The sequence below is a fragment of the Endozoicomonas sp. ISHI1 genome, assembly GCF_024606225.1.
Taxonomy (GTDB): Bacteria; Pseudomonadota; Gammaproteobacteria; order Pseudomonadales; family Endozoicomonadaceae; genus Endozoicomonas_A.
Genome location: NZ_JAGRPU010000044.1, coordinates 1 through 45472 on the forward strand (window position 1 = coordinate 1; position 45472 = coordinate 45472).

Below are 45472 nucleotides of genomic sequence, written 5' to 3' on the forward strand. Positions count from 1 at the left end.
AGGATGCCAACGCAATCAAAAACCGGATTCGTACTGACCTTGGTTTGCCAAAGCATTATCCGGGACAGGACAGAAAACCGTTACCCGTAGTAGACCCCCGTCAGGTGATGGTCAAAGAAACCCTGCCAATGCGGGTAAGGTTTAATCAAACGACAGTGACAGACAGCAACCAATCCGTGCGTCTGGCGGTGAGCGGGTATGGCGCCCTGGGACGTCACCTGGAACTGACGGCAGAGCCTGACGGCAATGGCATCTATCGTCTGCAACTGGCGTCCATTGGTAGAATGCCAACGGATGATCGTCTTCAGCCGCCCTCACTGCGCTGGTATCCCGAAATGCCCAAACCGGCGGCAAGACACAGGGTTCGCCGTGCTGATTCTGATCCTGGTGAAGGTTCAGACTCAAAATTAATTGACCAACTGATTCCTGACTCCGGGACATTCCATAAGGAATTTGCGCCGTTATTGCACTATCAACTCACCGTAAACGCAGACCTGAACAAACGTTTTGAAAGCCTGCTCACGGCTTTTACGGCGCTTGATAGCTTTCGCCACAGGACTACTCCATCAACCTTTATTTCCGTAATGGAGGTCTACGACAAACTCATCACCCTGATCGGCCATCACCCGCTGGAAACCAGCGAAAAATTTGCGAAACTGGCTACAGACATCCGGAGCTGGTTTGAAATCAGCATGAAATCTATCCCTGAAACACTGCATTTTGTCAGCGTTGATCCAACGGTCAGGGAGCTGAATCGTATCCGGTTATGGATTGCGGCGAATTCAAAGTCCGATTTACAAATAAACCTCTGGTACGACCCGCAGGCAATGCTCGCCTCTCTGCTTGGGGAAGCCCTCAAAGAAGCAGTGACCAGTGAATTAACCAATAAACCCAGTCCCGGTAATCCGTCTGATTTTGAATCGGATTTACTGAAAGGATTCATGAGGTTACAAGATGAGGCCTGGAAAGCCATAGAGTCAAAAATGGCACAGGGCCAGCCGTTTGATCAGGCGGTAAAGGACTTTCTGGTGGACCACCTCAATAAGACGGACATTGACGGTAAAAAAGCCCGGACGCTGGAATCCTACCGGCAATTTACAGAGCAGATAAAGTCTTCTTACCCAAGTGCGAAGTTTTCCTTCAAAGATATTAATGAGGTCTGGACCAGTACCTATGGGGAAGAGGGTCAGGAGGCCAGAAAGTACTATCTCAGGGAGCTGGGGTTGCGTGGAAACAAACCTGCGGCCAGTGCACTGGTGAAAAACAGGGTGATTGGCACTCTTGGTGGTGTTTATTCTGATACGTTCCTTTCGCCAGCCATTCATGAGGATCTTTTCAAGAATATTGATTATTCAGGTGTCAGCGAAAAGCATTGGGACAGGGTAAAGGCAGTACAGACCCAGCTGGTCATCCAAAGACTTGGCAAATTCCTTCCTGATGACCTGGATCCTGCCGTAGAACAGTGGGTTTCAGACGATCTCACCTGGTTCGGTAAAAAATACGCCCGGTTAAAGAGAGACAGCGAGCAGCGTGTAGCGAGTGCCGATCCCTCGCAACTGTTTAAGCCTCTGGGAAAAATTAAAATTATTCCCGGTGAGATTGAACTGCCATCGGAAAACAGTCCGGGTTTATTTATCGCAGCATCACAGGGCGACCTGACCATGAAGGTGGCCCAAAACAGCCTTTTATCAGATCACCGGAAGATTGATCAATTTAAATTATCTGAGGTGACAGATTGGAAAGACGCCCGTGATACAAAAACATCTTTAACCAAAAAAAAATTTCGTTCCCCGGAATTGGTTTTTTATCGATACGGAGGTATATGGAAGTTCGCGAAAGGCCATGAAATACTGAATGGCGATAACGCACTAGAGGAAAGCAAGACTGCAATGGGTTGGAGTCGAGGCTATCGAGCTATGCTTGATACTCTTCAGTTGTCTCCCGGGAAACGCTATACCATTTCCAGCGAGGCAGAAGCTATCTGGAGACACGAAAAAGATATCACAAGCTATATAAAAACGGATCCGCAGAGCAAAAACCAATACAGTCATCAACTGGTTCTCCAAATGGAGACTGTCGATGATAACCCTATCAGCAAGGCCAGCCGTTACCTGTTTCGCAAATATAAAAATCATCAACAAACTGATCACTCAATCCGTTGGCTGATCATTGACAACGGTGATTGGTCAGATGGCGAGACCGGCGCCAAGGTCAACCGTGCCGATATTGGCAAACTGCTGGACGGTGATAGCCGAATTCATGTGGTAGGCCTGGGTGAAGCCAAAGACGGGGAATTTACCCTGAGCGGGCAAAGTGCACCAGACCTGTCAACAAAAATCAATGAATTGATCGGTAATGCCCCGGTTAAAACCGTTAACCTGATAGGCTCAGGTATCGATCACAACGGGCTTGTTAGTCAATACCTGAAAGACATCCTGAAAGCGACAAAAACCCGGACAGTGACCGCCCGTGACGGTCTGTTGAGAGTCGATATCTGGGGGCGTCTGTGGGTTGGCCTGCTCTCTGACACAGGGCTGGTGACATGGTCAGTCGCCGACAGCTCTGACCAGCTGAAAGCGCTTCGCATGAGTAACGGCGATACCACCGTCGAACGCATGTCCGAAAAAGACCGGTTGACTGAAGGTGCCACCGGACTCCGTCAGCTGCCCGCTGTGTTGTCAGAGAACAGCGGGTTGCTGGGGCCCGTCAATCCCGATGATCTGGTGCCAACCCCGGAAATATTCGATCGCAGTCTGAAGCCGCATCTGCAGGGTGTGATAAGCTCGAATGACGTTGCCGCGCTGGAAAGGAAAATCGCTCAATTTGACCCACTTCGCCGTAAGGGAACCGCCCTTGAAAAATACTTCCTCGTCTATAGCATGCAGCAAAACCTGCCCGGAACTCTTACCGGAGGAAGATCCGTAGCCGCCCACCTGGCCGCCACAATAAACGAGTACCTGCACGATGCTCTGGTCGAGGTACCTAAAGAGCTTCATGCTGTCTGGATTGGCAGTCTCAACGATAATGTTAAAAGGTATATCAAGATCTGGGTTTCACAGGTTTCCGACTGGCCCCTGACCCTTTGGCATGATCCGCAAGCGCTTTTAGCACTGTTTCTTGCCCGACAAATACATAAGGCTGTTGCCGTTGAGAAAATACCCGAGACATTACTGACAGAAGAACATACCAAAGATGAATTTTTGGCACGTTTTTATCATCTACAAGATCTGGCCTATAACACTGTAAAAAAAGGCATCGCCCGGGGCAAAACCTTCGACGACATGGCAAAGGTGTTTTTAGTCAACCATTTGGGTATGGATCAAAGCGAATTAGAGAAAATACAAGAAGAAAGCCTGAAGCAATACAGGGAGTTTGCCAATGAGATAGCCAAACTTCAGGGTAACCCTGAGTCAGGGGGGTTCAAGCTGGCAGATATCAATACACTTTGGCAGAAAAACGACGAAGCAAGTCTAAAAAAGTGGTACGAGAAAGAACTTGGGCTGAGGGGGGTTTTAGCGGCAGCATCGGATTTGGTAAGAGTAGAAATACTTGCCAGAGATAAAACAGGAGGCGGTGTCTATCTGGATGTCGACTCACTGCCTTTTTATAATAGGGACATGCTTAAAAGCATTGAAACTCCGACAGATATTTCGCTTACAGGTGTACGGGAGTCTTTAGTTAATCATATGCTTATGGAGTATTTTGGTGAGCCAGGGCCAGAACAACTCTTTTCCAAGAGGGCACCTGACCCGGAAGTACAGGGGGCATATGACAATTTAAAGGAAAAACACCCTGATTATATTAAGGCGGTTAAAAGAGCCATAGCTCATTACAAAAAAGTGCCTCGTTTTGTTTTTCCAAAGTCGCTCAAGGTTATTCCTGGCTCAGCAGAATTGACCTTACTCTTTGATGAAGTCATCAAACCCAGGAATAGTTTAATTATCGCGCCACGTGACAGTGAAGTTCTCGTGTCAATCAAGCGAGAAATGATAAAGCGCCATAAGCTGATTGAACGTTTAGATATAGATAAACCATTAAAGCTTTATAGTTCCGATATCATTGAAACGATAAAATCAGTGGCCAATGAATTGGGAATCAGTAAAAAATCCGCCGCTTATTTAGTCAGCTATCGAAGTGATGGAATACTGCATGGATCCGGATCGACGGTGGAATTATCAGGACCACATTTGATCAGTAGAGTTATCAAGAAATATTTCACTGATTTTCTTTCAGGGGAGGATCTTTCTAATGACCAAAGAAAAAACTATTTCACACAAATTAATCCATTAGCAAAGATTGATTTAGTCAGTTTGGATACGGATCAACAGGCCAGTAGCTGGGTCGCCGATACTGATAAAATCGTACGTTATGCCCTGAACGCTGAGCAAGACAGCCGTTATAAAAACCAGATTATTCTCCAGCTCGGTAACAGCGAGAATGAAGCCAAAGCCAGCTTATACCTGAAGAAAAAATACCAGCCCGATTTCAGCCGACTGATACGACTGGAGCCTGATGGCACCCTGATTAATCCGGAAACAGGCAATAACGTCAAGCTTAAGGCAATGCAGGCTGACTTCCTTAAAGACGACACACGCCTTATTGTTGTTGGCCATGGTAGCAAAGTTCAGGGTCAAAAGACCGGTTTCGGCATTTTTCGTAAAAAGACGGGTCCCGACAACTTTCTCCTGGCCGGGAAAACCGTTGAGCAACTGGCCGATGTGCTCAAGCGCATAACCGGCGATCGGTTTGTCGACACCGTCAGTGTGGTGGGCTGTGGCGCCGATGCCAGCGGGGAGCACTACCCCGTGGAAGATTTCGCCAGGAAACTGTTTGGCGAAATCCGGACCAGGCGGATCACTGTCCGTAACGCTCTGGTAGCAGTGGATGGGCTTGGCCGCAAATGGACCGGCTCCCTGCCCGCTGACGGCAATGTCCTGTGGTCACAGTCAGACCATCGCGTCAAGCTGGTGCTTGAAAAAGATGAACAGGGGCAGTTAATAGCCCGTAAGCTTCCGGTTGAACAAGGGCTGGTGAAAAAACTCCGGAATTTACCTTCTTTTCCCCCCGGCAGGGATTATGTCCTCCTGAACCGCGAGAATGATCGTCATTCCGACCAGGCCAGAAGCCTGCTCCTGAACAGGATTATCGAAACCGGCGACAAACACAAACTCTCCGACCTGACTGAGGATTATAACCGTCGGCTGCAACAACTCACCGGCGATTACTTTTCCCCTTACCGGTTGATGCCTTTACCGGTTGCCGATGCCGAACTGCCTCTTGCACAGGCCAGAATACCAACAGAGCGTCACATGAGTGCCTTTGTCCGTGCCGACTCAATCGGTGACCCGTTGTCGGGGGTTGGGTTACTGGCCTATGGTGATCGGTTCAGGCAGGCGATTTTTTTCCAGACCCAGCAAGCGGGGCACCAACTGGCCCGGCAGGTCACAAGCCCACCTTCCGATGCGATGGCAACACTGTTTACCCATCACTTGCTCAGGTCCCTGCAGGACATTGTCGCACCCGGTGGCAATGACATAGACCCGTTCCGGGTCTCCAGCCCTGACCTGCTGGTTTCTGTATTGGGAAAAGATGACCTCTCTGCGCTCTATTCCCAAAAGGTACGAAATGACTTTTCCGAATTGGGCCAGCAGTATGTCAGGTCGCTGAGAGCGTTATTGGGTCACTGTCTGGCGGACAAACTGGCAGAAAAAAAAGTGCCAAGACTGAACGCCAGGAAAAGGAGTGCACACAGAAAATTGTTCCAACATAGCCTTTCCCTTGGGGTTAAAAAAAGGCTGAAGCAGCAACCGGATGGCACTGTCAGCTTTACTGATCCAGTGTCGCAAGCTTTTGTTGAAGAGGCTTCTTATAAAGACAACCTGCCCGTTGTCACAGACCCCCGGGGCGGAACTTATGTTCTGGTGAACGTGCCAGAGATTCACAGCGCGGCGTTTCCGGATAATCTGCGCAATGTCCTGTTGATGCTACAGTCCTCGGGTCCCCTGGAGCAAGCCACTGCCCAGACACTGATCAACACGATTGAGACAGCCTATTCCCGTCACTCCCCCTTCCTGGTTGAGCAGCGGCTCGATGAAAAAATCACCCGACTGGCTCTGAATGATGTGGTCACACTGGCCACTGAAATGGATAACATCGACACGGAACATAAGGCAGCCCGGAGCCTGACACAAAAGTTGTTGTTGCGTCTGGTGGGCAGCGTAGTGAACACCCTGGAAAGCGGAGGCACGCCGGATCGCCAGCAGAAGCTGCTGATTGCGGAGCTATCCAACCGGCTTCCCGATAACAACAGCGGTCTCAGGATCCCGCTTCCGGATAACCGCGAACGCGTGGTTTACCTGGATCCTTCCCTGCCCTTCAACCAGAATCAACATTCTTCGTCACGGATCGTGCTGGGGGTTCGTTCACCCTTTTTTCTTACGGCCATTGATAATAGTGCCTATCGTTCCCAGCTGCGTGAGCTGGCAACACTGAATGGCATACCAAGACAACTCAATGGCGTGCTGCATTATTTTAACCGACCCAATGAATTCATCGATAGCCTTCTGGCCTGGCATAAATGGCAGACAGAGAATAATTTGGAGGCGATAAGGCCGATCGTGGATCTACGGCTGGAATCCAGCCGGTTGATTGCGGACAGTCGGATGATTGTCCGGCGATGGCAACAAAATGAGCCGGTCATCATTCAGGTCGGGCTGTCGGATGTACGACCAGGATCGTCTGATCGTCGCCTGGCCCGGGTGATGACCGGTTCCTATGGGCTGGCTCTGCTCCTGCAACTGCAAGCAAGGCAGGCAGCCCGTCCCGATATCGACAGGGCTTTGGCTATATGGCAAATAAATTACCAGTATTACAGCGCTGGCCGTTACGGTTTTGACAACGCTCTGACCATGCGGCAATTACCCGCCAACAGTGATCCGGTCTACCAGCTGCTGGTCCGTGACAGTCATGACTGCGGGCTTAAGTTTGCTCGGGGTACTGCGGATCATTTCCATTGGGCTCTGGACGTATTGTTTCGGGAAAAGCGTCTGGCCGCTTCGGTGAGAACCGTTATTAACTTCCTTGAAATGAAGCCGACGACGTCTGCTGATGCCTTTGTGCAGGGTCTGGTTAAGTTGCACACCGATTTCTGGAAACAAATGCAGGACTCAAATCTGCGGTCTGCGCTGCAATTGCAGAAAGCGGATTACCAGATGTTGGAACAACGAATATCCAGTTCCGGTTTACCCGCTGAAGACAGAGACAGGTTATTGCTGGATATAGGTTCTATGAAAAGCCCACCAGACCAAAGTCCGGCCACTGGCAGAACACCTTCTAATGCCGGGAATGCCCATGGCAAAAAAATCACGCCGAACAGTCCCGGAGCTCTCAGAGAAGTTCCACCGGGTTCCTACGACGATAGTAGCTTGAAGTCCAGGATCGCGATCCTGTTCTCTGCCGAATATCTCAAATATGCCCGGGAAAACGATGTCCCTGACAATGATATGCAGTCATTGGAGGAGACCGTTACCAAAACGCTTCGATGGCTCAGAACCACCACTAAATACAAGGCCTTTTCCAGTGCCTTGAATGAAGGACGAAGCCAGGTCTTTGGAAACCTCCAGACTCTGGTGGACAAAGGGCTTATTGATGGTTCTGCCGGTAGCGGCTTCAACCAAGTCAAAATACCCGACTCTGTCCGGCTATTACTGGTCGTCACTCCTCCTGGTTCAGCCGATGCAAAACCGGTTCTGGTCAACAATGCCGGTTCTGTCCTGAAAATTGATCCGAGCCAGACTTTCAGCACAGTCAGACATCCGGTTTTGCAATATTATGCTTTATCAGGCCTGATCACCGATTTTATTGTTGCAACAAATCAGTTGAAAGGAATCAGCAGTAATACTGAAACCATTCAAAAAAACATCCTGCATGAACTGGGCGTAGACAGCGCTAAGAGATTACAAGACAGTATAAAATCTCCAGAAATCCCTGAAGACATTCATAAAGGGCGAATCGGTCTTGAAATAGAGTACGATGACACAACCGTGGATTTCGCACCGAGAAAGAGGCTTGCATATACAGAATATGATAAACGTAAGCTATTTAACCCTGATTATAATAAGCTGTCTATAACGACAGATGACAATTATGGTCTCTCTGTCATTGAAATCGTTACCGGACCAGAACCTCTCTCAGTTTATTCAACTGCATCCTCAGCTCTATTTCGTGCTACCAATACGATAGCCGCTGTTTTAGTGGAACCACCTGAGAGTGATTTAACTGTACACAATATAGTTAAAGCTTATAACGACAAGCTGCTCGGTAAGAATCCCACAGATGATTTAAAAGAATACAGGTTATTCAAGTTTACAGATGTAAATCCTAAAATCTCATTGAGGCCCAGTGTTAAAGGGATAACGCCATTACCTTATCATCTTCAGGTCAATTTTGGGGTCGAACTTAGCAGTATTGGGGATACAACGTCCTATATTCCCTCTCTTATGGTCCCTAAAAGAACTCATTTTTTAAGAGGCGTTTTTGAGCGGTGCCAGTATGAGGCTGATAAAATTTTAGAAAAACTGGATCTGAACTCCGACCTACTGAGATCGACCTTTACCGCTCATTTATATAAGCAGACATTAGACAGTTCAACCAAAGATTTCATGATGGGGAAAATAGGTCCTAAAGACTCTCCCATCACTCAACTTGAAGGATTACTGAGACTGGGTACCGCTGATTTTTTAATGACGGTCATCTCTGATTTGGAAGCCGCCCAACTTAAGTCAGCCATCCAGGAATATAGCTGGAAAGCCTTTACTTCATTGATGCAAGAAACGGTCGATGAGCTGGCTAAAATGGCAGCCGAAGCTGAAGGGGCTGGCAGAATCTGGACAGCACCCAAACAGCAACTACGAGTCAGGTTAGAAATGCTGTTCAGCGATATGTTGGATTACCGTGTTAAACATGGAAGGATACCTGTCCCCATCGATCCGTACTCAGATTTTTTCTATTTGCCGGAAGGCAACAACAAAAAAAAGCTGATTGGTTACGTTGATGCCCAGGCTCCACAGACAAGACAAAGTGTCAGTCGTTATATCGATGAACAAGGTCAAGTCCATTACCTCGCCACCATTGAGGTTCGCGAACCCTGGCCTGCACTCAGAAAGATCGCTTTTGGCCCTCCCGACACTTTGACGACTGCGATAATAAAGTCAGTTCAGAACCCGGGTCTACTGGGAGCAGACCCGGACGTTGACGGGATCTTTTTTAAAAGAGCCCTATCCATGCTCGCTACTGACACCGGAACCGTGACGTACCAGAACTGGGTGAAGCAATCCATCCTCAACCGGCTGGGTCAGCTCGACCAGACAAAGCTGGAGCATGTTACCCGCTCCTACCTCATCTTTCACCAGGCAGCACAGAACACAGCAGGACATGGCAAACTGAGCAATTTGCTACTGACTGCCAGGCTCAGGGCAATAACTGGCGGGCAGTCAGGATCATCCTGGGACACCCTGGCGCGGTTGCAAAAAATAGTGCCCGTCAATTTTAAACTTCACCGGGTGACCAGCTGGGAACACCAGCTTCCTGCGACTACCACTGACAACCATGCCCTGCTCGTCGCCCGCTGGAAAAAGCTGGCACAATTCAACCTGCCCGCCGGGCTCTATAAACTTGTCGACTTGTTTTCTGCTGGCGAAGATTTGGTTAGACCGATTCTTGAGTCAGGAGACAGACTTTCCAGGCACGGCCTGCTTCTGGGTCGTCTGTACCGGGAGGTACCCCTTACCCTTGACCCCAAACAATACCTGTACCAGAGTCGTCTGGACAGCAATCCACCGGCCCTGACGGTGGGAACAAAAGACACGACTTTTGATCACCACAAAGCTATCGCTATAGGAAAGTTGTTCGGACTAGCCCTGTTAAACCATCCCGATGTGGTCGCTCTCGGTAAAGCTCAAAAGGACTTGCGGGCCATCTGGGGATTGTCGGCAACCACCACAGGCCGTCGCTATGGCCTGACCACAGGACTGGCACTGGGCGCTTTTCCAGACCAGCCCCCCCTCTATACACAGCTTGTTAATGGCCTCAGTAGCACCGATCACAATTGGCAGTTTGCTACCGGGTCGGTGGACGATTTCGCCCGGGTTCTCTACTGGTTATCCGCCCGGCATGATCAGGACGGGCTGACAGAGGCGGTTAAACGGGTTTTGAAATACCGTCGTCAACACCCTGGGGTATCTCTGGATAACTTTGCCTCGGCTCTGGTGAAGACACACGGGAATCTGCCGGATTACCGGGCAGGCCTGGTTCTGCGTCAGGCCATCAGGACAGACGAAATCACTTTTCTGAAGCAGACCCTGAAGGAGAGAAGCCCATCATTAATTGATGGACTGAATGCAATAGTAGAGGTTAGTGCTCTGGATGAGCATTTTAGTAACTATTCAAAAGATGGCTATCCAATTCTCGAAATTAACAAGAATATACAATTAAGTTTGACCCCTGACTACCTCCGTTATGCTGGAACGGAGTATGTTGTATTATTCGATGGTATCAGGGACTTTCTGGCTACGCCTTTGGGCAAAGATTACCTGAAAAAAATAACAGATGCTTCCAAATCCACCGGTCCTGCTGAGAGTCTGTTACTTAATGCCCCGAAAACGGCTACTGGCAAGCAACAAGTCATTGTTTCATTATTTCTGTCTGGCAAACAAATCGTTATTAACCCTGACGCCTCCACCAGACAAAAGACCGGTTTATCCAGCCTGATTCCAGTGTTTACTGCCATGGTTCAATCCGGCTACAGGCAGGCGGGCATCAGTCAGCCTGACGTTGACGACATTGAAAGAAGGGTTCGCCAGCAAATGGGGTTTGCACCGCTGGTGCAGCTTACCAGCCCATTGTCTTCTTCATTCAGTCCATCAGGCCGGATAGTCCTCGAAAAAACCTTCGCTATCGACAAGCTTGCCAAAACGGAAAACCTGCAGGTCAAAAGCCCGACAGACGTCAACGGTTCGCCTTTAATCACCCTGAGATGGCTAAGTGTCGGCAATCAGCCGGGCTTGCAACTGGTTTCAGCGCCGCTGTCCCCGGAGCAGCTGAACCAGCACCGGTCTTTTCTGGATGCCGCTTTTCAGGCACTGGATAAAACAGTCGCGGCCTTGTCTGGTCCGGTTAAAAACTGGGATTTAATCCGGAATTTTCACAGACAGCTCGCCAATACAGAGACGGTAAAAAAAGACAGCGCACTGGGCCGGTTAATCTTTGAAAACATAGCCTACGGAGTGCCCAACTCCGGATCGTTTACGCTACTCAACATGCCGTTAATCAAAACGAACTGGCTGAGTGACCCAGAACGGCCGGGATTGCAACTCATAACAACCCCACTTTCCCCGAATCAGCTGGACGAGAACCGGTCTAAGCTGGAAGCAAATTTTTACGCACTGGGTAAAGTGATCTCGAAGCTGCCACAGTCGCTCGACGACTATGACCTGGTCTGGAGCTTTCGCAAATATTTTGGTGAAGGACTGCGCTATGTTTATGGCGATCTGCCCGTTGAACCGACCACAATCTGGCAAACAAAAACCACCGGCGAGGCAGACACCGGAATCATCCCGAGGCTTGCCTTTGGCGACCTTGGCAAGCCGGTGGTGGCTGCGCTCTTTGCTGACAGTGACAGCCCCGAGGGGGAGCGGTTGCTGGCCAGCCTGCAGGCCGCCGACCGGTTCGTGGAGGCTGTTGCCCGAACTTCAGGCGGTGACGCGACAGCCCGTGCCGATTTAAAGTCGCTGTTTACCCTGATGTTGTACCGGCTCTCAAGGAGCGATCCAAGTGAGAAAAACCTGTTCCCGGGGCTAAGGCTGGCAGACTGCATTCATACCTTCCTTTCCGACAGGGCCGTTATCAAACTCGATGACCACATCAACAGCGTTGGCCTGCAAAAGCTCACTGACGATCTGACAGCGAAACTGACGGATCTTGCACAGCAGGTACCCGGTGCCCCGGACCCACTGGCAGGTGTCAGGATCAAAGGCCTCCTGGGAACGGCTCTGCCTTACCGCCGTTTCACCGGAGCCTTGCTGTTGCCCGCCAAGCTGTCGGAATTCTACTCGCTGCCCCTGGAGGGCGACAAAAAGTACCGGGAACTCTGGACCGGCCTGATGTCAAAGGACAGCGAAACACAAGCTGTCTCCAGAGGAGGCAATGGTCACTACCTTAAGGTCGATGATCCTGATTATCCGGATTTCCGTTATCTTCTGGACGTCAACCTGCCGGGTCAAAGTGGCAATCTGGAGCGCCTTTTTAACCGGGAAGCAGCAGCGTCCAATCACCTCATGGGCCATCTCAAGCTGGCGTTAAAACCGGACTGGCTGGGCCATGACCAAGAGGTCACCCGTGCGTTTCTTGAACTGGCGATGTCCAAAGTCGGTAAAGCCGACTGGTCGTGGTTTTCGAAGCAGTTTTCCTCATTGCCGGAATTGCGGCGTTTCAAAGTGGTGGAGGCGCTGGGTCAATATCGCTCGCAGCATCCGGAAACACCAGAGGCAGATGTCAAACAGCTGGCCCGTGCCCTCACCGAAATCCAGCTCACTGCCATAAAAGAGCAGATGATTCAGGGTGACAATCCTGAGACGCCAGCCATTTTCCGCATCAAGAGTCTGGAGTCAGTCACAGGCGATAGCCATGACTTCATGCTGGAAAACGATCAGGGGAACAAACTCCGTCTAAAGGCCGGTTCCCTGTTGCCGGTAACTGAACAAGCCCCATCACTCAGACCGGATCCGCAACAGATGCTACTGACCGGTTCACACAGCGAACGGTTTCCCGGGTCGTTTCTCGATACGCGCCACAGCAGCAGATTCTATAGACAAGCCATGCAGGACGGTCAGCTGGCACCAGACCGCTACCGGAATGATGTCGAACGGTTTGTTAAAATTTTCAGTGATCTGGAACCAGAGAGCTATCGCCAGGAATTCCAACAGAAGCGCTCCCTTGACCTGAGTGCGGGACGGCCTGTCCACTGGCAGTTAAATCCCCGACATCCCCTGCAGGCGTCCCGGTTACTGGTCGGGGATAAGGCGATCACCATAGAGCTTGGGATGAAGGATAACCCTTCGCTGAGCCACGAATTCTTCGACAAGACCCTGGGCCAGCTGTATGCCCTGAGTCTGGCCAAGAGTATAGAGGCGGTTGATGCCGCACTGTTTCGGTCTGGCTGGCCAGAGCAGGCGGCACAACTGGGGCAACTGGGCAATTCCGTTGGTTTTGACTCTGCCTACCAATGGGTTTCCCTGACAGAGACGCAGCACCGGACCAATACCCTCTATACCCAACTGGCAGGCAACCACCGGAATGCACTTGAACGTCAATTTGGCCCGATTCGATTACCTGCCAGCCAGGGCGACTTTAAAAACGCCATGATCTGGCTGTTCACCCGGAAATCTGAATTACTCCCACAGCATTTTGACAAGGTCTTTGATTCCATTCAGGCGCACCGGGATGACCCGGATATCGAAACCTTTGCCAAAGCATTGCGTGAGTTTGACCGGAACTTACCCGACGATGACAGGGTACTGTTCAGGGGGGTGCTCACCCATCAGCAGGTCGAATTGCTGGAGCAGGTTCTGACCCGCCTGGCCCCTGACCAGCAGGAACTGGCCAATGACATAGGCACGCTGAAAACCCCTCTCACCTCGCAAGCCCCGGTCACAGCGACAGCGGGGTTTGGTTCATCAGCGTACCGGCTGGTTGAGTCAGCCGGCGGGATGAAGGTTGGCATCAAGGACCCAAATACGTCGGGCAATAAACGCTGCCGCCGTGGCGTCGGGGAATGCGGGGTTCGTCTGCTATTGACGGACAATCTGGCACAACGCCCCATTGTCAACATTGCCAGTGGCGATATCAATAACACCGATACTGACAAACCTTATTACACGGTTGAGTTCCTTACATACAACGATAAGCTGCACAAGGTGCTCAGACGCTCAGGCACTGACATCATAGCCACCCCCTTGGGCGACGAGGCTTCGATTCATGACAGTATCGACGCTACTGGCGGATCGCTGCTTGAGCGTGTCATTCCGGCCGGGGGCGTCACTACGACGCTCATGGCAGTCAAGCGTTCCAGTGGCGAGGTTTTCCAGCTCAGCCCGAAAAATAATGACAACTACCGTGCCATCAGGCTGCAGTCCGGTGACAGATTGTTAGTGTCTTACGACAGCACTGGGGAAACTTCGACCCCGGTGTTGGAAAAAAACGTCCATGGCAAAATGGTTTATGGCGTAAGACTGGACAACGCAGCATCGGAATCTCACGGGGTGTTCTTACTCGACCCTTCGCAACCGCTACAAAATCAGTTGGCCAATGCGAATCGGGAAAATCATCGGCTGTCCGCTGACAGTGCCGAGCTACAAACGCTGGCAGGTACCAGGGGCAGGATAGCCGTGATTCTCCCTGCCGACTACCGCTCCGGCCAGCCGCTGGCAAACCAGGCCCAACGGCTGCTGTCAGAGCTGAGAGCCTTTGTTGCCAGCCCAGCCGGGCAGCGGCTGGTCAATGTCCTGGGGGCCCCCGACAGCTACACCCAACCCGCTAGCATGACTGAGCTGGACAGCAAACTGCTGCCCGGCATGAAGCCCTCCGATGAGCTCAGACTGGTGGTCAGGCTCGACAGTCAGACCGTCCCTGACCGGGTGATCCCTTATCGACCCTCCGGCAGCGGGGACGCCAGTGGTAAGCGGCTCGTGGTGCTGCAGGTTGACCCGGCGGTGCTGGCCGGACAACGCCACTCCAACAGTAATTACCTGGGGGCACTGGCTCTGTTCCTGAAGGATTTATATCGGGCAGCACTGGCCGTGACTGACCAGAGTTCACCAGCCATTGCCATGAGATGGTGGCAGGGGGAAAAGCCCACCGGTGACCGGACGCTGCTGCAACTGGAAAACCAGCTTCGGGCGTCATTTGGCCTGCTGCCCGCCCAGACCACTGCCTCCGCCCCCGCAACGGTTCAGACAGTCACTACAGCAGGCGGGATAACCACCGTGAAAACCGGCCAGCAAGTCCGGATTGCCTACAAAGCCCTTGCTGACCCGCTGTCCGGCTTTGGTGGACTGGTGGGGGATGAGAACACCCGGTCACTGTTCCAGCGGGTACAGTATCGTTGCAACCGATTAATTGACCTGTTACCCGGTGCCCATCGTTCAAGGCTGGGCAACCTCCGCTCACTGCTGGCGCAAGTGGCCTGGAATGAGCTGGTCAGCCAGAATCAGGTGACTTCACAGACGAGACTTCTGGCTGACCCGGTGGATGCGGTCGTATCTGTGCTTAACGCCAATGAGCTGAGGGCACTGGCCGGGATCGACAACCTGGCCGGGCAGCTTGGGGATGTGCTGACCCACGCCCTGAAAGACCAGCGGGGCGACGTCTTCACAGCGACAGACCGACAACGGATGTTGACGCGGTTGAGCGGTGCCGTAGAGCGTCTGACGAATGCCCGGGCTGTGCGCAATGAATGGACCCGTCCCGGACAGCTTCCCCTCGATGAGGTTGCCAACGGTCATGTGCCGGTCTCCACGGGTAGCCGGAAAACCCTGGCCCTGACCAGCCCCGATCGGCAAAAGATAACCCGGATGGGAGACCAGCATCTCATTGCTGTTGAAAATCAGAAGGGTGCCCTGTCCACACTGTCAGGGGATGAGCTTACCGGTTTCCTTGCACTGTTAAGACAGGAGCCGCCTGCCAGCCAGCATGCAACTGCTTTGCAGGCTGAGCTTCAGCGGGCGCCCGCGTCGGCTAACCCGGATTATTACCGGGATGCCATCAAGCGTATCCTGTCACCGCTGACCACGGACCAGACGGGCAATCTGGAGAACTCCCTTCTCGGGTTGTTCAGGAAGCCATCCCTGACTGGCGCTGAGCCGCTGCTGGCGGAGTATTTTTTCCACAAGCGGCTCAAGGCTATGGAAACTGCCGATCCGGCCGGGTTGCGTAACCATGCCCTGAGGGCCAATGAATGGCTTGATCTCCTGCAACAGCGTCCGCCACTGCCTCCGGGCCCCGGCCGGGAGACCCTGAATGTCATCCCCGATAACGAACTGGGTCGTCACCAGGCCTCGGTTCAGACCAAGGGCGGGCAACAGGTGATCAGGCTGGGTCGCCGGGATGATCTGAGCTTTTCCGACCAGGGTTCCGGCTACTCCCTGATCCGCAGCGAAGGTGACAACAAGCGGGTCTTTCGCTTGCAACTTCCCGATGGCTGGCCTGACCGTCTTGTGCCGATCAGGCTGGTTGTTCAAATGGATGACTATCGCAGGATGCAACGTGAGGGCACCATTGGCGAACAGCCGTTACAAAAAGACATTCAACGCATTGCCCGGGGAATGAGAGCGCCACGTTTAGCAAACCTGCTACAAGGGCTTGTGAGCCCGATCAAAGCGTCGGGCATTCCCGATGGCAGCTCCTTTAGGGTGAAAGTCAGCCTCAGGCCTCACTGGCCTTTGGTAGACAGCCGTGTCGAAATCAGCGCGGAAGACAACAGTCATGCCCGGTTACTGCTGGGCACGCGGGACGGGGAGAGTATCAAGCCGTTCATTTTCCGGGAAACCCTGACAAGCCTGTTCGGTGCCAGTCTGTTGAAAGCCCTTGAGAGCGGTGGAGGGTCACTGTCAGCATTGCGCCAGCAGGTGCGGCAGCGCTTTGGGATAAACACCGGGACCATACCTGACGGTGAGCAGCGCCCCCTTGGACTGACCCGCCAATACGCACTGACCCTGACGGCTGATCATCCTTCAGAAACAAGCCTTTATCAGCGTCTGGTCAAAGGCCATCATAACTTGCAGCTGGCTGAGGGTACTGAAGCGGATTACCGCCGGGCGCTGCAATATTTGAGGCGCCATGATAGCAATAGAGTCAAGGCAATATCGGAACTGCTTTCAAAAGGAGAGGTGGCGATCAGTGACAGTGACCGCACTCTTTTCAACAAGGTACTCAATGAGAAAAATCCGGTAGCCGCTGTTCCCCTGAATCGCCCATTTGATAATACCATCGCCACCTATCGCCCTCTGCTCCCTGGCTCTGCAATGGTCAACGCCGATTACCGGGGGTTGTGGAGTGTCGGTTCCGGCCTGGAATCCCTGCTCGACTCCACTCTGCTCAGGTTAAGCCGGGCAGCAGCGGAAAACTTACTGTCACAACGGAAAAAGGCCCTTCTCAAACATTACCGACTAAGGCCCGTTATCAGCGATTACCTGAAGTCCCTGCTGGTTCATTTTATCTACTGGAAGATGGACCAGGTTCTGGGGAGCAACGGCCAGCCAACCAGCCAGATACACGCGGGATTGGCCGATGCAGTAGCGTCCATACTGCCTTACAGCGACATTGATGCCATCAAAATTCTGAATCTTCTTCCACGCGGGATTTTGGCAACGGAAAAAAACCTGGCCGCCGCCTTGGAGGGGGCCTGTGCCGAAGTTGCCCGGGGGCTGGGTTGGAAGCATTTTAACACTGGCCAGCTGGCCAATATGAAACAAGATGTGCACACCGTATTCAATGAGGCAGTAAAACTGCGAGAGCAAGTCGGGAAGCCGTTCCAGTTGCCTGTGCAGTGGGTTTACCGCCGGGACAATGACGGCCAATCGTCTGTTCAAGCTTTACCGGGGCAGGATAAGACCATTAAAACCCTCGCCAGCAGTCCTCGTCATGTCGTCATGTCGGACGGTGACAGTCGTTATATAAAAATCACCCCGGCGGGTCCCGGCAATCCTTTCCCGGTCATGTCATCCCAGTCACAGGATGGCCTGAAGAAGCTGTTACGGCAACCCCTTAACCCCGGTGAAAACGCTTCGGGCACACGGGCTTACCTGTCACAGCTGTCGCGCTTTTATGATGCTACTGAATTTAAGGACATTGACGCTACCGGTCAGATTAATGCCGTCATTGACAAGATGGACAACGCCACCCGGCAGCGGTTTGCAGGGAATTTCCTGCAATATGCCCGGCAGTCCGCCATCCCGGGAGATCTGGCCGAGGCCATGGCCGGGAAATTGCTTATGGCAGAGGTCAGTGCGCTGAGTTCCCCGCCTGACAGGATCTCCCCCGAGCTTTATCAGCGGCTCAACGGGTTATTGAACCTGGCCGGGAAAAGGGAATTTTCAGTGACTTTTGGCGGCCTGACGGTTCAGGTGTTCACCGATCCCTCAATCACCGCCGATGCTTCCTACCTAATGCCTGCCCAACGCACATTGGTGCTGGGCAACGGTGCTGCCAGCCCGCTGACAGCGGCGGCAGCACTGGCTTTGCTGCAGGGGCTGAAACCGGAGGATCAGACAAAATCATTCCTGGCCCTGCAACAGAAGCGGATCAGACTGCCAGAAGGTGTGGACAGCCTGCCGCCGGATGTGCTGATCAGCGAGTTCATGGTTAAAGAGGGCAAGCTGACGCTCTCCGGCCTGCTGGATCGCCTGACCAGCTTTATCGGATTGGCAGACAAACTGAACCAGCAGGGCACCTCCGAAGCCCGCATTCTGGCCGGGGAGATTCGCCAGAACGTTGCCGACAGCGTTGCCGCACTCAGAAGCGATATCGATATGAGCCAGATGGCCGGCATCGTTGATGTGAGCGACCGTGATTTCCGAAGGGCTCTGCTGAATCTGGACAAGGCCGGTTTGCCAGACGGTCAGGCAGCAAGGTTGCCAGCCCCGGACTGCGTGCTTTGCGACGGCTCCGGCAAGATCAGGACCGTGATGGCCCTGATGGATCGGGTTAGCGGACACCTGGATGACATTGAGTTCAGTGACCGCTTTAACCATGTCAGGCTGGCCGCCGGTGACAAAGGTTTGCTGGCAGACGCCTTACTGCTGCTGGAACAGACGCGCTTTGCGGCGGTGGCCACCGAAGACCTTATGGACACCCCGGAGTTCCGCAGAAAGCTTATTATCCTCTTCCGGCAGGCGCTTCGGGAACGGCAGGGACTGACGCCAGAAAAAGCCATTGACCGGGTAGTCACTTTGCTCAATGAATCAGGCTACAGTGCCGACGACACCCGCTATGTAAAGGAAAAGCTGCTTGGCAATCAGGAATTCATGGAGCAGCTCAGGACCCGGGGCCAACCTGGCGGGGATGGCGCTGATCCGGGAGATATACGGTCAGGCAAGTTGAAGAGCAAGTGGCGCAAATTTAGCAATGCGCTCGGGAAATTTGCGAATAGCAAAAGGTACATTCGTACCAAAATGGCTTTCGGCGTGGGGATGTCCGCGGTGGGCCTTGCCGGTGGTATTCAGACCCTTAAAAACCTGGAGAAATACGGAGATGCACTGTCTGATAAAACCAGAGACCTGACCTATGCCGGGGCAGGCCTGACGATCGGCGGCGCAATCTATAACCTGGGCTTGACCGCCCAGTGGCTGCTGACTGACAAAAGCAAACACCTTATCAAGGTGGCCGATGCAGCGGACCCGGCTCTTGATGCCCTGAAGCAAACCTCAAAATTAGCAAAAGCCTCAAGGGTCACGGCCATGACGGCGCCGGTTATCGGTAATGTCATTTCCTTGACCGGTTCCATAATTACCACAATCTCTCTCTACATGGCCAAAGACGAGGCAAAAAAGGCCGGCAACACTAAACAGGTGGGCTATTACGAGACAATGATAGCCCTGACTAAGGTTTCGATGGTGCTTGATACTCTGAGCATGTTACTGGACTTTGTCGCTCCAAAGCTGGGAATGGTTGTTGACCTGATCAACATTATGCTCGGCTTCGTGATCACCGCTATCGCAGAATGCATGCCACCCAACAATGCCTACCAGGATTTTGACGCCTTGCTGGCCAGCGATGGCTTCGATCAATACATTAACAACATGGCCAAATCCTTTGAGGAAAAAGGATATTCAAGGTTTGAGTACCACGCCGATGCCGGCCAGTTTCTTAAGCAGAGAAAGTATGAGGAAAACCTTGAAGAACTGTTGATATCCCGGAAAAGGTCACTGTCCGGGACAAAAAAAGGCCTTGCCTTTCTGGACTTTCAGAAGCGGCACCACACAGAGATGGGGACGAAGGAGGCGGACTTCATGCTGGGCAGGAAAGGCTACAAGATATTTTATGGTTTCGGTGGCGATGACACCCTGATCATTGACGAGGGGGAGCTCTATGGCGGATCAGGCCATGACCGGCTGTTTCTTAAGGAAGGTCTCGCAGAAGGCTCTGACGGCAATGATGTTATCCGGATTGAAAAGACAGGGAAGGCGAAAGGGGGTCCTGGTCGTGATCATATCTGGATTGGCAAGTCAGGGGAGGCCCATGGCGGTCGTGGCAACGACTTGCTTCATCTGCCAAAATATCTCGGGATCGGCTATGGCGGACCGGGCAGGGACACCATCATTAACGGCCAGCTGCAGCTCGGCGGCCTCGATGACGACACTCTCATCCATGGCCTTGGATATGTCAAACAAGATGGCGGTGAAGGAGATGACCGGCTTGATCCGGGTATAGGCACGGCAATTATTATCGGCGGATCAGGCAATGACACCCTGATTATGCCACGCGAGATCAAGGTTCCCCGATCTATCCGCTTCGGCGGCCGACACATAGTGGGTACGCATTACTATCGTCTTAGCCAGACGAACTCCGTCGCATTATTCAAGGCTGACCTGCAAACCGGACGCTGGAGCAGCCGTTTTGCTGAATACCTGAAGTACCATAATCTTTTGCGCTTTTCGCCAGATGGCAATGAAACATCTCAAACAGAGCTTTTCGGACTCTTTGGCATAGGACGTTCGTATGATGGGCGCGACTTTGATTTCAATAAACGCAACGGTATCGATGTAGATCTGCACCCAAACCTATTCTACATTGCCCCGCTGGCGGTTATAAAAGCTGACTACACGCGTAAAGTGATTCACCAAAAATTGATCCATGAAACTTTGCTGATGGGGTATGACAAAAAGCACACAAAAGTAGCAAGGGTCTCTGATAAATACGGCCATCGGAAATACTTTAAAATTGGTAAAGTCAGGTATAGAACCGACCAGAACTGGAGAGGAAATACACGAACAGGCTATGCCTATCTTTCGGATCAGGGCGTTTACCTGCTATCAAAAAACGAGGGTTCAGAAACCGGGGATTTGTACTACTTTAGCAAGAATGGACTGAGAGTGCGCAGCCAAAGGGACAGACCCAATGAGCCCACCTTATTTTACACAACCCTCTGTCAGCTTCTGGAAACCGGAGGGCCGATTAACAGTATTGAAAATGTGATGGGGTCGAAGCAGGGTCTGATAGTGACCGGAACTGAGCAGCCCAACAACATTTATTTCAGGGGGGGTAAAAATATAGCCTTTACCCTGGGCGGAAACGATTTTGTCAATGCCGGCAACGGCACCGGGAGGAACTGGATATACCTGGGTTCGGGTAATGATCTGGCGTTGTTGGGCGATGGCTTGAACGAGGTCCATGGAGGTCCTGGCAGGGACACCGTTTCTTACCGTCTCAGAAAAAAGGGTCTTAAGCTGGACCTCACCCACCGGAACCGGTTTAGCTTGCTGGAAGGAGAGCAGCTGGAAGATGTGGAGGTCATCCAGGGTTCCCCGGGTAATGACACCATTCAGGGAGACCACAGTAATACCGTTTTCGTGATCACCAATGGCACCAATACCCTGGATGTCCGGGGCGGGAACGACACCGTGGCCGCAAACGGCGGAAGAACCAGGGTTCGGTTGCGCAGCGGCTTTAACACGGTGTTGCTGGGTGAGGGAAGGCACGAGGTGTATACGGGTACCCATGCCGATACCCTCTTGCTGCGTCGTGGCAGCGATCTCGGTAACCACCGGATTCATATCCATAAACGCCAGGAGCCTCCGACAGGAAAATGGCCCGTGCTGGTCATCCGTTGGAAAAAATCAGGTGAATCGTGCCATGACGCTCGTAAGGTCAGTTTGACCATCAATCCTTTTGACAAGAGCCTGCGCCTGTTTTTTAGCCATCAAATACCGGGGCAGAAAGTGACCCTTGACTTTCACACTCGCGGTTTACGTCATTTCGAAACAGTACAAGCCAATCCCTGCATTTTTTACTGGGAGGACGTGGCAGGCACCCCCCCTTCCCTGTCAATGACTGAGGCCCTGACAAGCCTGAGGAACACCACTCTCTCGGCTCATATTAATTCAGGCACAGAAGCCTGCAGTGTCAAAAGGGTAGCGGAGGACTACACCTTTTCAACAGAGGAGATGCTGGCCTTATTAAATCGCTACCCTGAAAAACCTGTCGGTGAATTCCCCCGGGCTAAATGGCGCAAAGAGGCTGAGCTGGCGAGCCTTGCCAACGAGGGAAAAACCCTTGGCGCGGGCCTGCACAGGATTGGCAGTCAGGAAAGCAATAATATCAGGCTGGTGATTGAGCTTGGTTTCACCTCTTCCATATGCACCCCACAGAGTGGTTTTTTACGCAGGCTGACCCTGGAGCTGGGTCAACAGCGGGTGCTCCTGGAAGGCGCAACCCAACTCATGAAGAAGTATGGTATTGGCTTTTTAAGACCATGGCACACAATGGCTTTAAAATTGGTTCAAACCGATGCAGACGGTCGCAGACAACAACACAGCGACCAAAAACTATTTGGACTTGGTCATAGAGAGTTGCTGAAATCGAGTCCGTCGCTTCAATTGAACGCACCGTTGCTGAAATGGAGTGATCCGTATACATGGAGCGAACTGTTCCCCGGTCAGCCAATGTCCGAAACCCTGGACATGCTGGAGATGGATTATACCTTTGATAAGCCTTTTCGTGATAAATGCGGTATCTCCGCCGCATACAACAGTTCTGTGATTATGCCGACGGTTTACCTTGACCTGTCTTCAGGTCGACACTCTGGCATCCCCGTCATTATTGGCGGCCCGGGCAATGACCAGCTGACGGGTAACCCGTCCGCAGATAACGTATTGCGTGGCATGGGAGGAGATGACAGGCTCAGGGACATGGGAGGCAATAACATATTTATTGTCGGCCTGGGTAATTCCACCGTTATTACTGATGAGAAGGGACACAATCTGCTAATACACGACAATCTTGGTAGTGTTTATGGTACCCGGCTCCTGAAACGAAGATCCAGGGGGCTCAGCGTTAAGGTCACCCTCTCAACGTATCAACTGGATGGGATGACCGTCAATGTCACGGAGGGCATCGTACAGACCCGATGGCGGAATACCAGCGAAACAGGCAGTTGGCGTTATCACCAGACGGTGTTCAATGCGATCGACCAGATTGCCGGGACTCCGGGAGATGATACTTACTTTGGCAGCAATGGTACGGATATTTTCAGCACCGGGGGTGGCCTGGACAAGGTGAGCATGGGGGACGGAGACGACCGGGTGATCATTAACGCGCTCTGGCAAACCGGAACCTCTCTGGACGGGGGCAACGGCGCCAATACGCTGCTCTTTCAATTGCCCATGAGTCGTGATGTGAAGGTTGACCTGAAGCATAGCTTAACGGTCAACAACTTTGTCCTGGAGGACACCGGGTATGGCAGGATAAGACTTTCCGGTGATGATAAAGACAACATTTATGTGTCCAGAGGTTCCCTCCGCAACTTTAATGGCAGGGGCGGGGATGACACACTTTTCATGCTGAAGCTACCGGCGTTTACCCATTTAAACGGGGGCCCGGGCAAAGATACGCTGGATTTGAGCCGGGCAGTCACGGCTCCGGAATTGGTCCGGCTTAACCTGTTTGTGGACCGGGACTCAGTGAGGCTCTCGTGTCCTGCAAAGAATGTAACTCCCTGCTCTCCCGATACAAACAGCAAAGGTCGTTTATTCTATACACTCAGGTCAACCGGGTCGCGGAACACCTATGACACATGGGCGTCAATTTTCAGAAACTTTGAGATTATCAATGGCCCGGAAACCAGCGATATTTTCAACATTCCGGCCCAGGCCGGCCTTGCCGTCAATGGCGGAGGCGGAAATGACAGGTTCAATATTTACGCTACAAGCATAAAGGGCAACAGCAACAGAACCTCAATCACCACCACCATAGGAGGACCCGGACACAACAGGCATTATGGCAGTCGGAAAGCTGACCGGATGGTGGCGAACCTGGGGCCTGACCTTCTTTCCGGCAACCTGGGTCCCGACATTTACGTTATTCACCGGCAGGCCAATGGCACCCGAATCATTGACCGGGACAACGGGAATACCCTGATATTGCATGGGGTACAACCCGAAAAACTGGACTGGCGGCTGACCGAAAATTATACCCATCTGGAGGTTCTGGACGACAGCCAGTTATTTTTCACCCTCAATTTACGACACGTTCCCCGTTGTCTGCGCAACGATAAAAGTCTGGCCACCGGGCTCTTTATCAACAGTCTGGCAGAGCATTTCTGGCGTCTGGTAACGGTTGATCCGGCCAACAATGGAACTAATGTGCTGACCAGCGAAAAACTTTGGAGTTACTATTACTCGAGGCTGGCTGAAGACAATCGGCTGGATAACATTTACCAGCTTGACAATGTTACGGCACCGGTGCGGGGCGGGCCGGGTGATGACCTGTTCTTCATCTCCGGTACAGTCAAGCCGGGAGCCGGGCTGTTTGGTGAGTCGGGAAACGATATTTTCCACATCAAAAGCAGTGGCGCCAGCGTACACCCCGGCCTCGGTAGTAACCTGGTCAGTCTCGAGCTGGAGGGTGCGCTGGAAAGTGCAGAGAAAACCGGGACGGTGAAGATATTTTTTGCCCCCTCTTCATTTAACCGGGTTCACCTGGGTGGTGCCAGTCTCACCAATCTGCAGGCAGCCAGCTGGCGTTCGCTGGCTCCGCACAATGCCACTGACGCAACTGACAGTGGTGACCAGCCTCGTTGTCCAGCCGGTTTGTCACGCCTGATGCCCCCTCCGGTCACTGGCGGCAGTTTTATACTGGCGGGCTGGGTTCACCGGAGCTTGCCTTCCCGCGCCTGGGGCTCACTCATTCATTTTGCCGGGGCTGACGGCGCTGATGCCATCAGGTTGAGCCTGAAAAACAGGGGATTGGAGATCAGGCTAACGGATGGCGAGAGGATCTTTCATGACAGGGTTAGACCATTTTTCACCTCCCCCCGCCAACATCTGGCCATGACAATAGATGACCGTGGTTTTCTAACCCTCTACCGGGATGGCCAGCCTGTTTTGGCAACGCAGGCCCTCAAGCCAGCCGAAAAAATACGGACGCTGAACTGCCACGCCGTTGATAAACTGATCATTGACCGACGTCTCCCATCGCCTGATGGCATAAAAATGATGGCATCCGGTGTGAACCCCCTGGTAAGGATAGGCAGCTGGCAGAACCCACACCGCGTCTATGCCAATGACTGGCCAGACAGCCTGGAACTGGATGACGGTGTTCTGGATGGCAAGGAGTTCATCCTTAAACAACTAGAGTCTGGTTATGCACTTTTCCAGCGAGCAGTCCCCGGACATCAGTATGTCATTGATGAGAAGAGTGCCATTTACCGCTTTGCTGACGATGGCACTGGTAACAGCGGCCAATGGTTTTTGTCAAATACCACAGGCACGGCTGACCAGCTGGAAGTGGTAACCCACCCCTGCCAGAAACTGCACTATCAAAAAGCGGGTGGGGACCTGATCCTGACTATCCTGACGAATGATGGACTGCTGAAGCACGGCGAAAATAGCACAAAACCAATAAATTCCACCCAGAGCCTTCGGGTGCCGAATTTTTTCAGTAAGGAAGGCGAAACCATTGAACGCCTGATCGTCAATAACAGGGTGCTCAACATGAACGAGGTACTTGCGAAAGTGAGCACCACAGGCGATGCAATGGCTGTCGGTGACAGCGGCGACAGCAACGGTGGAGACAATAACAGTGGAGACGAGGAAGCCCCGGGCTTTCTGAACAGAATCACTCGCGCAGGTCAACGACTGTTCAATTACCTGAGCGGCCTTGGCGCTAACAAAAACGACACTAACAGTCTAGAGGAGAGTAATCGGCAAGCAGCGGCTAACCTGAATAACACGGAACTGAATCGACACTACCAGCGCCTGGTTCAAGAGATCAATGCCCTGTCAGGCAATCGCAGTGGCGAGAGCCCGTCGTTTGTGCCGTCGACAGGCCATAACATGACGCAAAACCTGACAACCCCGCAACCTTTGACAACGATGGGTCAGACGTGAATGTCAATTGACTTATTCTAACCAAAGCTCAAGTCTTCATCAATCCAGTCATTGAACGCCGCAAGGAAGGGGGAAGGTAATCAAATAACCTGTTAATTCCGGAGAGCTTCCCGTATGCCAGCCAATCAAACTGATACGAATCCTCCCAGTCGTCCTCCCGAAAGACAGTGGCTTGAGACCAGCGATGGCTGGTTTTACTCGGCCATGGTTGACACGGATATTTTTAAAATCACTCTGTCGATGGATCGGGCCAGACCGGGTTCAGCTTTTGCCACGCCTGAGCATATCGGTGCTGTCAAGACAGCCATTGACAGAGCCTTCCGGTTAATAGAACAGTCAGGTTTATTTCCCCACCACATACACCGGAATATCCGCATTATCTTTGCTGACTCTGACTGGCTGAGCCAGAACATCTTTTATGACGATGAGGATGTCACCCTGTTAATCGGGCAATCGATCATCAATTCGTCACCATTACCCCCGGCTTCTGGCAAACCCGCCACTTTAACCGATGCTCCCGGAGCGGACCCGCTCGTTGCCACGTTGCTGAATCACATGGCAATGGTCGTTTATGAGGCCTGTGACCCCAATGCCTTCTGGTCAGAATTTCAGGCACGGCAAGATGGTGCCAAAGAGAATACCATCGCCAACCAGACACAGCTCAGCTTTATCGCTGAAACGCTGGCCGCCAAATGGTTGAATCAGAAATTATCTCCGGTTTCACACCATAGGCTGAGGACTTTGCTTCCCGGCCTGTTCAATGACTCACAACCTCCTGACAAGCCCCCTACCCCCCTGAGTGCCAGACTCCAGGCTTATCACTGGCATTCCAGAAACCACCTTGGTGAAACGCTTGCCATGCTTAAAAGCGAGGCAATCCCTGCATCGGGCAATGTCACCGAGCCAGTGCCCAACGATTATTTTGCCTTCACACCCGCTGCGCCCCTTTTACGCATCAACAAGACAATGGCCTTTCCCGCTTTTGGCAAAGGTTACCGTACCCACGTTCAGGGATCAGAAATAGGTGTCAGGGTATACCCCCAGGGAGACGCGGCTCCGCCACTGCAGCTGGTTGACATCACCCTTGACGTGGAAGGCTATCATTCGCTCGGTTACCAGGGTCCGGCACAGACTCTCCGGCGGCTGGTTTTTGACCTTGAGAAATTGGCCGGACTGTTTCTGTACGGTGGCTTTAATGAGCAGTTGCTGGCCTTTCTGCACGGACTTCAGGTCACCAGTGATCCGGCAGAACCGGACCTCAAGATCCCTGTTATCAGGGCAGAACCCGAAAGATCATTCCTTGACAGTGACGCGACCTTCACAAACGACAGTCAGCCCCTGGTTCGTCTGGGAGCGGCGGATTTTTCCCGACACTCTGACGAGGCTCTGGCGCAGGGACTCTCGGCCTTGCTGGTGCCGGCATGGCGAAAGACTCTTGAGAACAATACCCTGGCTGTGGCCGGTATTGAGCAGCTCTGGGGTATCACTGGCAACAGGCTGGAAGCGCTGCAACCGTATTACGGGCTGGATGAACGTTACCAGGCCCGGCAATGGCCAAAACAATCAGGTGATCTTTACCAGATATTGGTGGCAGGCCAACGCCATAACCTCAGGAAGCGGGGTGGCACTGCGGAAGACTTTGTGGATGCGGTCCGCGAACTTTATCAAAACGATGGGCTGGCCCCAGCCCTTACCCGCGTTATGAGAGAGCAGCAACCGTTGACAGAGAGTCACCGTACAGCCAGGGAAATGGCGGATTTGCTCAAGGCCATCGAAGCAGTTTACGCCGAACAACCATTGCGCAGTGAACAATGGTTTTTCCGCAGGGCTCTTGATGACAGCCTGGACTGGCTGACCGCTAAAAACCCTGACAATCCAGCCCTGGAAAACCTTGGACGACTCAAAAAAAATGATAAAGCACAACAGGGTGAATACGATGGCCTGACCGAAACGGAACAGGCATCGCTTCCTGGCAACACCACCAGCAGTGTCCGGGGCCGGTTCTTTACCCTCACAGCCCTGAATGACCGGATAGGGGTTTACCTGACGCCGGACTACCTGGCCGATGCCACTGACCAAACTATCGCCAGTGATCTGCGCCAACTGGTGGACGCCAGCGATCTGTTCAGACGCCGGGTGAACAATACGGACGAATTGCGGAGACAGTTGGGCAACGCAACGACCCCGATAAGGCCCGACACCCTTGGCGATCTTCACAACCTTCGCTTGCTGCAACTGCCCCCTGACGAGCGTAACAGGACGATCCCCGGAGACTATGTCAGCCTGATCATTCCCGGTCACGATGGCGCGTTCCCCGGCGGTGAGTCCGGCCCAATGACTTATCTGCCCACCCGGCATGGTTTGAAAAATGACACCACCCATGACCAGGCTCCGGGTAACCGGACAGACGTTGCCACCGTTAACCAGCCCCTCAATAACGGCACCTTCACGCTCATTGATTTTGATCCGGGCTGGGGAGACACCCCCTACGGTTCCGGATGGCTGTCAGGCCATCTTTCGTTCTTTTACCAGCTAGGGGAGGCATTGCGGCTGGCGCTTGGAATGGCACCAGAAGAAGATGCCGATGCGGCTAAAAACCGGATTCGTACCGACCTTGGCTTGCCAAAGCATTATCCGGGACAGGACAGCAAACCGTTACCCGTAGTAGACCCCCGTCAGGTAATGGTCAAAGAAACCCTGCCCATACAGGTCAGGTTTAATCAAACGACAGCGACAGACAACAACACATCCGTGCGCCTGGCGGTGACCGGGTATGGTGCCCTGGGACGTCACCTGGAACTGACGGCAGAGCCTGACGGCAATGGCACCTATCGTCTGCAACTGAATTCCATTGGCAGAATGCCAACGGATGACCGTTTTCAGCCGCCCTCACTGCGCAGGTATCCCGAAATGCCCAAACCGGCGGCAAGACACAGGGTTCGCCGTGCCGATCCTGACCCTGATCCTGCTGAAAGCCCAGACCCGACATTAATCGACTCACTGATTCCCGGCTCCAGGACATTCCAAAAAGAATTTGTGCCGTTATTACGCTATCAACTCGCCGCGAACGAAGGCTTGAGTCAACGTTTTAGAATCCTGGTCGCGGCTTTTAAAAAAGTTGATGGCATTCGCAGTGCCAATGCTCCGTTAACCTTTCCTTTGGTCTTGGGGCTCTACGACAAACTCACCACCCTGATCGACAAACACCCGCAGGCAACCGGCGAAAAATTTACGAAACTGGCTGCAGACATCAAGAGCTGGCTTGAACGCAGCATGAAGTCAGTTCCTGCAAGACTACATTTTGTCAGCGTTAACCCAACCGATGAGGAGCTGAAGCGTATACGGTCATGGATTTTGGCCAATGCAGAGTCCGGTTTACAAATAAACCTCTGGTATGACCCGAATGCAATGCTCGCCAGTGAGCTTGCGGAAGCTCTTAAACGGTCAGTGACAACTCAATTGACCCGTCGATCCGACCCCGGTAATCCATCTGATTTTGAATCGGATTTACTGAAAGAGCTGATGAGGCTACAAGATGAGGCCTGGCAAGCCATAGAGTCAAAAATGGCACAGGGCCAGCCGTTTGATCAGGCGGTAAAAGACTTTCTGGTAGAGCACCTCAACGATACGACGGACCTTGACGATAAAAAAGCCCAAATGCTGGAATCCTACCGGCAATTTACAGAGCAGATAAAGGCTTCTTATCCGAGGGCAAAGTTTTCCCTCAAAGATATTAATGAAGTCTGGACCAGTGCCTACGGGGAAGAGGGCCAGAAGGCCAGCAAATACTACTTCAGGGAGCTGGGCTTGCGCGGTCATCAGCCCGCAGCCAGCGCACTGGTGAAAATGAGGGTGATGGGCACTCTCGGTGGTGCTTATTCTGATACGTCGCTTTCGCCTGCATTGAATAAGGATCTTTTCAAGGGTATTGATTATTCCGGCGTCAGCGAAACCGATTTGAGCAGGGTAAAGGCGGTACAGACACAGCTGGTCATCCAGGGGCTTGGCAAAGAGTTCCGTGCTGATGACCAGGATGCTGCCATTAAACAAAAGGTTTCAGACGATCTCGCCTGGCTGGGTAAACAATACCCCCGGTTAAAGAGCGATATCGAGCAGCGTTTGGCCAGTGCTGCTCCCTCGCAACGGTTTGAGCCCCTGGGAAAAATCAAGGTCATTCCCGGTGAGATCTACCTGCCATCGAAAAACCATCCAGGTTTATTTTTTGCGGCTACATTGGGCAGCACACCGGTCGGCAACCGAGCCATGGAGTTGGCTATAAACACCCTTACATCGCAATATGAAATGATTGATCAATTTGGGTTGTCCGAACTGAAAAATTTGAACGCTGCCAATCATAAAAAAACGTTTTTAGTCAGTCATGATCTCAGTTATACGGAATTGGTTTATTATCGATTCGGAGGGGTGTCAGAGTTTGTGGAAGGGCATCAAATCCTGAATGGTGATCTCGCCCTGAAGCAAAGCAATACTGCAATGAGTCGGCAAGGCTACGACGCTTTGCTGGATGCTCTTCGATTTTCTGCCGGGGAACGCTTTACCCTTTCCAGCAAAGCGGCAGCTGCCCGGGACCAGGAAAACACGATCACACGCTATTTCAACACAGATCCGCAAAAGCCTGGCCAATACAGTCAACAACTGGTTATCCAGATGGCGTCTGGCGACGATAACCCGATCAGCAAGGCCAGCCGTTACCTGTTTCGCAAATATAAAAACCGCCAACCAACGGGAGATAGTTATAACTCAATCCGCTGGCTGGTTATGGAGAGCGGTTATTGGTCAGATGGTGAGACTGGCGCAAGGGTTAATCATGCCGACATTCGCGGATTTCTGGACGGTGATAGCCGAATTCATGTCGTTGGACTGGGTCAGTCCGGGAACGGGGAGTTTACCCTGGGCGGACAAACCGCGTCAGACCTGTCAACAAAAATCAATGAATTGATCGGCGATACCCCGGTTAAAACCGTTAACCTGATTGGCTCAGCCATTGATCACAACGGGCTTGTCAGCCAATACCTGAAAGACACCCTGAAAGCGACAAGAACCCGCACAGTAACTGCCCGTGACGGTCTTTTGAGGGTCGACATCTGGGGGCGTCTGTGGGTTGGCCTGCTTGCAGACACGGGTCTGGTCACCTGGTCACTGGACGACAGGCCTGACAGGCTGAAAGCATTTCGCACCAGTGATGGTAAAGTCACGGTCGAACGCTTGCCTGAAGCCCCGTATGTTGAAGCTGACGCTGGACTACGACAAATGCCTTCTGTGTTGTCACAGAACAGCGGGCTGCTGGGGCCGGTTAATCCCGATAATGCAATACCGACCCCGGAGATGTTCAGGTTAAGCCTTAAGTCGCATCTGGGTGCTCTCAGTTCGGATGATTTAGAATCGCTAGAGGAAAAAATCGCAGAATTTGATCGACTTCGCCAGGAGGGGTCCGCCCTTAAAAAATACGGCCTTGTCTATCGGATGCAGGAAAACCTGCCCAAAATTCTTGCCGGGGGCGCTGCCGTCTCCCACCTTGCCGCGACCATAAACCAGTACCTGCTGGATGCACTGGCCGAAGTACCCAAAAATCTTCACTTTATCTGGATTGGTCGTCTCAACGAAGGTGTTAAGGACTATCTCAAGGTCTGGGCTAAGACGAATTCCTGGCCATTAACGCTTTGGTACGACCCGCAGTCGTTTCTGGCACCCGTGCTTGCCCGGGAAATACATAAGGCTGTTGCCGCTGAAAAAATACCCGAATCATTCCTGACAGCAGAAAATGCCAGTGATGAATTTGTGGAACGTGTTAATCAGCTGCAGGATCTGGCCTATAGCACCATAAAAAAAGGCATCGCTGAGGGCAAAACCTTCGACGACATGGCAAAGGCATTTTTAGTCAAGCATTTGGCTGTGGATCAAAGCGAATTAGAGACAATACAGGAAGAAAGCCTGAAGCAATTCACGGAGTTCACCAATGAGATAGCCAGGCTTCAGGGCAACCCTGAATCCGAAAAATTCAGGCTGGCAGATATCAATACACTCTGGCAGCCAGACGATGAAGCCAGCCCGAAACAGTGGTACGTGAAAGAACTTGGGCTGAGGGGGATTTTAGCCGCAGCCTCTGATTTGGTAAGGATAGAACTGCTGATTAAAAATGAGGGGGGTGTCTACCTGGATGTCGATACATTGCCTTCTCATAATGACGAATTGTTTAAACACATTAACATTCCGCAAGAAACTTCATTTAAAGTCAAACCGGACCAGTTAATTAACCATATGATTATGGAGTATTTTGCTGAGCCAGGGCCGGAACAACTGTTTTCTAACAGAACACCTGATCCAGAAATAGAGAAAATATTTAACGAAATAAAAGAAGAGCACCCTGTTTTTATTAAGGCTATTAAAGAAGCCATCGTTAATCACAACGACAAGCCGCTTTTCGTTTTTCCAGAATCGCTCAGGGTTATTCCTGGTTCAGTGGAATTTTATTTAACCTATTTGGGATCAACCCATTGCAACAACAATCTTATTATCGCACCACAAGATACTGAAGCTCTCAAGGCAGTTAAGCAATATATTATACGACGACATCAATTAATTGAACGTTTCAACAATGATAGCTCATTGAAAAAATCTGATACTGATATACATAAAATGGCAGAATCAATCGCCAATGAATTCGACGATTATCGAGAAGTCACCTACGCCGTTTTAAATTATCGGCAAGATGGAATACTGAATCAATCCAGATCGACGGTTTTTATATCCGGAGTGCAGCCGTTTCTTACAGTCTCCGGTCGTTATTTGTCTGATTTTTTTGCAAGAAAGGATTTGCGTCATCGTGAATTAAGACAATTTTTCATGCAGGTTAATCCATTAGCAAAGATTGATTTAGTCAGTGAAGATACTGATGAAAGCACCAGAAGCTGGGTGCCTGAAGCTGATAAAACCGTGCGTTATGCCCTGACCGCTGAGCATGACAGCCGTTATAAAAACCAGATTATTATCCAGCTGGGTAACAGCGAGAATGAAGCCAAAGCCAGCCTATATCTGAAGAAAAAATACCAGCCCGATTTTAGCCGACTTATACGACTAAAGCCTGATGGAACCCTGATTGATACGGAGACAAGTCTCGACATTAAACTGGAGGCATTGCAAGCTGATTTTCTTAAAGACGACACCCGTATTATTGTTGTGGGTCACGGCAGTAAAGTTCAGGGAGAAGAGGCCGGTTCCAACTCGTTTCTCCTGGGCGGAAAGACCGTCGGTCAACTGGCCGAGGTGCTCAAGCACGTCACCGCCGGCCGCTTTGTCCACACTGTCAGTGTCGTGGGTTGTGGCGCTGATGCCAGCGGAGAGCATTACCCCGTAGAAGATTTCGCCAGAAAACTGTTCGCTGAAATCCGGACAAAACGCATCACGATCCGTAATGCACTGGTGGCGGTGGATGTATTGGGGCGCAAATGGACGGGCACCCTGCCCGCCAACGGCAATGTCCTGTGGTCACAGTCAGACCCTCGCGTCAAGCTGGTGCTTGAAAAGGACGAACGGGGGCAGTTGATGGCCCGTCAGGTCCCTGTTGAAGAAGGGCTGGTGACAAAACTCCGGGACTTGCCCGCTTTACCCCGCGGCAGGGATTATGTGCGCTTGGGTCCCGACGATGACCGTTCTTTCGAACAGGCCAGACGTTTACTGGTGAGTACGTTTATCGAAAACGGTGGCAGACAGCCACTCTCCGAACTGATTGAGCAATACAACCGTCGGTTGCAACAACTCACCAGTGATGACTTTTCTCCTTACCGGTTGATGCCGTTGCCGGTGGCCAATGCCGAACTGCCTTCTGCACAGGCCGGGGCACCAAGAGCGCTTCATATGAGCGCCTTTGTCCGTGCAGAGTCAATCGGGGACCCATTTTCGGGGGTTGGCCTGCTGGCCTACGGCAATCGCTTTGCGCAAGAGAATTTTTTCCGGGCTCAGCAGGCGGGGTATGATCTGGCCTGGCAAGTCACAAAACCACCATCTGATGGGATAACAGCGCTGTTTACTCGCCAGCTGCTAGGGTCTTTGCAGGAGATTGTGGCACCCGGTGGCAATGATATAAACCCGTTCAGGGTTTCCAGCCCTGACCTGATGGTTTCTGTATTAGGAAAAGATGACCTTTCTGCGCTCTATGCCCATAAACGAAATGACTTTTCCAACCTGGGTCAGCGGTATATCAAGTCCCTGAACGAGTTATTGGGTCACTTTCTGGGGGACAAAGCAGATCAAAAAGCACCGAAACTGAACACCTTGAAAAGGAATGAACAGAGAAAGTCGTTTCAAAAAAGCCTTTCGCTCGGGATTGACAAAAGGCTGAAGCATCCCCCCTATAACACTGTCAGCTTTACTGATCCCATGTCCCTGGCTAATAGCGAGGCTTTTGCTGGAGACAACAACCAATACCTGCCTGTTGTCACCGATCCTTCGGGCGCAACTTATGTTCTGGTGGACGTGCCAGAGACTAATAGCGCAGCTTTTCCGGATAATCTGCGCAATATCCTGTTTATGCTTCAGTCCTCAGGTCCGCTGACGGAGGATACGGCCCGGACGCTGATTAATACCATTCAGTCAGCCTATTCCCACCACTCAAAGTACTACCTGCCAGAACAGTGGCTCATTGAAAAAATTAACCGACTGACGCAGGTTGATCTGGTCACACTGGCCACTGAAATTAATAGCGTCGACACGCAGTATGAGATTGCTCCAAGCCTGATGCGAAAACTGTTGTTTCGCCTGGTGAGCCGCGCAGTGATGGCCCTGGAGAGCGGTCGCACACCCGATATGCAGGAGAAGCTCCTGATCGCAGAATTATCCTCCCGGCTCCCCGATAGCAATACCATGGTCGTCGTGCTCCCGCCTCCGGAAAGCTTTGAACGCCGGGTTTCCCTGGACCCTTTGCTGCCCTTCGGACAGGATATCCATTCTCGCTCGCGAATCACCCTGGGCGCTCGTTCGCCATTTTTTTTCTCAACCATTGAGGATCGTGCCTATCGCTCTCAGTTGCGTGAGCTGGTGCAACTGGGCGGAATGCCTGAAAAGCTTGAGGCTGTGATTCGTTATTTCGACAGACCTAATGAACTCATCGATAGCCTTATGGCCTGGCGCAAATGGGAGATAGAGACTGGTATTAAGAAAAAAAGTCCGGTTCTTGATCTTCGGCTGGAGCACAACCGTTTGATCGCGGACAGTCAGGTGAATGTCTTGCAATGGGAATTAGAGAGGCCTGTCATCATCCAGGTTGGACTGTCAGATGTACGACCAGATTCGTCTGATACCCGCCTGGCCCGGGTGATAGCCCAATCCTACGGGATGGCGCTGTTCCTGCAACTGCGGTCAGATTATGCAGCCCCACGCGATATCGTCAGGGCCATGGAGATATGGCAAACGGATTACCGTGATGATCCTGATGGTGAATACAGTTTTGACAAGAGTCTGACACTGCGGCAGTTACCGGAAACAAGAGATCAGCTTTACCAGACACTGATCCTTGACAGTGATGATCGCGATCTTCAGTTTGCCCGGGGCGATGTAGATGATTTCCAGCATGCACTGGAGGTATTGTTTCGGGAAAAGAATCTCGCCCGTTCGGTCAGAAACGTTTTTCGCCACCTTGCAGTAGAGCCGACGACCTTTGTTGATACTTTTGTAGAGGCTCTGGTTCAGGTACACACAGATTTCTGGAAACAGATGCGGGATTCGGAACTGCTGTCTGCGCTGCAGTTGAAGGCATCGGATTACCGGACATTGAAAAAACGACTAACCAACTCTCGTTTACCCGCCAAAAACAGGGGCAGATTATTATTAGATCTGGGTAATATGGAAAACCCGCCAGACAAAACTCCGTACACGGGCACAATCCCTTCTCATTACATGGACGTCTATAGCAAAGGAATAAAGGAGAACAGTCCCGGAATTATCATTGAAGTGACACCGGTTTCCTATGGCGGTCAGGGCTCACAGTCAAAGATCGCGATCTTGTTCCCTGCCCGGTTGATCAAACATGCTCTGGAAAAGAATGCTCCTTCAGATTACTTGTTTTCAGTACAAAATAAGATTATCAAAACCCTTCGATGGCTCAGAACTACCTCTGATTTCAGGGGTTTTTCCAACACCCTGGCGAAAAAACGGAGCCAGGTCTTTGGCAACCTCCAGACTCTGGTGAATCAGGGTGTTATTGATGGTTCTGCCGGTACAGGCTTCGATCAGATCAAAATACCCGACTCTGTCCGGCTATTACTGGTCATTATTCCTCCCGGTTCAGCCGCTACAGAAACGCCGGAACCGGTTCTGATCAATAATGCCGGTTGTGTCCTGAAAATGGATCCGGGCCAGTATGTCACCGAAGGCAAAATGCTGGTTGAACAACATCACACTTTATCAAACCTGATAGTTCGTTATGTGGTTGCATCCAATCTGTTGAAAGGGGTCAGCAGCGATTCACAAAGCATTCGAAAAAGAATTCTGCATGAATTTGGTGTTGAGGAACTACAAAAAAATATAGAAACTTCGGATATCCCTGTAGACACTCATAAAGGACGGATCGGTCTTGAAATAGAGTATGATGTCACAGATGTCGATGCTGAATCGAGAGTAGAACTGGCGTATACTAAATTTCCTCCTGGTGAGCGTATTAGCCGAATTTATACTAATATGCTCGTGTCTACTGATTCAAATAAACTTCGCTCTATCATTGAAGTCATTACCGGCCCCTTAGCTCTCTCGGTTTATCTCAGTGAATCCTCGGCGTTATTTCGTGCGACCAATACGATGGCCTCTGCTTTAGCAAAAATACCTGAGGGTGGTTCTACCGTTAGCGATTTAGTTCAGGCTTATAATGACGAGCTACTTGGCAATGACCCCAATGATCAATTAAAAGATTTCCGTTTAACCAGCTTTAATGATTTTAAAAACACTAAAGTTTCATTGCTGCCTGAGGCGATAGGGGTCGGGTCGTTACCTCCTCATGTTCAGGTTAACATTGGCGTCGAACTTAGCATGCTTTGGGATATAACATCTTATATTCCCTGTCTTATAGCTCCGAGAAAAAGTGACATATTAAGGGACGTTTTTCAGTTGAGCCAGTATAAAGCCTCTCTCATTTCAGAAACACTGAATCTGAATTCTGACTTACTGAAATCCATGCTTACCATTCATTTGTACAAGCAGGCATTAGACAGTTCAACCGACAAATTTTATAGGGGTAAGATCGGGACTGCAAACACACCCATTACTCAACTTGAAGGATTACTGAGGCTGGGTACCGGCGATTTTTTAATGACGGTCATCTCTGATTTGGATGCCACACAACTCAAGTCGGCCATCCGGGATTACAGCTGGCAAGCTTTTAGTTCGTTGATGCAGCAAACGGTCAGTGAGCTGGCCACAATGGGATCCAGGGCTGAAGGGTTGGGCAGAGAGTGGAAGGTTCCCGAACAAAAACTGGAAGCCAGATTAAAATTGCTGTTTATCGACCTGTTGGATTACCGTATCGAACATGGGCAGATGACTGTTCCCTTAATTGATGCCGGAGATTTTTTCGAATTACCGCAAGGCAAAAACAAAGCATCGAAACTGGGTTACAAAGATGCCATAAATCCAGCCTCAAGTCGGGGTATCACTTCTTATTTCAATGAAGAGAATGAAGTCCGTTACCTCGGCGTTCTGGAGGTTCGGGAGCCCTGGCCTGCTCTCAGCAGGATGGGTTTTGAGCCTCCCGACCTTTTCACGACTGCACTGATAAAGTCCGTTCAGAACCCGGGTTTACTCGGTGCAGATCCGGACGTTGACAAGATCTTTTTTATCAGGGCCCAATTCCTCATTGCCTCTGAAAACGAAACCGCGCAATACAGGGACTGGGTGAAGCACTCCATCATCAGCCGACTAGGTCAACTGGATCCGGCAAAGCTGGAGCATGTCATCCACTCCTTCGTCAGCTATCACCAGACAGAGCAGGGCACAGCAGGACAGGACATTCTGGGCCAGTTGCTGCTGACTGCCCGTCTCAGGACAATAACAGGCGGGCAGTCAGGATTAGCCTGGGACACCCTGGCACAGTTGCAAAAAATAGTGCCCGTGGATGTTAACCTCCAAGGGATGACCAGCTGGGATCACCAACCTCCTGCGAGAACCACTCACAGCCATCCCCTGCTTGTGGCCGTCTGGCAACAGTTGGCACGCTACAACCTGCCCGCCGGGCTCTATCATCTGGTGGACTTGCTTTCTGGTAACAAAGTTTCTGGTGGCGAAGGTTTTGTTATACCGATTCTTGGCTCGGGTGACAGACTTGCTGAGTTCGGATTGTCTCTGGGTCGTCTGTTCGGGGAAATTACCATTATCCTTGAGCCCCAACAGTACCTGTACCAGAGTCGTCTGGACGGCGATCCACCGACTCTGACAGTGGGCATAAAAGACAAGACTTTTGATAACCGCAGGTCTATCGCTATAGGCAAGTTGTTCGGCATGGCCCTGATAAACCATCCCGATGTGGCGGCTCTCGGTCAGGCTCAAAAGGACTTGCGGACAATCTGGGGGTTGTCAGCAACCACCACGGGTCGTCGCTATGGCCTGACCACAGGACTGGCGCTGGCCGCTTTTCCAGACCAGAAAGCCCACCTGTTCAGACAGTTTATCGATGGCATCGGCACGAGCGATCACGACTGGCAGTTTGCTTCCGGGTCGGTCGATGATTTCGCCGGGATTCTCTACCGGTTGTCAGCCCGGCATGATCAGGACGGGCTGACAGAGGCTTTTCAACGGATTCGGAACTACCATCTTCTGAACCCCCTGATATCTGTAGACAGTTTTGCCTCGGCACTGGTGAAGACGCACAGGAATCTGCCGGATTTTCAGGCGGGCCTGGTTCTGCGGCAGGCTATCGGAAGTGGTGGGTACACTTTTCTGAAAACGTCCCTCAAGGTGAAGAGTACCCCCCTGATTAACGAACTGAATTCAATGGCAGAGTCAGGGGATTTTGACCGGTTTTATAGTAACCGTGATTTAAACGGGGGTCCTCAGGAACTCAGGATTAGCAAGTTAATCTTATTAAGAGTCACCCCTGATTACTTCCGTCATGCCGGAGCGGATCATCTTTTTTTATTGTTCGATGGTATTAAGAAGTTCCTGAAAACGCCTCTGGGCCAGGATTACCGAAAGACATTCAAAGCGGCTTCCGACCCTCGCCATCCCTATCAGCACCTGATAGTTGATGCAACGGAAGCAGATGCCGGAAAGCAGCAAATCACTGTTTCGCTATTACATACTGACAAGAGAGTGGTTATTACCTCCGATGCTGCTGTCAGTCCAAAAAACAGTTTGTCCAGCCTGATTCCAGTGTTTACCAACCTGGTTCAATCCGGCTACGATCTGAACGGCGGCAGTCAGCCTGCCTCCCCGGACGTTAGCAGCATTGAAAGAACGGTTCGCCAGCAAATGGGACTTGCTCCCCTGGTGCAGCTTGCCAACACAGTGGATCTTAATCTTCAAGAGGACCGCGCATCCGGTCGGATAGTCCTTGAAAAAACCTACATCATCGACAAACCTGCCAGGACGGAAAGTCTGATAGCCAGAAGCCCCACAAACATCAATGGTGCACCTTTAATCACCCTTAAATGGCTGGTTGCCGACAGTCGATCAGGCGTGCAACTGATAACGGGCCCGCTTTCCCTGGATGAGCTGGACGGGCAACGGTCTTTTCTGGACGCCGCTTTTCAGGCACTGGATAAAACGGTTTCGGCGTTGTCTGGCCCGGTCAACAACCGGGATTTAGTCTGGGCTTTTCACCAGCAACTTGCTGACACAAAGACCGTAAAAGAAGACAGCGCCCTTGGCCGGTTAATCTTTGAAAAAATAACCCATACAGTCCACAGACCCGCCGGGGCGCACAGCCAGGTGCGCCTGAGCCCGGAAAAAATCAATGATGCACCTTTAACCACCCTGAAATGGCTTGGCCCCGGACTTTACCCGGGTTTGCAACTGGTAACGCCGCCCCTTTCCCTCAGTGACCAGAACACCAACAGGGCTCATTTGGAAGCAACGTTTTACGCACTGGATAAAATTATCTCGACGCTGCCTCACCCGCCCAATACCCAATCTTTTCACTCGGACTTTGACCAGTATTTAAGAGAACGGACGCCTCCTTTTGTTGCTGACCAGATGAGCATCTGGCAGACAACAATCACCGATAAGCAAGACACCGGGATTACCCTGAGGTTTCCCTTTGAGGATTTGGACAAGTCGTTGTTCCCCATACTGTTAGCTACCAGAGACAGCCCCGGGAAGGAGCGGCTGCTGGCCAGCCTGCACGCCGCCGACCGGTTCGTGAAAGTGGTCGCCCAGGCCTCAGGCGGTAATGAGGCAACCCATGCCCAGTTAAGGTCGATGTTGACTCTGTTGTTGTTCCGGCTGTCGGGGGACGACCAGCCCGGGAAAGTCCTGTTTCCGGGGACAAGGCTGGCAGACGGTATCCATACCTACCTTTCCGACAGTGCCGTGACCACCCTCAGTCACTACATCAACCGTGTTGGCCTGCAACAAGTCACTGATGATCTGGTAGTGGAACTCACGGATCTTGCACAGCAGGTAGACGGTGACCCGGACCCGCAAGCGGGTGTCAGGATCAAAGACCTGCTGGGGACGGCTCTGGATTACCGCCTTGCCAACGGCGCCGGGCTATTGCCCGCTTCGCTGCCTGACTCCTACTCGCTGCCCCTGGCCAATGACGGAAAATACCAGGCACTCTGGACCGGGCAGATGTCAGAGGACAGCGCAACGCGACTTGTCTCCAGAGATGTCTCCAGAGACGCCAATGGCCGTTACCTTCTGGACGTCACTCTGCCGGTTCAAAGCAGCAGTATGGAGCAGCTGTATCGCCAAACACCGGCAGGGCCCGATCACCTCACGGGCCCTCTCAGGCTGGCGTTGAAACCGGACCAGCTGGGGCGTGATCAAGACGTTACCCGTGCATTTCTTGAATTAGCTGTGTCCAGAGTGGATACCGCCGACTGGCCGTGGTTTTCGAGGCGCTTTTCCTCATTACCGAAATTGCAGCGTTTCACAGTGGTGGAAGCACTGAGTCAATATCGCTCGCAGAATTCGGAGGCAGATGTCAGGCAGCTGGCCCGTGCTCTTACCGAAATGCAGCTAGACGACGTGAACAGGCAGATCAGTCAGGGTGATCAAACCGGGACTCCGACGGATTTTCGCATCAGGAGTCTGGAATCGCTCACAGACGGAAACCATGGCTTCACGCTGGAGACCGAAGAGGGGAACAGGTTCGATCTACAGCCCGGCTCCCTGTTGCCGGTCACTGAACAGGCCACATCGCTCAGACTTCCGCAACAGATGCTACTGACCGGGTCACACAGTGACCGGTTTCCCGGGTCGTTTCTGGATACGCGCCACAGCAGCAAACTTTACAGGCAAGCCATACAGGATGGTCAGCTGGCACCAGACCGTTTCCGGAATGATGTCGAGCAGTTTGTTAAAATTTTCAGTGATCTGGAACCGGAAAACTATCGTCAACAATTCCAAAAGGAGCGCTCGCTTGACCTGAGTGCGGGCCGGCCTCTTCACTGGCAGTTAAATCCCCAACTTCTCCTGCAGGCATCCCGGCTGCTGGTCGGGGATAAGGCGGTCACCATTGAGCTTGGAATGAAGGATAACCCTTCGCTAAACCACAGATTCTTCGACAGGATCGTCGGCCAGCTGTATGCCCTGAGTCTGGCCAAGAGTATAGAGCCGGTTGATGCCGCACTGTTTCGGTCTGGCTGGCCTGAGCAGGCGGGACAACTGGGGCAACTGGGCGATTCCGTCGGTTTTGACCCTGCTTACCAATGGGTTCCACTGACTGCGGCGCTGAGCCGGGATACGCTTGAACATCATTTTGGCTCCATTAGGTCACCCACCAGTCAGGAAGACGTTAGAAAGGCGATGATATGGCTGTTCACCCAGCCGCCTGAATTACTCTCATTGAGCCTTGAAAAGCTCTTTGAAAACATTCTGCCGCACCAGGATGACCCGAGTGTTGAAGCCTTTGCCAGAGCATTGCGTGAGTTTGACCAGAACTTGCCTGATGATGGCAGAGCCCGCTTCAGGGAGGCATTCACTCATCAGCAGGTCGAATTACTGAAGGATGTTCTGAGTCGCCAGATCCCTGATCAGCCCGAACTGGTTAACTACATAGGCTCACTAAAAACAACACCCAGCCCGCCAGCCCCGGTAACCGATGCTGCCGGTTTTGTGCCATCGACATACCGGCTGGTTGAGTCTGCCGACGGGGTGAAGACGGGGATCAAGGATCCAAGTGCGTCGGGCAAAAAACGCTGCCGCCGTGGAGTCGGGGGATGCGGGGTTCGTCTGCTATTGACTGACAATCTGGCACAACGCCCCGTTGTTAACATTGCCAGTGGCGATATCAATAACACCGATACCGGCAAACCTTACTATACCGTTGAGTTCCTGACCTACAACGATAAGCTGCACAGGGTGCTCAGACGCTCAGGCACTGACATCATAGCCACCCCCCTGGGCGACGAGGCTTCGATTCATAACAGTATCGACACTAACGACGGCTCCCAACTTGAACGTGTGATTCCAGCCAAAGACGCCACTACGACCTTCGTGGCAGTCAAACGTTCCAGCGGCGAGGTTTTCCAGCTCAGCCCGAAAAATAATGACAACTTCTCTGCCGTCAGGCTGCAGCCCGGCGACAAGTTGTTAGTTTCTTACGACAGCACTGGGGAAGCCTTGACCCCGGTGCTGGAGAAAAACGACCATGGCCAAATGGTTTATGGTTTAAAACTGGACAACGCAGCCTCAGATTCAAACGGGCTGTTCAAACTCAACCCGACGGAACCACTGGCAGACCAGCTGGTCGCCGCCCGCCGGGAAAATCACCGGCTGTCCGCTGACAGTGCCGAGCTACAAACGCTGACAGGCACCAGGGGCAGGATAGCCGTGATTCTCCCTGCCGACTACCGCTCCGGCAAGCCGCTGGCGAACCAGGCCGAACAGCTGCTGTCAGAGCTGAGAGCCTTTGTTGCCAGCCCTGCCGGGCAGCGGCTGGTCAATGTCCTGGGGGCCCCCGACAGCTACACCCAACCCGCTAGCATGACTGAGCTGGACAGCAAACTGCTGCCCGGCATGAAGCCCTCCGATGCACTCAGGCTGGTGGTCAGGCTCGACAGTCAGACCGTCCCTGACCGGGTGATCCCTTATCGACCCTCCGGCAGCGGGGACACCAGTGGTAAACGGCTCGTGGTGCTGCAGGTTGACCCGGCAGGACTGGCCGGACAACGCCACTCCAACAGTAATTACCTGGGGGCACTGGCCCTTTTCCTGAAAGATGTCTATCGGGCAGCGCTGGCCGTGACTGACCAAAGCTCAGCGGCCATCGCCATGAGATGGTGGCAGGGAGAAAAAATCACCGGAGACCGGACGCTGCTGCAACTGGAAAACCGGCTACGTGAGTCATTCGGCCTGCTGCCCGTTCAGGCCACTGCCTCCGCTCCCGAAACGCTTCAGACGGTCACTACCGCGGGTGGGATCACCACCGAGGGAACCCGTCAGCAAGTCCGGATTGCCTATAAAGCCGTTGCTGACCCACTGTCCGGCTTTGATCGACTGGAGGGGAACAAGAACACCCGCTCACTGTTCCGGCGGGTGCAGTATTATTGCAATCAATTCGTTGACCGTTTACCCGGCACCCATCGTTCGAGGCTGGGCAACCTCCGCTCACTGCTGACGCAGGTGGCCTGGAATGAGCTGCTCAGCCAGGGTCAGGTGACTTCACAGACGAGACTTCTGGCTGACCCGGTGGATGCGGTCGTATCTGTGCTTAAAGCCAATGAGCTGAGGGCACTGGCCGGGATCGACAACCTGGCCGGGCAGCTTGGGGATGTGCTGACCCACGCCCTGAAAGACCAGCGGGGCGACGTCTTCACGGCGACAGATCGACAACGGATGTTGACGCGGTTGAGCGGTGCCGTAGAGCGTCTGACGAATGCCCGGGCTGTGCGCAATGAATGGACCCGTCCCGGACAGCTTCCCCTTGATGAGGATTCCAACGGTCATGTGCCCGTCTCCACTGGTAGCCGGAAAACCCTGGCCCTGACCAGCCGCGGTCGGCAAAAGATCACCCGGCTGGGCAACCAGCATCTTATTGCCGTTGAAAATCATAAGGGTGTCCTGTCTAACCTGTCAGGGGATCAGCTTACCGGTTTCCTTGCGCTGTTGAGACAAGAGTCGCCTACCCGCCAGCATGCAGTGGCTTTTCAGGCTGAACTTCAGCAGGCTCCCGCGTCGGCTAACCCGGATTATTACCGGGATGCCATCAAGCATACCCTGTCCCCCCTGTCCCCGAACCAGGTCGGCAAGCTGGAGAACTCCCTGCTTGGGCTGTTCAGGAAGCCATCACTGTCCGGCGCTGAGCCGCTGCTGGCGGAGTATTTTTTCCACAGGCGGCTCAAGGCTGTGAAAATCGCCGACCCGGCCGGGTTGCGAACCAATGCCCTGAGAGCCAATGAATGGCTTGATGTCCTGCAAAAGCGTCAACCACTGCCTCCGGGCCCCGGCAGGGAGACCCTGAATGTCATCCCTGATACCGGGCTGGGCCGTCACCAGGCCTCGGTTCAGACCCGGGACGGGCAACAGGTGATCAGGCTGGGTCGCCGGGATGACCTGGCCTTTTCCGAACAGGGGCCCGGCTACTCACTGACCCACAATGAAGGTGACCGCAAACGGGTCTTTCGCCTGCAACTTCCCGATGGCTGGCCAGACGGTCTTGTGGAAATCAGGCTGTTTATCCAAATGGAGCACTATCGCAGGATGCAACGCAAGGGCACCATTGGCGAACAGCCGTTACAAAAAGACATTCAATACATTGCCCGGGAACTGGCAGCGCCACGTTTAGCGAACCTGCTTCAGGGGCTTGTGAGCCCTATCAAAGCGTCGGGCATTCCCGATGGCAGCTCTTTTAAGATGAAAGTCACCCCCAGACCTCACTGGCCGTTGGTGGACAGCCGTGTCGAAATCAGCGCAGAAGACAGCAGCCGTGCCCGGTTACTGTTGGGCACAGGGGACAGGGAGAGTGTCAGGCCGTTCATTTTCCGGGAAACCCTGACAAGCCTGTTCGGTGCCAGTCTGTTGAAGGCTCTTGAGGGCGGCGGCGCATCGCTGTCAGCATTGCGCCAGCAGGTGCGGCAGCGCTTTGGGATAAACACCGGGACAGTGCCCGACAGTGAGCAGCGCCCTGTTGGGCTGACCCGTCAGTACGAACTGAC

At 52.4% G+C, this 45472-nt stretch carries 2 protein-coding genes; both read left to right on the forward strand.

What is annotated here, in order from left to right; genetic code table 11:
* Nucleotides 1-44: 44 nt before the first annotated feature.
* On the forward strand, nucleotides 45-26156 hold the full coding sequence (locus KBW69_RS19810; RefSeq protein WP_257281997.1) for a TcdA/TcdB catalytic glycosyltransferase domain-containing protein: 26112 nt from the start codon (nucleotides 45-47) through the stop codon (nucleotides 26154-26156).
* Nucleotides 26157-26270: 114 nt separating this feature from the next.
* A partial coding sequence (locus KBW69_RS19815; RefSeq protein WP_257281998.1) for a TcdA/TcdB catalytic glycosyltransferase domain-containing protein occupies nucleotides 26271-45472 on the forward strand: 19202 nt, incomplete at its 3' end.